The sequence below is a fragment of the Streptomyces sp. NPDC047453 genome, assembly GCF_040643155.1.
In the GTDB taxonomy this organism is placed as follows: domain Bacteria; phylum Actinomycetota; class Actinomycetes; order Streptomycetales; family Streptomycetaceae; genus Streptomyces.
The window spans coordinates 1-53,659 of the sequence record NZ_JBEYTS010000015.1 but is presented as its reverse complement, the minus strand read 5'-3'; the positions used below and the strand labels follow the sequence as shown (position 1 = coordinate 53,659).

Here is a 53,659-nt window from a genome sequence, read left to right as displayed (position 1 = left end):
CACCCCCGGTTCCCGAAACGCCTGCCGGCCGCCGTCCAGCAGGACAACGGCCGGGGCATGGTGATCATCCGGTGGCTCACCGCCGAGTGCGGCGGCAGTCTGACCGTGCGGCCGACCCGGGAGGGCGGCAAGACGGTCTGCATCGAACTTCCGTGGACGGTTCCCGCCCGCCCGGTGGCGGCCGCGGGTCAGGAACCGTAGGAACGTGCGGTGACGACGTCGAAGCTCCGCCACCGCACCGCATTGCGGCCGGGTCAGCGCACCCGGCCATACCAGACGCTCTTCGTCCAGATCTTCTGGAGCTTCACCACGTCCCCGGTCTTCGGGGCGTGCCAGATCTTGCCCTTGCCGGCGTAGATGCCCACGTGGTACACGTTCGAGCCCGAGTGGAAGAACACCAGGTCCCCGGCTCGGCGGCTGCCCGCGGAGATGTGCCGGCTCTTGTTGTACTGCTGTGCGGCCGTGCGGGGCAGCGTCTTGCCCGCCCTTTTGAACGAGTACAGCGTGAGCCCGGAGCAGTCGAACCTCCGCGGCCCCGTGGCGCCCCACTGGTAGGGCGACCCCTGCTTGGACGCCGCGATCCGCAGCGCCGTGTTCGCGGTCGTCGCGGCCGAGGCCTCGGAGGCCACACCCGGGACCACGATCGAGCCGCTCACGGCGGCCAGGGTCAGAGCCGAGGCCGTGCCGGCCCGGGCCATCAGCGACGGGACACGATTGAGCGCAGTCATGCGCAACCCTTCGTCAGCCGCCTGTGAAGGATGACCTGTCGGATTCGGGCTGGCGAAGTTGCCCGGCCGCGTTGCTGCGGCTTCACCCCAAGGGCTGCTCGGACCGGCCATGGCGTGACCGTTCCGGCGACCCGTCGTGCTTGGGTCCTCCACTCCTGCCGATCCACTCCTGTCGACCGGTCATCCGGGCGGCGGCAGGACTCGGCGTCCGCCCGGACCGCCCCGCCGTTGTGGCGGGGGCTTGTCGTCAGACAGGGATCTTCACCTACGGATGTCCGAAAATCCCAATGGAACCGCGTGTTTGTGTTGTTACTCACCACGCGCCCGTTCGGGTGGACACCCTCGCGATCGAACGGCTGCCCCCTCCCGCGACGACCCCCGGACCAGCACCGGAACACCTCATTCCGCCATCCGGGGAGGCGTGTTGCGCAACTGCGGCGGTCCCGAAAAGGGAGCTGAACCTACACCGAAAGGCGGTCGGTCATTCGGGGTGATTTCACCCCGTGTCCAGACAGACGGGCTCCTTCACCCGCCGAGACCGCGGCTGTGGATGACGTCAACTTCCGCAGTCGGGCGGCAGGGTGACACGGGCCGTGCGCCGCTCGCCGTCCAGCACTCGCAGCGCCCGGGCCAGAGTGTCCGCGTGCAGCTCGGTCTCGCCCCGCCGGTGCATCAGTGCCAGCGTGTCCCGCAGCTCCATCGCCCTGCCGACGAGCGCCTGGGCGGCCCTCAGGGCCCGGTAGGTGTCTCCGGGCCGGCCCGGGTTGACGCGGCCCAGCAAGTCGGCCGCCTCCAGGTAACGGTCGATCAGCTCCGCCTCGGCGCGGGTCAGTGCCGGCAGGGGCGGCAGCTCGGGTGGCAGCATCGGCGGCTCACCCCGCGTCCGGCGCGGTACGCGTGCCCCCGCGGGTCTGGGCGATTCGGTCAATCAATCCATATTTCAGGGCCTCTTGTGCGTCCAGCACCTGCTCCCGCTCCAGGTCGGTCCGCACCTGCCGGGCGGACCGCCCGGTGCTCCGCGCGAGCAGTTCCTCCAGGCGGGCGCGCACCCGTGTCAGCTCGTCCGCCTGGATCGCCAGGTCGGACGCCTGGCCCTCGACCGGCTCGGGCAGCGACGGCTGCCGCAGCACCACGCGGGGGCCGGGCAGCGCGTACCGCTTGCCCGGGGTGCCCGCGGCCAGTAGTACCGCCGCTGACGCGACGGCCTGGCCCAGGCAGATCGTCTCCACGTCGCAGCACACGTACCGCATCGTGTCGTGGACGGCCAGCATCGCGCTGAACGAGCCGCCGGGGGAGTTGATGTAGAGCGAGATGTCCCGGTCGGGCGTCCGGTGCTCCAGGTGGACGAACTGCGCGATGACGTCGTTCGCCGCGGTGTCGTCGATGGGTGTGCCGAGGAGGACGATCCGCTCCTCGAGCAGTTTCGCGTACGGATCCAGGGACCGCCGGCCGGCGCTGGTGATCTCGGTGAACTCCGGCAGGACGTAGCGGGCGGACGGTCGCGTCATGGCGCACCCCTCCATGCGGCGGTGCCGTCTCCGGTCGGAGCGGCCTCTGTAAAAAATGTACAGGACGTACGTAAGTCGCGGCGAGCTTTCCGGGGCCGGGTGCGGGAACGGCCTCGGGTCGTGCACGGCGTCCTCCGGGGTGAAGCTGGAAGCACGGGCGCTCGACGACCCAGGGGACTGGTCATGGTGTTCTTCGCGATGTCCGAGCGGCACCCTCTCCCGCCGCTCTCCGCCACCGATCCGGTGCTCGAGCACGAGCGGCTGCACCAGGAGATCGAGCAGCTCCAGCGGGCCCTGACCTCGCACGCGGTCATCGACCAGGCGATCGGCGCCGTGGTGACCTTCGGGCAGATCCCGCCGGAGGACGCCTGGCAGGTCCTGCGGGAGGTCTCCCAGCGGTCCAACACCAAGCTGCGCACGGTGGCCGAGCACGTGCTGAAGTTCGCCCAGGGCGGTGCTCTGCCCGACATCGAGCTGGAGCAGCTGAGGCGGGCGCTGGGGCGGTACTCCGCACGCTTCTGCGGTGAGCGGTCGCAGCCCTGAGAGCGGCGTGAACGCCCCGTAAGGTGGGGGTATGGCCTACGAGATTCCGGTGACGCAAGCCAGGGCTGAGCTCGCCGACCTGATCAACCGGGTGGTGTACGGCGGAGAGCGCGTGGTCGTCACGCGGCACGGCAAGCCGCTCGTCGCCCTGGTCTCCGCCGCCGATCTGGAACGACTCGAGCAGCTCGCGGAGCCTGCCGGGGACCCGGGGGTCGGCGCCGTCTCGCAGGTTCGCGACGTCCCGTCCGTCTCTCCTCAGCAGCAGCGCTTCGGCATCACGGCGGACCATCGGGGGCCGGAGGTCCGCTAGCGGGTGAGGCCCGGGCTGGCGCGTTTCCGCGTCGCCGGCGGGTCTGAACTGCACTGCCCGAAGAGGCAGTTGAATTCCCTGCGGGGCCCGTGAGGGCCCCGCCCTGCTGTCACGCCGCAAGGCGGCGCGCTCCGGCGGCCGGGTGAGTGACGAACAGCCCTAGTGCTGTGACCGGAAAGGTTTGCCGGAAAGCTCGCGGCGTCCGGTGCTGGGGGTACCTCCCACGCCGTTCAGGCTGTGGGGGAGCATCGCAAGGCGGAGTATCGCCCGCGTACTGGATGTACTCAGGTGATGCGACAACGCGGCGTGGGGGTACCCCCGGCCGAAGGCTGGGGGAGTGCCGTGCCGGGCGTCGCGAGCCGGTGAACCTTTCCGGACGCAGCACTAGCTCCAGGCCGTTGCCGAGCCCCTTGGTACTCCGCTCAGCGGGACACGCCGCGCCGCTTATCGGATTGGCAAAGAAGGTCAACGACCCCTGTTCTCAGGGACCTCACAGCAGCAAGGATCCCCGTACCCAATTCGCAACGATGTACGGGGAGGTCCCACTTGAGGGACATGAGACCCAAGAACCGTGCGCTGGCGCTCGGTTCGGCCAGCGCGCTGGTCACAGCGACCCTGATGGCCGGCGCCATGGCGACGCCCGCAGCCGGAGCGAACAACGGCCAGGGCCAGGACCGCGAGACCCGCGGCGCGGCGATCGCCGCGGAGCGTGCCGCGAAGGCCGGCATCGACTGGCAGGACTGCCCCGCCGACTGGGGGCTGGTCAAGCCCATCCAGTGCGGATACGTCTCGGTGCCGCTCGACTACGCCGACCCGTACGGCAAGCAGATCAAGCTGGCCGTCGACCGTATCGGCAACACCGGCACCAAGGAGGAGCGCCAGGGCGCCCTCGTCTACAACCCGGGCGGCCCCGGCGGTTCGGGCCTGCGCTTCCCGACCCGGGTCACCAACAAGAACGTCATCTGGGCCAACGTCGCGAAGGCCTACGACTTCGTCGGCTTCGACCCGCGCGGTGTCGGCCACTCGGCGCCCATCTCCTGCGCGGACCCGCAGAAGTTCGCCCAGGGTTCCGGGATGGACCCGGTGCCCGACTCCGAGGCCGACAAGAGCATCCAGCGCAAGCTGGCCCGCGAGTACGCGCAGGGCTGCTACGAGCGCACCGGCGCCGCCATGCTCCAGTCGATGACCACCGCGAACACGGTCCGCGACCTGGACGTCATCCGCGCCGCGCTCGGCGAGCAGAAGCTCAACTTCCTCGGCGTCTCCTACGGCACCTACCTCGGCGCCGTCTACGGCACCATGTTCCCGGGACACGTGCGCCGGATGGTCGTCGACAGCGTGGTCAACCCGGCGCGCGAGAACATCTGGTACCAGGCCAACCTGAACCAGGACACCGCCTTCGAGGGCCGCTGGAAGGACTGGCAGGACTGGGTCGCCGCGAACGACGCCACCTACCACCTGGGCGCCACCCGCGACGCCGTCCAGGAGCAGTGGCTGAAGCTGCGCGCCACCGCCAAGAAGAGCCCCATCGGCGGGGTCGTCGGCCCCAACGAGCTGATCTCCTTCTTCCAGAGCGCGCCGTACTACGACTCGTCGTGGGCGCCGGTGGCGAGGGTGTTCAGCAAGTACGTCGCCGGTGACACCCAGGCGCTGATCGACGCCGCCGCCCCGGACATGTCCGACATCGCGGGCAACATCTCCTCGGAGAACGGCAACGCCGTCTACACCGCCGTGGAGTGCACCGACGCCAAGTGGCCCACCAACTGGCAGACGTGGGACCGGGACAACACGCGGCTCCACAAGACAGCCCCGTTCATGACGTGGGCCAACGCGTGGATGAACCTGCCGTGCGCCACGTGGCCGGTCAAGCAGCAGAACCCGGTGGACGTGAAGACCGGCAAGGGCCTGCCGCAGGTGCTGATCGTGCAGTCCACGCGTGACGCCGCCACCCCGTACGCGGGCGCCGTCGAGCTGCACAAGCGCTTCGCGGGCTCCCGTCTGATCACGGAGAAGGACGCGGGCTCCCACGGCGTCACCGGCCTGGCCAACCCGTGCATCAACGACCGGGTGGACACCTACCTGCTCACCGGCAAGGTCGACACTGCGGACGTGACCTGCGCACCGCACGCCACGCCGAAGGCGTAGCGATCGGCGGAAGGTGACGACGAGGGGCGGCCGGACACCCGGCCGCCCCTCTCGCGTCTACGGCGTGCCCCGCGGCGTCAGGTGAGCGGCGCGCGCGGGAACCTGCGCCTGTCGCCCTTCGCATCGTCCTGCGCCGCCTTGGCCACGGCCGCGTACTGGTCGACGTACTCCTGCTCGGACAGCGACAGGATGGCGTACATGATCTCGTCGGTGGCGGCGCGCAGGATCGCCTTCTCGTTCTCCATGCCCGCGTAGCGGGAGAAGTCCAGCGGCTTGCCGAAGCGGATCACGATCGGGTGCGGGCGCGGGACGGTCTTCCCGGGCGGCTGGGCCTCGAACGTGCCGATCATCGCGCACGGGACGACCGGCACCCCGGCCTTGAGCGCCATGACCGCGACGCCGACCTTGCCCTTGTACAGGCGGCCGTCGTGCGACCGGGTGCCCTCCGGGTAGATGCCGAGCAGCTCGCCCTTGCGCAGCACCCCGAGCCCCTCCCGGATCGCGGCCTGCCCGGCCTCCTTGCCCGAGCGGTCCACCGGGATCTGCCCCGCGCTGCGGAAGAAGGCCGCGGTGAGCCGGCCCTTGATGCCCGGGCCTGTGAAGTACTCGGCCTTGGCCAGGAAGGTGATCCGCCGCTTCAGGATCGCGGGCATCAGGAAGTGGTCCGAGAACGACAGGTGGTTGCCCGCGACGATGGCCGCTCCCGAGGCCGGCACGTGCTCCAGCCCCTCGATACGGGGCCGGAAGACCAATCTGAGCAGCGGTCCCAGCAGAACGTATTTGAGCAGGTAGTAGAACACGGTTCGCCCCTCACTCCGACCAGCTCGGCTTCAGACCGGTGTTTTGCCAGGTAAAGGGCAGGATCCCGGAATTGGTCCACGTGCGTCAGTAGTCATCTGTAACCGACTTCGACCGTGCTCATGCTGACCCGTCGCCCCCGTGCCGGACGGACGTGCCGGTATGCGGCAGACGGGTGGCGTGGACCTGCGAGAATGAGGCCCATGCCAGGGTCCGAGGGTTTTGAGTCCGAGTCCGAACGCGTCACGCGACAGCTGCGCGACCAGATCCTCGACGGTGCCCGTCGGCCAGGCAGCAAACTCGTCGAACGGGAACTCGCCGCCGAACTCGGGGTGAGCCGACTCCCGGTCCGCGAGGCCCTGAAGGCGCTGGTGGCGGAGGGACTGGTCACACCGCGCCCGCGCACCTGGGCCGTCGTGCGCGAGTTCACCTCCACCGACATCTCCGACCTCGACGAGGTCCGCACCGCCCTGGAGACGCTGACGTTCCGGCTCGCGGCTCAGCGGCGCAACCGCGCCGGCCTGGAGAAGCTGCGCGCGGACCTGGACTCCGAGCTCGAAGCGGCGCGCCAGGGAGACGCCGTCAAGGCGCGGCGGGCCGCGGCCGACTTCCACGAGACCGTGACGGCGATGGCCGCCAACGAGCTGCTGAACGAGCTGGGTACCACGCTCCGAAGCCGTATGCGCTGGCTGCTGGCCCAGCACGACGACCTCGTGACCGTCGCGAAGGAGCACGAGGCGCTCTACGAGGCGATCGAGGACCGGGACGTGCCGAGAGTCGAGGAGCTGGTCATGAAGCACCTGGCCACCAGCCGCGACGTCGCCTCGACCCACCGCAGGCAGTTGCCGCGATAGCTTGAGAACGCGCTCGGCGGCGGCCGGACGGACGGGGAACCGGTGCATCTTCCCGGAGTCCGCGCGAGCCGGCCGGCGGGGGCCGCGACTGCCCGGCCCCGGGCCGGAGGACACCCGGGCCGGAAGACATGTGGGTGGCCGGAAGCCCCCCGGGGGGCGGGCCCGAGGGCTGGACCTGCGCTCTGGGGCTTCCTAGGGTTCTGACGTCGTCGGACGACCGAGAAGGGGGCCGGATGGAAACGGTGGGGCGCGTGTCGATCGTCGACACCGTGATCAGTGAGCTACGCGCGGAGATCGCCCGGGGCGCATGGCAGGTCGGCGAACGGATCCCGCCGGAGGGCCAGCTGGCCGAGTCCCTCGGCGTGAGCCGGCTCTCGGTCCGCGAAGCCGTCCGCGTGCTGGTGCACTCCGGACTGCTGAGCACCCGCCAGGGCGCCGGCACCTACGTGACCGCCACCGACGAGGGCCAGATCGCGCTCCGCCGCCACCTCGGCGGCGTGACGGCCGGCGACATCCTCGACGTGCGGCGCGGCCTGGACATCGTCGCGGCCCGGTTGGCCGCCACCGCGCGGACCGAGGAGGACCTCACGGCGCTCCGCCAGGCCATGGACCGGCGCACCGCCGCGGGGCGGGCCGCCGACCTGGACACGTTCACCGACGCCGACGTCGACTTCCACCTGTGTGTCGCGGAGGCCGCGCACAACCCGCTGCTCCGGGACCTGTACCGGAACATGAGCGACGCCCTGCGGGAGACCGTCAAGGCCGGCCGGTGCATGGACGAGGCCGGCGAGGACCTGTTCCACAGCGCTCTGTTCGAGGCGGTGAGCGCCGGCGACCCGGTCGCCGCGACCAGCGCCGCGCTGGCGATCCTCGAAGGCGGCGACGAAGAGGACGCGTGAGCGCCGCGGCGGCGATCCGAGGGCGGCTCCCGACGGCCCTCCGGACGGCGGCGGCCGGGGCGGCGAGGGGCGTGAACCCGGCCGGCCCGGCCGTCGCCGTGTGCGGGGCCTGTGGGGCCGACGACCCCGTTCCGGGCCAGGGACGCCGGGCGGGCCCGGCGGGGGAGCGGAGGCGCGGGCTGCCCGAAATCGCCGATAATGGGGACGAGCCTGTCGGGCGGCTCGACCGCCAGCGAGGAGCGAGATGAACGGGTTCGACCCCGCCGGCGCCCTTGCCCTCGGCGCCGTGGCAGCCGCCGTGCTCGACGAAGCCGGGACCGTCGTGCGGTGGTCCCGCGCGGCGGCCGACCTCCTGGGTCACCCGGCCGAGCACGTCTGCGGCCGCCCGGTCGGGGAGCTTCTCGCCGATGCCCCCGACGAGCCGCACCACTGCGCGCTCGCGGCGGACGGGTTTCCGGCCGCCGGCCGGACCCTGCTGCGGCACCGCTCAGGCCGTGCCGTGGAGGTCGCCTTCCGGATCGTGCGCCTGGAAGGATCCTCCGAGCTGCTGGTCCTGGCCGCCCCCGCGGCCGACACGACCGAGCGGGAACAGGGCCTGTCGCTGCTGCGCGCGCTCTTCACCCAGGCCCGGATGGGGGTCACCCTCCGCGACACGGACCTGGCCCTCGTACGGACCAACATCACCCTCGAGACGCTCGGCGGACCTCCCGGCGCCGCCGGCGTGGAGATGAGGGAGGTGGCCAACGCCAGGAACGCCGAAGCCGCGGAGGCGGCCCTGCGCCGGGTGCTGGAGACGGGCACGCCGCTGATCGGGGAGGCACAGGACGTGTGCTCGCCGCTCCTTCCCGGGCGGCACCGGACGCTCTCCCTGTCCGCCTTCCGGCTGGAGGACGCGCAGGGGGAGCCCGCGGGCGTCGTCACGCTGGTCACCGACATCACCGAGCAGCAGCGGACCCGCGACCACCTGGACCTGCTGCGCGACGCCTCCACCCGCATCGGCGGCTCACTGGACGTCGCGCGCACCGCGCAGGACCTGGTCGACGTCCTCGTCCCCGCGCTCGGGGACCTCGCCTGGGTGGAACTGGCGGACCCCGTCATCGAGGGGGACGAGCCCGCCAACGTGCTCGGCGGCGCCTGGCTGAGCTGGCGACGGGTCGCGGTCGCCTCGGCCGACGGGACGTGGCCCTCCCGTCTGCTGCAGAAGGGCGCGGCGGCGCCCCGGCAACCGGACATTCCCACCCTGCTCGCGGTCCAGCGCGGCGACGTCGTCGTCGTCGACAGCGAGACGATCAGCGCCATGTTCGGCGAGCCGCACCTGATCGAGTTGCTGGTGCCGGAGAACGCGCGTTGGCTCGCCGTGGCACCGCTGTTCGCGCGCGGCACGGTGCTCGGAGTCGTCGGGATCAGCCGCAACGAGCAGGGGGAGCCCTTCGACGAGGACGAGGCGGACCTGCTGAAGGAGATCGCGTCCAGGGCCGCGCTCAGCGTCGACAACGCCCGCCGCTACACACGGGAGCACCGTGCCGCCGTCGCGCTCCAAAGGCGCCTCCTCCCTCGCGCGGCCACCGCGACCCCGGCCGCCGAGACCATCGGCGTCTACCGGCCCGCGGGCGGCGGAGCGGAGATCAGCGGCGACTGGTTCGACGTCCTCTCGCTGCCCTCGCTGCGGGCCGCGTTCGTCGTCGGCGACGTCATCGGTCACGGCCTGCACGCCACCGCCACCATGGGCCGGCTGCGCACCGCCGTGCAGACCCTGGCCGACCTGGAACTCGACTGCGACGAACTGCTCACCCACCTCGACGACCTGGTGCAGCGACTCGCAGGAGAGGCCGCCCCCGAGAACCGGGACACCGTCGGCGCCACCTGCCTGTACGCCCTCTACGATCCGGTCGCCCGCCGCTGCGCCCTCGCCAGCGCCGGACATCCGATGCCCGTCGTCTCCCCCTGCGACGGCACGGCCCGACCCGTGGACCTCTCTCCCGGCCCGCCCCTGGGCGTCGGCGGCATGCCCTTCGAGACCGTCACGCTCGATCTGGCGCCCGGCAGCGTCCTCGCCCTGTACACCGACGGACTGATCAAGGGCGACGACGGCGACACCGACGCCGGACTGCGACGGCTGACCGACCGCCTCGCCGCCCACTGCCGCCCCGACCGGCCGCTGGACGAGATCGGCCGCGCGCTCCTCGCGGGCCTCGACGACCATCCGCCCAGGGACGACATCGCGCTGCTGCTCGTCCGCACCCGCGCGGTCCCCGCGAAGTCCGTCGCCCACTGGGAGTTCCCCGCGGACCCCGCCAGCGTGTCCGACGCCCGGGATGCCACCACCCGCCAGCTGGCTGCGTGGGGGCTCGACGACATCGCCTTCAGCACCGAGCTCGTGGTCAGCGAACTGGTCACCAACGCCGTTCGCTACGCCGGCGGCCCCATCGGACTGCGGCTGATCCACGAGGACGTCCTGGTCTGCGAGGTCAGCGACCCGAGCAACACCCAGCCCCGCCTGCGCCGCGCCCACACCACCGATGAAGGAGGCCGGGGCCTGTTCCTCGTGGCCCAGCTCAGCACCCGCTGGGGCAGCCGCTACAGCCAGCGGGGGAAGACCATCTGGGCCGAGCAGGCGGTCAGCCCTGGCGTGGATCAGCTCATGCTCTCCTCGGTGATTCCGATGTGACGCGGCATCAGTGATCCCGGGTCGCCGCCGGGCCGTTCCGCAGCAGGGCCAGTGAGGCGGTGGTGGCCTTGTCGGCGTCGCCTTCGGCGATGGCCGTGGCGAGGGTGTTGTGCCAGGTGTCCCGTCCCTGGGCGAAGACCTTCAGGCAGCGGTCGTCGCGGATGCTGTCGGTCAGTGCCCTGGTGAAGGTCGAGTAGAGCTCGACGAGGAGTTCGTTGTGGGACGCGCGGGCGACGTGGAGGTGGAAGTCGACGTCGGCGGCGACGAAGGCGGCTTCGTCGCCCGCGGTTCCGGCCGCGGCGCGCCGGGCGAGCGCGTCGTCGAGGGCGGTGATGTCGTGCTGGGTGCGGCGGGTGGCGGCGAGTCCGGCGGCGAGGATGTCCAGGCCGCGGCGGACTTCGAGGACGTCGCCGTCGTGGGCGTCGTCGAGCCGGCGTCGTATCGCCACGTCGGTCGCGTCCCTGGCGGCCACGTAGGTGCCGTCGCCTTGGCGGGTGGTGAGCAGTCCCATCTGGGCCAGGCCGTGGACGGCGGCGCGTATCGACACGCGGCTGAGACCGAGCCGTTCGGCCAGCTCACCCTCCGACGGCAGCCGCCGGCCGACCTCCCAGCGGCCGCTCTCGATCTGCGCCCGCAATTGCCTGCTCGCGGCTTCGACCAGAGAGACTCGCTCGATCTTCTTCATCCGCACCTCTTCCCGAAGTCATCAGATGACTGCTAATTATGTCACCAGAGGCCTTCAGGTGGCCTCTCAACAGCCCGGCCCCTCGCGTCCTCCCGGGCTGTCTCTTGCCTGGGCTCCTCTCCGAGGCCCGAGCGTCCCCTGAAGGAGATCGGCTCCATTGCACAGATCGGATTCCCCCACTCCGGACACCGGTGGCTCCGGTTCCGGCGACACGTCCATCAACTCAGCCTGCGCTGCGGCGGTTGATGTACTGCGCATCCTCGCCGAGGTGACGCCGTGACGGACCAGACGGGTACCGGCCGGGCACCCCTGCTGGTGCTGGACCGCGCGCAGGTCGCGAGCCTGCTGGACCTGGGCGAGGTGATGCACGTCGTCGAGCAGGCCCACGCGGCCCTGTCCACCGGCACGGCACGCCAGCCCGACCGGTCCGCGATGGAACTGCCCGGCGGGGCCGGACTGCTGGTGCCGATGGTCGCCGCGGTCGACCCACTGTCCAGTGCCGGGGTCAAACTCCTCACCGACACCCCGCCCAACGCCGACCGGGGACTGCCGGTCCAGCAGTCGGTGATCACACTCATCGACCCCGACACCGGCACCTGCGAAGCGGTCCTCAACGGCGCCCCGATCACCCTGCTGCGCACCGCGGCGGCGTCGGCCGTCGCCACCCAGCACCTGGCCCGCCAGGCCGCGGGCACCCTCGGCCTGATCGGCGCCGGAGCCCAGGCCCGCGCCCATCTCGCCGCGCTCGCCCGGGTGATGGACATCGACCAGGTGCTGGTGTGGAGCCGGACCCGCGCCACCGTCGAGGCGTTCGCCGAGCACGCCCGCGGGCAGGGCTACGCGGTCAAGGTCGCCGACGATCCGGAGCAGGTGGTGCGCGCTGCGGAGGTGCTGTGCACGCTGACGCCGTCGCGCAAGCCGGTGGTGCGGGGGGAGTGGTTCGGCCCGGGTCTGCACGTCAACGCGGTCGGCGCGCCGCCGCGGCCGGACCACCGGGAGATCGACACGGCGGGCATCGTGCGCAGCCGTGTCGTGGTCGACAGTTTCTCGGTGTCCTCCCACGAGTCCGGTGAGGTGCTGATCCCGATGCGGGACGGGGCGATCACCCCGGAGCACTTCCGCACCGAACTCGGCGACGTTATCACCGGCAAGGCCCCCGGACGGCGTTCCGAGGACGACGTCACGCTCTACAACTCGGTCGGGGTCGGCATCCAGGACGTGGTGGCGGCCCGGCTCGTCGTCGACGCCGCCCGACGCCACGGCATCGGCACCGAAGTACACCTGTCCTGACCGGCTGGGGTCCGGCGAGAACCCACCCAGGCCCGCAGCCCGGCCGGCCCGTTGATCGACGGGCCGGCTGCTGCTCGCAGGGCTGAACGAGCGGTGCGCCTCGGTGCGGGCCTCCGGGCTGCTGGTGCTGGAGCTGGAGGCGGATCCGGCGCGCGCGGCCGACGCGATCGTGGCGGAGGCCAGCAGGTCCGTAGACCAGGACCGGGCGGAGGTGATCTGACCAGAAGATCAGTGCCGCCACGGGCGTTCCCGTCGTCGACGGCGTCGCCGCCGCGGTCACCCTCGCCGAAGGGCTCGTCCGGCTCGGCCTCAGCACCAGCAAGGTGCGCAGCTACGCACCGCCGAGGCCCAAGACCGTGACGGGCCGGCCCGATCGTGCCGTAACGGGGTCGCGGGGCGCCGTCCGAGTTCCGGAAGTACGCGGCGGCGCGTTGTCGTGCCTGCCGGTGACCGTTCGCGCGCCGTCGTACGGTGTGAGCATGGCCCCTCCGCTTCCGGGTCCGCTGGCGCACCTGGCACCGCTGCTCAGCCACTACGGCTACTGGGCCGTCGGCGCCGTGGTCCTGGTGGAGGACTTCGGCGTCCCGGCCCCGGGCGAGACGATCCTGATCGCGGCCGGAGTGTATGCCGGGGCCGGGCAGCTCGACGTCGTGGCCGTGGCCCTGATCGCGTTCGCCGCGGCCGTCGTCGGGGACAACATCGGCTACCTCGTCGGCCATCTCGGCGGACGCCCCTTCGTGCACCGCTGGGGCCGGTACATCTTCCTGACGCCGGAGCGGTTCGCGGCGGCCGAGCGGTTCTTCGGCCGGCACGGCGGCAAGATCGTCGTGGTGGCCCGGTTCATCGAGGGACTGCGCCAGGCCAACGGCATCATCGCCGGCACCACGGGCATGCACTGGCTCCGCTTCCTCGCCTTCAACGCGCTCGGCGCGGCGCTGTGGGTCGGCCTGTGGGTGACCCTCGCCTACGCCGCGGGCACGCACATCGGCACCGTCTACGACGAGATCCGCCGCTACGAGGTGTACGTGCTCGTGGCACTCGGGGTCCTCGTCGTCGCGCTGATCGTGCGGCACCTGCTGCGGCGCAGGCGACGCGAGGACTGACGGCGTCACGCGCGCTGTCCACGAGGCACACCTGCCGGCCCGTGGACGCATGTGCTCCCCACGGGCGCGCACGCTCACCACCGGCACCGGCCTTACGGATGCGGCCGTGGGCCTCAGCGGCCGTCCCGGCCCGTGGGCTCGTTCAGCGAGCCGGTGTCCCGCCCGCCGCCGTAGCGGCGCGAGGCCCGGTGCGCGTGCCGGTGGTGCGTCGCGGCACCGGTCAGGAGGCTCGCGCCCAGGCAGAAGAGCAGGGCGAGGGCGAGACCGGCACTGAAGACCTCGAGCGTGTTCATGGTGGCGATGTGGTTGCCGAGCATCGACACCGGGTACTGCGGGCCGCCGGACAGGTTGTCGGCGATGGCCAGGCCGGTGAAGGCGGCCGTCGCCGCGAGGAGGAGCAGGCCGATGAGCAGCATGGGAGTCATCTCCTCGAAGAGTCACTCATCGAAGCGGGTACCCAGCCCGTCGGCGACCAGCCCACGACCGACCAGCCCGGCACCAGCCGGTCCACCACCGGCCAGGCGATCCGGCCGGCGTCCTCGGCTGCGACGGAGCCCGAACCGGGACGCCGCACACCGCCGGAAGGCCTCCGGCGGTGTGCGTCCGGCGCCGGTGTGCGTCCGGCGCCGGTGTGCGTCTCAGGCGGCCAGCACCTTCTCCAGGGAGGCGAGCGCCGAGCGCAGCTCCGCCTCGGTGATGGTCAGCGGCGGCGCCAGCCGGATCGTGGAACCGTGGGTGTCCTTGACCAGTACGCCCTCGCGCATCAGGCGCTCGCTGATCTCCCGCCCCGTGCCGATCGCCGGATCCACGTCCACGCCCGCCCACAGGCCCCGTGAGCGGAAGCCGACGACACCCCGGCCGACCAGCTGGACGAGCCCCTCGTGCAGTACCTTGCCCAGCTCCGCCGCCCGGAGCTGGAACTCGCCCGTCTCCAGGAGCCCGACCACCGCCGTGCCGACCGCCGCGGCCAGCGGGTTGCCGCCGAACGTCGACCCGTGCTCACCGGGCCGCAGCACCCCGAGCACCTCCCGTGTCCCGACGACCGCGGACACCGGCACGATGCCGCCGCCGAGGGCCTTGCCCAGCAGCAGGACGTCCGGGACGACGTCCTCGTGCTCGACGGCGAGGGTGCGCCCGGTGCGGCCGAGGCCCGACTGGATCTCGTCGGCGATGAACAGGCAGCCCGCCCGGCGGGTCAGCTCCCGCACGCCGGCGAGGTAGCCGTCGTCGGGGATGAGCACGCCGGCCTCGCCCTGGATCGGCTCGATCAGCACCGCCGCCGTCGTCTCGTCGATCGCCGCCTCCAGGGCCGCCAGATCGTTGTACGGGACGATCTTGAAGCCCGGAGTGAACGGCCCGAAGCCCGACCGCGCCGTCTCGTCCGTCGAGAAGCTGACGATCGTCGTCGTACGGCCGTGGAAGTTGTCCGCCGCGACCACGATCGTCGCCCGGTCGGCCGGGACGCCCTTGACCTCGTACGCCCACTTGCGGGCGACCTTGATGCCGCTCTCCACCGCCTCGGCGCCGGTGTTCATCGGCAGCACCATGTCCTGCCCCGTCAGCGCCGCCAGTCGCTCGGCGAACTCGGCGAGGCGGTCGTTGTGGAACGCCCGCGAGGTCAGGGTGAGCCGGTCGAGCTGGCGATGGGCCGCCTCGGTCAGCACGGGATGGCGGTGACCGAAGTTGAGCGCCGAGTAACCGGCCAGCATGTCGAGGTAGCGGCGCCCCTCGACGTCCTCCACCCAGGCGCCCTCGGCGCCGGCCACGACCACGGGCAGCGGGTGGTAGTTGTGCGCGAGGACCGGCTCCTCGGCCTGGATCAGCTCTGCGGAGGTACGGGTACGGGCGGGTGCGGTCATCAGCGGATCTCCTGGGTGCAGCACTTGATTCCGCCGCCGGCCTTGTGGAACTCGGACAGGTCGACGGGGACGGGGACGTAGCCGCGGTTGGCGAGCTGTTCGGCCAGGGCCGTGGCCCCGGGCGAGATGAAGACGTGATGTCCGTCCGAGACGGAGTTCAGGCCGAAGGACATGGCGTCCTCGCGGGTGGCGATCAGCGCGTCCGGGTACAGCCTGGCGAGCACCTCGCGGCTGCCCGGCGAGAACGCGTCCGGGTAGTACGCGATGTTCCCCTCGCCCTCGTCGTCGAGGACGAACAGGGCCGTGTCCAGGTGGTAGAAGTACGGGTCCACCAGGGTCAGGCCGATCACCGGGGCGCCGAGGAACTCCTGCGCCTCCCGATGGGCCTCACGGGTGGTGCGGAAGCCGGTGCCGGCGAGGATCCAGCGGCCGGCCGGAACGAAGTCGCCCTCGCCCTCGCACACCGCCTCGGGACGGTAGATGTCGAAGCCGGCCGACTTGAACCACGTGTCGTAGGGAAGGGACTCCGGACGGCGCTCCGGCGCGTGGAAGAGGGAGCCGAAGACGCGGCCGTCCACGACCACTGCCGCGTTGGCGGCGAAGACCATGTCGGGCAGGCCGGGCACGGGCTCCACGGTGTCGACGCTGTGGCCGTGGACGCGGTAGACGCGCGTCAGCTCGTGCCACTGCGCCTGGGCCAGGGACACGTCCACGGGGACGTCGGGACGCATCCAGGGGTTGATCGCGTACTGCACGGCGAAGTGTCTGGGTTCGCAGACGAGGAAGCGCCGCCGGCGCGGCACACGGGTCTCGGGCACAGAGGGGTCCCTCCGCTTCCTGGGGGTCGACTGGGGTGACTCAAAGGTAGGAAGTGGCGAAGACGGACGACAAGAAACAAAAGCTGCGCGTTCAAGCAGGAATGCTGCGTGTGTCGACGGCTCAGCGCACGTCTGCTGCGTCCGGTGGCGCGGGCTGGCTGGCGCCCGCCTCAGGACTGTCCGGCAGCAGGTGGGACAGCACCATCACGCTGATCGTCTTGCGGATGAACGGCTCCGTACGGATGCGTTCCAGCACCTCCTCGAAGTGCTCCACGTCCCGCGCCCGCACGTGCAGCAGCGCGTCCGCGCCGCCGGTCACCGTCATCGCCGCCGTGATCTCCGGATGGTGGCGCACCACCTCGGCCAGCCGCCGCGGCGGGGCCGCGCCCTCGCAGTACACCTCGACGTACGCCTCCGTGCGCCAGCCCAGCGCCGCCGGCTTCACCGTGGCCGTGAACCCGGTGATCACGTCGCTCTCGCGCAGCCGGTCCACGCGCCGCTTGACGGCCGTCGCGGACAGGCCGATGGCGGCGCCGATCTCGGCGAAACTGCTCCGTGCGTTCGCCATCAGAGCGGTGAGGATCTTCCGGTCGAGCTCGTCGAACGGGGCCTGCCTGCTGTTCATGGCGGCACTGTATCCAGCGCGGACGTCGGTGCCCGGCACATGTCACAGCGTGCTTTTCGCCCCTACACTCCACGTTCATGCTGCGCGCCCTCGCCGTCGACGACGAACGCCCCTCGCTCGAGGAACTGCTGTACCTCCTGAACGCCGATCCCCGGATCGCCGGCGTGGAGGGCGCCGGTGACGCGACCGAGGCGTTGCGCCGCATCAACCGGGCGCTGGAGTCCGGGCCGGACGGACCCGACGCGATCGACGTCGTCTTCCTCGACATCCACATGCCGGGCCTCGACGGCCTCGACCTGGCCCGGCTCCTGAACGGGTTCGCCCAGCCGCCGCTGATCGTGTTCGTCACCGCCCACGAGGACTTCGCCGTGCAGGCCTTCGACCTCAAGGCCGTCGACTACGTGCTCAAGCCCGTCCGCACGGAACGCCTTGCCGAGGCCGTCCGCCGCGCCGCCCAACTGCGCGGCACCGCCCCGCGAATACCCGTCAGCGAGCCCGATCCCGACCATCTGCCCGTCGAACTCGGCGGGGTGACCCGGTTCGTGGCCGTCGAGGACATCACCCACGTCGAGGCGCACGGCGACTACGCCCGGCTGCACACCGGCAAGGGCAGCCACCTCGTGCGCATCCCGCTGTCCACCCTGGAGGAGCGCTGGCGCTCCCGCGGCTTCGTCCGCATCCACCGCCGGTACCTGGTGGCCCTGCGTCACATCGGTGAACTCCGCCTGGACGCCGGCACCGTGAGCGTCCTGGTCGGCACCGAGGAACTCCAGGTGAGCCGACGGCACGCGCGGGAACTGCGCGAGCTGCTGATACGCCGGACCGCGCGCTAGGGAGCCGTACGCCATGCCGCAGGACCCGACCGAACGCCGTGTCGTCGTCACCGGGCCGCCCCGCCGCACCCGCCGGGCCCCGGTCCACTACCGTCCCCGCACGGAGATCGACGAGCAGACCACCCTCGGCCACACCTACGTCCGCTCCCTGATGCGCAGCCAACTGCGGGCCGCCCTCACGGTGTTCGCGGTGCTCGTGCTCCTTGTCGGACCGCTGCCACTGGTGTTCGCCGCGGCCCCCGACGCCCGCCGGCTGAAGTGGGCGGTCCTCGGCTTCGGCCTCTACGCCCCCCTGGTGCTGCTCGCCCGCTGGTACGTGCGCCGCGCCGAGCGCAACGAACGCGACTTCGTACGGCTCGTCGGAGACCGCTGACCGCCGTGAACTCCGCCTACACCGTCCCCGCCGTCGCCCTCGTCGTGGTGGCCACCATCCTCGTCGGCGCCTTCGGCCTGCGCATCTCCCGCACCACCTCCGACTTCTACGTCGCCTCCCGCACCGTGGGCCCACGCCTGAACGCGGCCGCCATCAGCGGGGAGTACCTCTCCGCGGCCTCGTTCCTGGGCATAGCCGGACTGGTCCTCGTCCAGGGCGCCGACATGCTGTGGTACCCGGTCGGCTACACGGCCGGCTACCTGGTCCTGCTCCTGTTCGTCGCCGCCCCGCTGCGCCGGTCCGGGGCCTACACGCTGCCCGACTTCGCCGAGGCCCGGCTCGCCTCCCAGGGCGTGCGGCGGCTCGCGGGCGCCTTCGTCGTCGGCGTCGGCTGGCTGTACCTGCTGCCGCAGCTCCAGGGAGCCGGACTCACCCTGGCGGTACTGACCGGGGCGCCCGCCGCGCTCGGCGCGGTGATCGTCTCCGTCGTCGTGGTGGCCATCGTCGCCGCGGGCGGGATGCGCAGCATCACCTTCGTCCAGGCCTTCCAGTACTGGCTGAAACTGACCGCACTGCTCGTCCCCGCCCTCTTCCTCGTCCTCGCCTGGCAGGGCGACGGGGCACCGCACCGCGCCTACGACGAGCCGACCGCCTTCCGCGAGCAGCGCACCGTACGCGTCGCGGAAACCCTCGACCTCAGACTGGAGCGCCCGCTCACCGTCACCGTGACCGGCACCGTCGACGCCCGCGCCCACCACGAGCGGCGGGTGAGCCTGCCGGCCGGGACGCACCGCGTCGAGGGCGGCACCCGGCTCACCTTCGCCCGGGGCGCCGAAGTCCCGGTGGCCGAGCGCGGCGGCAGCGGCGGCATGTCCACCTCACTTGCCGCGGGCCGTGAGGAACGCCCGCTGTACGCCACCTACGGGCTGATCCTCGCCACCTTCCTCGGCACCATGGGCCTGCCGCACGTCGTCGTCCGCTTCTACACCAGCCCGCACGGCGTGGCCGCCCGCCGCACCACGGTGGCCGTGCTCGGCCTGATCGGCGCCTTCTACCTGCTGCCCCCGGTGTACGGCGCCCTCGGCCGCCTCTACGCCCCCGAACTCACCCTCACCGGGAGCGCGGACGCCGCCGTGCTGCTGCTGCCCGACCGGGTGATCGGCGGCCTCGGCGGGGACCTGCTGGGCGCGCTGGTCGCGGGCGGCGCGTTCGCGGCGTTCCTGTCGACCGCCTCCGGCCTGACCATGGCGGTGGCCGGGGTGCTCACCCAGGACGTGCTGCCCTCGCGCGGCGTACGCCACTTCCGGCTCGGCACGGTGCTCGCCATGGCCGTACCGCTCGCGGCGAGCGTCCTGGTCGGCGGGCTGCCCGTCGCCGACGCCGTCGGGCTCGCCTTCGCGGTGTCCGCCTCCTCCTTCTGCCCGCTGCTCGTCCTCGGCATCTGGTGGCGGCGGCTCACCCCGCCCGGCGCGGCCGCCGGCATGCTGGCGGGCGGCGGCGCCGCGCTCGTCGCCGTCGCCGTGACCATGGCCGGCTTCCCGGGCACCGGGCCGCTGCACGCGCTGCTCGCCTGGCCCGCCCTGTGGTCGGTGCCGCTGGGCTTCCTCACGATGATGCTGGTGTCCCTGGCCACGCCCGGCCGGGTGCCGGCCGGCACCGCGGCCGTCCTGGCCCGGTTCCACCTGCCGGAGCAGCTGCGGGCGGAGGTGAAGGCATGAGCGGCTTCCTCGCCGGGCTGTGCGTGGCCGTGCTGCCGCTGCTCGCCGCCGGGTACTGGCTCGGCCGGCGCACCGCCCGCCCGCAGACCCTCGGCGGGCTCGGCACCCCCGTGGAGCACGCCACCTTCCAGACCCTGCACGCCGCCTCGCTCGCGGCACCCCCGCTGCGGGCCGGGCTGACGGAGGAGACCGCCCGCAAGTCGGCCCGCCGGCTGCGCTCCCTGCTCGGCACCGACGCCCTGTGCCTCACGGACGACGCGCGGGTCCTCGCCTGGGACGGTGTGGGCGGCCACCACCGCACCGAGATCATGGAACGCCTCGCCGGGCCCCTGGAGACCGGCCGCGGCGAGGCCTTCCGGCTCACCTGCCGGACCCCGGACTGCCCGGTGCGCTGGGCCGTCGTCACCCCGCTCACCGTCGACGACCGCGTCCACGGCGCCCTCGTCGCCTGCGCGCCCCGCGAGTCGGCCGTGCTGGCCCGCGCCGCGGCCGAGGTCGCCCGCTGGGTCTCCGTGCAACTGGAGCTCGCGGACCTCGACCGGTCCCGCACCCGGCTCATCGAGGCCGAGATCAAGGCTCTGCGCGCGCAGATCTCCCCGCACTTCATCTTCAACTCGCTCGCGGTGATCGCCTCGTTCGTCCGCACCGACCCCGAGCGGGCGCGGGACCTGCTGCTGGAGTTCGCCGACTTCACCCGCTACTCGTTCCGCAGGCACGGCGACTTCACCACGCTCGCCGACGAACTCCACGCCATCGAGCACTACCTGGCGCTCGTACGGGCCCGCTTCGGTGACCGCCTGTCGGTCACCCTCCAGATCGCGCCCGAGGTGCTCCCCATCACCCTGCCGTTCCTGTGCCTGCAACCTCTGGTGGAGAACGCCGTCAAGCACGGCCTCGAGGGCAAGACCGGTACCTGCCACATCAGGATCACCGCGCGCGACGAGGGCGCCGAGGCGGTGGTCGTCATCGAGGACGACGGCGCCGGCATGGACCCCGGCCTGCTGCGCCGCATCCTCGCGGGTGAGGACAGCCCCTCCGGCGGCATCGGCCTGTCCAACGTCGACGACCGGCTCCGGCAGGTCTACGGCGACGACCACGGACTGGTCATCGAGACCGCGCAGGGTGCGGGCATGAAGATCAGCGCCCGGCTGCCGAAGTACCAGCCGGGCGTCCACTCGGCGACGCGGCTCACCGGGGAGTGACCCTCCTCAGGTGCCGCGGGTGACGACCATGCCCAGCGTGACCAGGCCCAGCACGACCCAGCCGAACCACAGCCAGCCGTTGCCGCCGAGCGCCACCGTGTAGGCCGTCACCGCGACGAGCGCGCCGACGGTGAGCACCCCCATCGCCTTCGTGGAACCGTCCGTGGAATCGTGCATCGCGGGCACCCTCCTCATGGTCCGTAACCTCCATGGTGCCCCGATTCGGCCCATCGGCATCCCCCCACGACAAGCCGCTTCCATCCTCACCCCCACACAAGGCAGCGCCCCGGGCCGGGTAACCCGGGCCCGGCAGCGCCGGGGGGCCGTGCGACGACGGTCGGTCGCGGGGCACCGGCGGGGCCGGCGGGAGGCGATGCGGGATGGCCGGCCGGGAGCGATGGGCCCGACGGGGGACCGCGACGGGCGACGGCGGCGAACGGTGCTCTCGCGGCTGATGGTCCGCTGCGCCGGGCGGCGGGCCGGATGGGGGTACCGGCCCGCACCGCTGGGCCGTGTGGACGCGAACGGTCCGGGGGCGCGGCATCGCTGCCGCGCCCCCGGACCGTCCGGATGCTGTGGGCTCAGTTGCCCCGTGCGTTCAGGGACGCCAGGTACGCGTTGTACGCCTCGAGTTCCTTGTCGCCGTCGCGGTCCGCGGCGCGGTCCTTGCGGCGGGCCTGGCGTTGTTCGGATTTGTACCACTGGAAGAGCAGGGCGAGCAGCACCAGGACCGAGGGGATCTCACTGAACGCCCAGGCGATGCCGCCGGCCGCGTTCTGGTCGGTCAGGGCGTCGATGCCGAGCGAGGCGGGCGGGTTCACGAAGGTGTCGACCATGGGCGTGGTCGCCATCATCAGCGCGATGCCGAAGAACGCGTGGAACGGCATGCCCGCGAACAGCTCCAGCATCCGCATGAGGTGACCCGGCCGGTTCGGGCCCGGGTCCACGCCCATGATCGGCCAGAAGAACACCAGGCCCACCGCGAGGAAGTGCACCATCATCGCGATGTGCCCGGCCCTCGAGCCCATCAGGAAGTCGAACAGCGGAGTGAAGTACAGGGCGTACAGGCTCGCGACGAACATCGGGATGGTGAAGGCGGGGTGCGTGACGACCCGCAGGTACCGGCTGTGCAGCAGGGCCAGCAGCAGCTCACGCGGCCCCTTGCGGCCCCTCCCCGCCACCGGCAGCGCGCGCAGCGCCAGCGTGATCGGGCCGCCGAGCAGGATCAGGATCGGCGACAGCATGCTGATGATCATGTGCTGGACCATGTGCACGCTGAACATGACCATGCCGTAGTCGTTCAGCTTGGTGCACATCACCAGGGCCACGGTGAGCACACCGATGACGTACGCCACCGTCCGGCCCACCGGCCAGGCGTCGCCGCGCCGCCGCAGCCGCACCACACCCCAGCCGTACAGGCCGAGCCCCAGCAGGCAGGCGACGAGGAAGAACGGGTCCGCGGACCACTCGAGACCGCGTCCCAGCGTGAACGGCGGCAGATCGTGCATCATGCCGTGCCCGCTGTGATCCATCCGCCGGCTCCTGATTCGTGGGGATTGTGCGCTGTCTGTCCACAGCTGTCTGTCCGCACCCAGAGTAGAACCGCCCCCGGCCGCGTCTGCGACCGGGGGCGGTGGGGACGCGCGGCGTGTTCTACAGCACGCACTCCGCCTCGGCGTACCGCTCCGCGGGGACCGTCTTGAGGGTCGCCACCGCCTCGGCCAGGGACACCATCACGATGTCCGTGCCGCGCAGCGCCGTCATCCGGCCGAACTCCCCGCGGTGCACCGCCTCCACGGCGTGCCAGCCGAACCGGGTGGCCAGCACCCGGTCGTACGCCGTCGGCGTGCCGCCGCGCTGGACGTGCCCGAGGATCACCGGCCGGGCCTCCTTGCCGAGCCGCTGCTCCAGTTCGAGGGAGAGCTGCCGGGCGACGCCGGCGAACCGCTCGTGGCCGTAGACGTCCTTGCCGCCCTCGTCGAAGTCCATGGTGCCCGCACGGGGCTTGGCGCCCTCCGCGGCCACGACGATCGCGAACCGCTTGCCCGCCGCGAAACGTTCGCCGACCTTCGCCGCCAACTCCTCGATGTCGAAGGGGCGTTCGGGGACGACGATGGCGTGGGCGCCGGCCGCCATGCCGGACTGGAGCGCGATCCAGCCGGTGTGACGGCCCATCACCTCTACGATCAGCACCCGCTGGTGGGACTCGGCGGTGGTCTTCAGCCGGTCCAGGGCCTCGGTGGCGACGGTCACGGCGGTGTCGAAGCCGAAGGTGAGGTCCGTGACCGCGATGTCGTTGTCGATGGTCTTGGGCACGCCGACGATCGGCAGGCCGTTGTCCGACAGCAGCCGGGCCGCCTTGAGCGTGCCCTCACCGCCGATCGGGATGATCGCGTCGAGCCCCAGCTCCTCGACATGGCCCTTGGCCCGCTGCACGCCGTCCCGCAGGTGCTCGGGACGGACCCGGGAGGAGCCGAGGATGGTCCCGCCGCGGGCGAGGATGCCGCTCACCGCGTCGAGATCGAGCTTGAGGTAGTCGCACTCCAGGAGGCCCTTCCAGCCGTCGCGGAAGCCGATGACCTCGTCGCCGTGGTCGACGACGGCACGGTGCACGACGGACCGGATGACGGCGTTCAGGCCGGGACAGTCGCCGCCGGAGGTGAGGACGCCAATGCGCATAGCCCGGATAACCTTCTCAACGTGGGCGCGGGGACCGGACCACACTGTCCGGTCGGTCCCCGCCACCCTAGCGGCACCGGGCGGTGGGGCCGAACCGTGCGTCCGCCTGCTGGACGGGCCCGCTCACCTGTGCGGACACCGTTTCAGACGGGCTCCCGCCGGGGCCGCCCAGGCGGCCTGCGCAACTGTCCTTACGCAGGCTGCTGCGCAGCTGTCACTACGCAGGCTGCTGCGCAACTGTCCTTACGCAGGCTGCTGCGCAGCTGTCACTACGCAGGCTGCTGCGCAGCCGCGATGCGCTCGTTGCGCAGCGCCTCGTACCAGTGGTCCTCGATCGGCGGCAGCGCGTTCACGTCCAGCGCCAGCTTCAGCAGCAGGTCCGCGATCAGCGGGTTGCGGGCCAGCACCGGCCCGTGCATGTACGTGCCGAAGACGGTGTCGTTGTACGCGCCCTCCGTGCCGTCGCCCGTGCCGTTGCCCCTGCCCAGGCGGACCTGGGCGAGCGGGCGGGCGGTGGGGCCGAGGTGGGTGACGCCCTGGTGGTTCTCGAACCCGGTCAGCTGGGGCAGGCCGAGCCGCGGGTCGACGTCGCCGAGCACGTCGCCTACGCACCGCTCGCCCTCACCGCGCACCGACACGACGTCGAGCAGGCCGAGCCCCGGCTCACGCTGCCCGAGGTCGTTGACGAACTCGTGGCCGAGGATCTGGTACCCGGCGCAGACGGAGAAGACGATCGCGCCGTTCTCCGCCGCCCTGTGCAGACCGCCGTCGCGGCGCAGCCGCTCCGCCGCCAGCCGCTGCGGCCGGTCCTCGCCGCCGCCGATCAGGTAGATGTCGCCGGAGGTCGGGATCGGCTGGTCGCTGCGCACGTCGAGACGGGCCACGTCCAGGCCGCGCTGGCGGGCCCGGCGCTCCACCACGAGGACGTTGCCCTGGTCGCCGTAGGTGCTCAGCAGGTCCGGGTAGATCCACACCAGCCGCAGTTGGTTGTCGCTCATGAAGTGGTCGTCCTTTGTGGTCAGTTGCCGACGCGGCGGCGCAGGTCCTGGAACGCGGTGTAGTTGGCGATGACCTCGATCCGGCCGGACGGGGCCTGCTGCACGGCCTGGTCCAGGCTGTCGCAGACCTGGAACTGCTGGCCCGCCACCTCCAGGCGCACCGCGAGGTCCAGCTTCCGGTCCCCGAGCACGAAGAGCGGGTGGCCGGTCAGACGCGTGTAGTCGACGTCCCACAGCCAGGAGGTGTCGGTGCCGTCGGCACTGCGCGCGTTGACCGACAGGATGACCGGGGCGGGCGGCGGATCGATCAGGGAGAACGTCTCCAGCCAGCCGGCCGGGTTCTTCGCCAGCAGCAGGCGCAGGTCGCGGCCCTGGAACTGGACGACGTCGTAGCGGCCGGCGACCGCCTGCACCTGGTACATCCGCTCCAGGGCGACCTGCGGCGGCACCCCGAAGACGGCGGCGACGGCCGCGGACGAGGCGGCGTTGGCCTTGTTGGCGCGGCCCGGCAGCTGAAGGTGGATCGGCCAGGCCGAGCCGTGCGGGTCGAGGACGTGGTCGCCGGACAGGGCCCAGCTGGGGGTGGGCCGGCGGAAGCCGCACTCGCCGCAGTACCAGTCGTCGCCCGGACGCTGCATCACTCCGCCGCAGGAGGGGCAGGACCAGGCGTCGTCCTTCCACATCTGCCCGGCGGCCACCCAGATCACGTTGGGGGACGAGGACGCGGCCCACACCACCAGCGGGTCGTCGCAGTTGGCGACGAGCACGGCCTTGGAGCCGCTGAGCGCCTCGCGCCAGTTCTCGGCGAGCATCCGGGTCTCGCCGGCCCGGTCGAGCTGGTCGCGGGACAGGTTGAGCAGCGCGATGCACTTGGGAGCGGTGTCCCGGGCCACGCCCGCGAGGTACTTCTCGTCGACCTCTATCACGCCGAACTTGGCGTCCGAGCCGCCGGCGAGCGCCGAGGTGATGCCCGCGGGCATGTTCGCGCCGAGCGCGTTGGAGACGACCGGCCCCGCGGCCCGCAGCGCCTCGGCGATGAGCCGGGTGGTCGTCGTCTTGCCGTTGGTCGCCGAGACCAGGATCACGTCCAGGTGCGTGGCGAGCCGGGCGAGCAGATCGGGGTCGAGCTTGAGGGCCACCCGACCGCCGATCACCGAACCGCTGCCGCGTCCCGCGGCACGCGATGCCGCAGCGACCGCCTTGCCCGCGGTCACGGCCAGCTTGGCCCGCGGCGTGAGCGGGTCCGAGTTGCCTGCCATCAGTTCTCGATCCTCCTTGCGTACGCGCCGCGCCCTGAGCCATCCGGCAACGTGGTGTGGACCTCAGCCTATCGAGATCCGTTGAGCTCCCGAATCCCGGCCCATGCCAGCGCGGCAGGCAGGGGCACATGGAACCGTACCCTTGCCGCCATGCGACATGGCTCGATCCCGGGCGCCCGCGGGCGCGTCCGGCCCCTTTCCCTGCTCGGCAGCCCCGTTCTGCACGCCCCCTGCGAGGAGGTCACCGACTTCGGTCCCGAACTGTTCCAGGTGGTGGAGGACTTGTTCGCGACGATGTACGCGGCGCGCGGCGTGGGCCTCGCCGCGAACCAGATCGGGCTGCCGATGCGCGTCTTCGTGTACGACTGCCCGGACGACGAGGACACGCGCCACCTCGGCCATGTGGTCAACCCGCGGCTGGTGGAGGCGGACGGAGTGGAGATCCGCGGGCCGGAGGGCTGCCTGTCCCTGCCGGGCCTGGAGGCGGGGACGGAGCGCTTCGACCACGCGGTGGTCGAGGGCTTTTCGGTGACCGGGGAGCCGGTCACCGTGCACGGGACGGGGTTCTTCGCGCGCTGCCTCCAGCACGAGTGCGACCACCTCGACGGCCGGGTGTACGCGGACCGCCTCTCGGGTTGGCGGCGCAGCCGGCTGCTGAGGCAGGCCGCGCGGGCACCGTGGGGGCGGTGAACCTCCGCGCGGCCGCGGGCCGTCGGCGGCCGTTCGCGTCCCGCGGCGGAGCCGCACGGTGATGAGCGCCGTGCCCGCGGGCGCGGCTCAGAACCCGGGGCCGCCCATCTTGTCGCCCACCGCCGCCAGCCGTCCCCACAGGAGGTCCGCCAGGCTGCGGACCAGTTCCGCCCGCGAGCACGGCCGTTCGCCCAGCCACCAGTCGCCGGCCGCGTGCATCATGCCGACGATGCCGTGGCCCCACACACGGGCCAGTTGCTGCCCGGCGGGACCCAGGTCGAGCCGCTCCTCGATGACCCGGGCCAGCTCCTCGCCCATGCGGCGCAGCAGCGGGGCGGAGTGCTTGCCGACGTCGAAGCCCTGGTCGGTGCCCTGGCCACCCTCCGCCGGATGCATCAGGAAGCGGTAGACCTGCGGGCGGGCCTCGATGGCCGCGAGGTAGGTGTCCAGCGTCGACTCCACGCGCTCCCGCCGGTCCGCGGGGGCGTCCAGCGCGGCCCGCAGGGAGCCGAGCAGGGCGTCGGTGTGCCGCTGGGCGAGGGCGGCGTACAGCCCTCCCTTGTCGCCGAAGTGGCGGTAGAGGATCGGCTTGGTGATGCCGGCCTCGGCGGCGATGGCGTTCATCGACGCGTGCGGGCCGTCGCGCAGCACCACCCGGTCGGCGGCCTCCAGCAGCTCGCGCCGTCGGCGGTCGGCGGACCGCTGCTGATCGGTCCGCTGCGTGGTGTCCATGAGATCTCCCCACCCGTGCTGGTTCGGTGACGCCTGCGCAAAGTAACACTGACGGGGTCGGACACCTCGAACGGGCCGCCGGGGAATGATCGGGAGTTGACTTTTCCTACTGACCGGTAACATAGTACCGTTACCGTAAGTAACACGCAGGTGCGCCGCTGGAGGGGACATGGCCGAGTTCACCATGGAGCTCAACGACGAGCAGAAGGAGGTCCGGGACTGGCTGCACGGCTTCGCGGCCGATGTGATCCGCCCGGCCGCCGCCGAATGGGACGAGCGCGAGGAGACCCCCTGGCCGGTCATCCAGGAGGCAGCCAAGGTCGGCATCTACTCCCTCGACTTCTACGCCCAGCAGTACTTCGACGCCACCGGCCTCGGCATCCCGATGGCCATGGAGGAGCTGTTCTGGGGCGACGCCGGCATCGCCCTGTCCATCGTCGGCACCGGCCTCGCCGCCGTGGGCGTCCTCGCCAACGGCACCGAGGAGCAGATCGGCACCTGGATCCCGCAGATGTACGGCGACCCGAGCGACGTGAAGGTCGCCGCCTTCTGCTCCTCCGAGCCCGACGCCGGCTCCGACGTGGCCTCGATGCGCACCCGCGCGGTGTACGACGAGGCCAAGGAGGAATGGGTGATCAACGGCACCAAGACCTGGGCGACCAACGGCGGCATCGCCAACGTGCACGTGGTCGTCGCCTCCGTCGACCCCGAACTCGACTCCAAGGGCCATGCCTCCTTCATCGTCCCGCCGGGCACACCGGGACTGACGCAGGGCCAGAAGTTCAAGAAGCACGGCATCCGAGCCTCGCACACCGCCGAGGTGGTCCTGGACGGCGTACGCCTCCCCGGGTCCTGCCTGCTCGGCGGCAAGGAGAAGCTCGACGAGCGGCTCGCCCGCGCCCGGGAGAAGGCCCGGAAGGGCGGTGAGAGGGTGAAGAACGCGGCGATGGCCACGTTCGAGGCGTCCCGCCCCGCCGTCGGCGCCATGGCGGTCGGCACCGCCCGGGCCGCCTACGAGGTCGCCCTGGACTACGCCAGGACGCGCGAGCAGTTCGGCCGGCCGATCATCGACAACCAGGGCGTCGCCTTCCAGCTCGCCGACATGCGCACACGGATCGACGCCGCCCGGCTGCTGGTCTGGCGGGCCTCGTGGATGGCGGTCAACGGCAGGCCGTTCGAGGCCGCCGAGGGCTCGATGTCCAAGCTGTTCGCCAGCGAGACCGCGAAGAAGGTCACGGCCCAGGCCATCCAGATCCTCGGCGGCAACGGCTACACCCGGGAGTACCCGGTGGAGCGGATGCACCGCGACGCGGCGATCTACACCATCTTCGAAGGGACCAGCGAGATCCAGCGGCTGGTGATCTCCCGCACGATCTCGGGCATGCCGATCCGCTAGTGCTGCGAGCGGAAAGGTTCACCGGCTCGCGACGCCCGGCACGGCACTCCCCCAGCCTTCGGCCGGGGGGTACCCCCAGCACCGGACGCCGCGAGCTTCCCGGCAAACCTTTCCGGCCACAGCACTAGCGGTGCCGCAGCGGCGTCAGTTGGTCGATGTCATAGCGCCTTCTGAGGGCCTCGATCGCCGTGTGGTCCGGCGGGCCCCCGTTGCCCAGGATCTCCAGCAGTTCCTCGAAGTACCGCTCGTGGTCCGGCGGCGGGGACGCCTGGAAGAACATCTTGGCGGGGGTGTCGGTGGGGTTGGCGAAGGCGTGCGGGCAGCCCGGCGGGACGACGATGACCGTGCCCGGGGTCGCCCGCACCACGCGGTTGCCGGAGTGGGACTCCCACCGCTGCCAGTGGTCGGGGGTCCGGATCCGCGGCTCGAAGGCGAGCACGTCCAGCTCGCCCTCGAGCACGTAGAACAACTCCTCGCTGCGGGTGTGCACATGGGCGCCGACGTCGAAGCCCGGCGGGACCTCCACCTCGAAGGTGGAGGCCGTCCGCGAGTGCGAGCCGGTCACCTTGAACGTCACGCGCTGGGCCGGCGCCTCGACGACGCGGCCCTGGCCCGGCGGTACGAGCAGCCCTTCCGTGCTCATCGCCGGCTCACCACGTCACGGGCAGGGCCTCGGGCCCCCGGATCAACGCGCCCTTCCTGAAGGGCACTTGCTCCGGGGACACCGCGAGCCGCAGATTCGGCACCCGGTCAAGGAGCGCGTCCACCAGCAGCTCCGCCTCCAGCCGGGCCAACTGGCCGCCCGGGCAGTAGTGCGGGCCGAAGCCGAACGCCACATGCGGGTTCGGACTGCGCGTGAGGTCGATCGTCCCGGGGTCGGGGAAGACGTCCGGGTCGCGGTTGGCGGCCAGGTACGACACGTAGACCGCGTCGCCCGCCCGGATCCGCACCCCCTTGATCTCCACGTCCTCCAGGGCGATCCGGGACAGCCCGACCGCGTTGCGGTGCGGGATGTAGCGCAGCAGCTCGTCGATGGCCCGGGGACGGATCCGCCGGTCCGCGCGCAGCCGGTCGGCCAGCTCGGGACGGGTCAGCAGGATGTAGAACATCTGCCCGCTGTTGCTGGTGACCGCCTCGCCGCCGATCTGGAGGAGGATCGCGAGCCCCACGGCCTCCGCCAGGGCGATCTCACGGCGTGCCACGGCGGTCCCGAGCAGCGAGGCGATGTCCTTTCCGGCGCTGTCCGCGCGGGCGTCGAGGAGCTCGGCGAAGTACGTGCCCATCTCCTCCTTGGCCTGCTCGCTGACGGCGGCGCCGTGCGCGGAGGACAGGATCAGCCGGGTCCAGGCGTGCATCCCCTGCCGGTCCGCGACCGGCACCCCCATCAGCTCGCAGAACACCGCGATCGGGAACGGGCTGAGCACCTCGGCGGTCAGGTCGGCGGGCGGGCCGTTGGCCAGCAGGTCGTCGACCAGTTCGTCCAGCATCCGGCGGGCGCTGTCCCGCACCCGCTCGACACCGGGCGCGGTGAGGGCGGGGGCGACCGCGCGGCGCAGCCGGGTGTGGTCGGGCGGGTCCAGGAAGCCGACCGCGTCGCGGGCCGGGATGAAGTGCGGGGCCAGCCGGGTGATCTGCCGGTCGATGACCGCCTCGCGGCTGAACCGGGAGTCGTTGGTGACCGTCCGCACGTCGTCCATGCGGGTCACCAGCCACGCCCGGCCCTCGCCGTCGGGCAGCTCGATACGGGTGACCGGGCCCTGCTCCATCAGCTCGGAGAGCACCGGGTCGAAGGCCACGCCCGTCAGGTCGAACGCCGGCCAGTGCCAGAGCGGCGGCACCGTCCCGGTGCGTGCCTCCTCGACGAGCGTCTCCTCGGTCATGCCCCGCCCCCGGCCTGCCAGTAGCCGAGCGACATCTCGGCGGTGATGCCGGGACCGAACCCGGCGAGCAGTCCGCGCGCCCGGTCCTCGGTGCCGCCGTCGTCGAACAGCCGGCGCAGCGCGTCCAGGACGACGGCACTGGCGATGTTGCCGTACTCGGTGAGCGTGGCCCGGCTGAACCGGAACGCGTGCGGCTCGACTTTCAGGAACTTGCTGAGGTCGTCCAGGATGCGCGGGCCACCCGCGTGGATGACGTAGAAGTCCAGGTCGGACGCGTCCCAGCCGTGCACTCCGGCCAGGTCCCGCAGGGCCGGGGCGAGCGGCTCCATCGTGGTGGGCACCCGCTTGTCCAGCATGAAGTGGAAGCCGGTCGCCCGGACGTCGTAGGCGATCCACTCCTCGGTCTTGGGGATCAGGTACGAGCCGTTGCGCTCCAGCCGGACGCCCGTTCCGCCGGTGCCGCGGACCACGGCCGCGGCGATGCCGTCGCCGAACAGGCCGTTGGAGAGCAGGGAGCCGACGCCGAGGTCGGTGGGCTGGTAGCACAGCGAGCAGAACTCGCAGGCCACGATGAGCGCGTTGGCGTCCGGGTAGGCCGTGCAGAAGTCGTGGGCCCGGTTGATCGCGGCGCCCCCGGCCGCACAGCCCAGCTGGGCTATGGGTAGCTGCCGGGTGGTCGAGTCGAACTCCATCTCGTTGATCAGCCACGCGGTGAGCGAGGGCATCATGAAGCCCGTGCACGACACGTAGATGATGACATCGATGTCCCGGGCCAGGAGCTCGGCGTCGTCGAGAGCCCGCTGGATGACCGCGGGGACCCGGGCCTTCGCCTCCTCCTCGTAGAGCTTGTTGCGCTCCTCGAAGCCGGGGTGCTTGAGGGTCTCCTCGATGGGCTGAACGATGTGCCGGGTCCGCACGCCGGTGTTCTCGATCAGCCGGAGGGCCAGGGGGAGCTGCGGGTGGTCCGCGTGGCGGGACCGCGCGAGTTCCAGCGTCTCCTCCATCGTGATCACGTGCTCTGGAACGGACACCGAGGGTCTGCACAAAGTCGCCATGAGCCGTGCCTGCTTTCGCCTTCCGGAAGGCCGGTTGCCCCCCGGTCAGAGGGTGGTGCACCAGAAGGGTGGCCCATCCACGATCGCCCGAGAGAGCGACGATCTTCTCGCGGAACTACTCCAATCCGGCGACGGCGGACAGGGCCCGGCGGGCTCGCGAGGCTCGGCTCCGGAGGACGGGAAACAGGCTCCCGCGGCCGGAAAACGGCTGTTCACAGCCTTGTGGTCGCGTTCCGTCACAGGCCCCGCGGCCTGCTCCACCCGCCACCCACCACAGGAAGATCGAAGCCGCGCCTCCTGGGCCGCCGGGGGCGGGCGTCGGCGTCAGCCTTCAGGAGTACGGCACCGGCCCGCACGGAGGCAGCCGCCGTCCATGCCGAGCCGGCGCCGCGGACGCCGCGCAGGCGCACGGCCGGGCTCCGTGTCTCGGGGCGGCGCGGGGCGGGAATGGCAGCACGGGGGGCTTGGCGGCCGTTCTGAAGCGCCTGCCGGGTCACGGCAGCCGACCTCGTGCCACGTCGGCCCCGTCAGCCCCGGCTGGTCCCGTCGCCCCGGTTGGTCCCGCCAGCCCGTCCGTGCCGTCGGTCCGGTCAGCCGGAGGCGGTTCCGCTGCTGTGGGCGATGCAGGCCACGTCGATGCGGTCGGCCAGCTTGGCCAGCTCGATGGTCAGCGCGGCCACCGTATCCTCGTCGAGACCCTCCTGGCCGGCCTCCACCAGCCGCAGCCACCGCCCGCCGACCGTGCGCAGCAGCTTGCTCACGTCGGCCGCGGCCACCTGCAAGGTACCGCGGTCGTCGACGATCAGAGGGAGAGTCACTTCGCGGTTCACAAAGGGGATCGTAGCCGTGGAAGGCTCACGCCCCGTGCCACACGGTGGTGATGTTGCAGAACTCGCGGATTCCGTGCCCGGACAGCTCACGTCCGTACCCCGACCGCTTCACACCCCCGAACGGGAACGCGGGGTGCGAGGCGGTCATCCCGTTGAAGTACACCCCGCCCGCCTCCAGGTCCCTTACGAACCGCTCCACCTCGGTCTCGTCCTCGGTCCAGACGTTGGAACTCAGGCCGAAGAGCGAGTCGTTGGCGATGAGCACCGCCTCGTCGAGGTCGGCCGCCCGGTACAGCGTGGCCACCGGACCGAACGCCTCCTCGCGGTGGATGCGCATCTCGCGGGTGATGCCGGACAGCACGGTCGGCGGGTAGTACCAGCCGGGCCGGTCGGGCCGTTCGCCACCGCACATCACATGGGCCCCGCCGCGCCGGGCGTCGTCGACGAGCTCCTCCAGGTCCGCGCGGCCCCGCTCACTGGACAGCGGCCCGACCTCGGTGTCCTCCTGCAACGGGTCGCCGATCCGCAGCGCCCTCATACCGGCGGTGAAACGCTCGGCGAAGGCGTCGTAGACGTCCGTGTGCACGATGAACCGCTTGGCGGCGATGCAGGACTGGCCGTTGTTCTGCACGCGCGCGGTCACCGCTACCCCGGCGGCCCGGTCGATGTCGGCGGACGGCATCACGATGAACGGGTCGCTGCCGCCCAGCTCCAGCACCGTCTTCTTGATCATCTCCCCGGCGGTGGACGCCACCGCCCGCCCGGCCGGCTCGCTGCCGGTCAGGGTGGCCGCCTTCACGCGCTCGTCGCGCAGGATGTCGTCGACCGCTCCGGAGCCGATGAGCAGGGTCTGGAAACAGCCCTCGGCGAAGCCCGCCCGGTGGAACAGGTCCTCCAGGTACAGGGCCGTCTGCGGCACGTTGGAGGCGTGCTTGAGCAGGCCGACGTTGCCGGCCATCAGGGCGGGCGCGGCGAAGCGGACCACCTGCCACAGCGGGAAGTTCCAGGGCATGACGGCCAGCACCGGTCCGAGCGGCCGGTAGCGGACCAGGGCGCGGGAGGCCCCGGAGTCCTTCACGTCCGACTCGGCGGGCCGCTCGTCGGCGAGCAGTTCCTCGGCGTGCTCGGCGTACCAGCGCATCGCCTTGGCGCACTTCGCGGCCTCCGCGCGGGCCTGCTTGACCGGCTTGCCCATCTCCGTGGTCATGACACGGGCGATCTCCTCCTGGTCCTCGTCGAGGAGGGCGGCGGCCCTGTTCATCAGCCGCGCCCGCTCGGCGAAGGCCGTCGTCCGGTACGTACGGAACGTGGCCTGCGCGAGCTGGAGCCGGCGCTCGATCTCCTCCTCGCCCATGGCCTCGTACGTCTTGAGCGTCTCGCCGTTGGCCGGGTTCACCGTGGCGATGGACATGGCTGACCTCCCCGGGGAGCGGGCTGTGCTTCGACCTTCCCGCGCCGCGGTGCCGATCGCAACGCGTGAGGTCCTCGTCAGAGCGAGTGCTCGGCCAGGCGGTCGAGAAACGCGGCCTGGGCCGTGACGATCACCTCGCGGGCCCGGTCCAGACCGAGCCAGGCCACCCGGTCGAGCTCCGGGAACTCCTGGGTGCGTCCGGACCGCGGCGGCCACTCCATGGTGAACGTGCCCGGGACGATCGCCGCCGGGTCGAGGTCGCCCTCGATCGCCCAGGCGGTGACGGTCTTGCCGTTCGTCTGCCGGACCTCGCCCAGCGGCACGGCCTCCCCGTCCGGCGGCGGCAGCCCCAGCTCCTCCCGGAACTCGCGGCGGGCCGCCTCCCACGCGGGTTCCTCCGGGTCGTACTCGCCCTTCGGCACCGTCCACGCCCCCGCCTCCCGCCGGGCGAAGAAGGGGCCGCCCATGTGTCCGAGGAGCACCTCCAGGCCGTCGCCGAAGCGCCGGTACAGCAGCAGGCCGGCACTGCGCCGGCCCCGCCGGGCGCTCATGGCGCGACCTCCGGGTGCGCGGCCAGCAGCGTCGCGACGCTGTCCGCGTCCTCGGGCCGTTTGTCCTCGCGGTAGCGCACGACCCGGGCGAAGCGGAGGGTCACGCCCGCGGGGTAGCGGGTGGACCGCTGCAGGCCGTCGTAGGCGATCTCGACGACGAGTTCGGGGCGTACGGTCACCACCCAGCCGTCGTCCTCGACGGCGAGCCGGCCCAGCCGCTCGGTCTGCCAGGCCAGCATCGCGTCCGTCATGCCCTTGAACGTCTTGCCGAGCATCGCGAAGCCGCCGTCGGCGGTGCGTGCGCCCAGGTGCAGGTTGGAGAGTTTGCCGGTGCGGCGGCCGTGGCCCCACTCGGCGGCCAGGACCACCAGGTCCAGGGTGTGCACGGGCTTCACCTTGAGCCAGGACGCGCCTCGCCGGCCCGCGCTGTAGCCGGCGTCGAGGGCCTTGACGACCACGCCCTCGTGGCCGCGCCGCAGTGTCTCGGCCAGGAACCGTTCGGCCTCGCCCACGTCGTCCGGTCCGGACACCAGGGTGCGCCTGACCCGCATCGGCTCCGGCACCAGACGGGCCAGCTCGGAGTGGCGCTCGGTCAGCGGCAGGTCGAGCAGGTCGCGGTCGCCGACCGACAGCGCGTCGAAGAAGACGGGGGAGACGGGGACCGCCTCGGCGGCCGTGGCCACGTCGACGCGCGAGCCCACGCGTCCGGCGGTCTCCTGGAACGAGCGCGGCCGCCCGTCCGCCCCGAAGGAGATGACCTCGCCGTCCAGGATGAACCGCTCGCCGTTCAACTCCCTTGCGGCTGCCGTCAGTTCCGGAAGCCGGTCGGTGATGTCGTCCAGGGTGCGGGTGTGCACCCGTACGGTGTCGCCGTCCCGGTGGACCTGGACCCGGATGCCGTCGAGTTTCTCCTCGACGGCGCACGCGCCAAGCCTTTCGACCGCCTCGGCCACGGAGGAGGCGCTGTGCGCCAGCATCGGCAGGACCGGGCGGCCGACGGTGAGCCGGAAGCGCTCCAGCGCCGGCGGGCCGTCCGCGAGCAGGGCCTGGGCCACCGTCTGCAACGATCCGGCCAGCATCACCGCCCGCCGCACGTCCGCCGGTCGCGCGCCCGTCGCCCCGGCCAGCGCCTCGACGGCGATGGCGTCCAGCGCCCCCTGCCGGACCTCGCCGGTGAGCAGCCCCAGCAGGAACCGCTGCTCGTCCTCGGTCGCCGCGCTCATCAACTCGCCGACGATCCGGGAGCGTTCCGCCTGCGATCCGGTGCCGGAGACCTTACCGAGCTCGCTCAGCCGGGCGTCCACCTCGCGCACGGTGAGAGACGCCTCGGCGGCCGGGACGACCCGGCGGCCGAGCACCTTCCAGCCCACCCCGAGCCGCCCCTGCGGCAGCCGGCCCGCCAGATACGGAATGACGACCGGCACATCCTCCGCCCCCGCCTCCCGGAACAACTCCGCAAGCAGAACGATCTTCCGGGACCGAGCCGAGGCAGCAGCAACCTCCCGCGAAACCCGAGCCAACCGCGCGAGCAACATGCAGCCATGGTGCAACGCGGGACGCCGTCCTACACCCGGACATCGCCTTGCACGTGGGCGCCGCCCTGCACCCGGGCGCCCCCTACACCCGGGCCGTGCTCCCCGCCGTCACCGCCGCGTCGAGGTCGGTGAACAGTAGTTCGCCGTTGATCGCGGCGCCGGCGCGGTAGCCGCGGCTGGCTGCGTTGATCACCTGTTCGGCGAAGCCGCTCGCGTTTCCGGCGGACCACAGGCCCGGGACGGTTGTCAGGCCCCGTTCGTCGATCACCGGGAAGGCGCCGAACGGCGTCTCGCGGAGTTCGGCGCCCAGTTGCTGGAGGAGGTCGGTCTGCGGCAGCGCGCGCGGCGCGACGAAGAGCGCCTCGCGGGCGTGCGTCGTGCCGTCGGTGAGGCGGACCCCGGTCAGCCGGTCCGCCTCGACGACGATCCCGGCCACCTCGCCGGGCACCACGTGGACGCCGGCCGCGGCCAGTCGGCGCAGGTCTTCGTCGTTCAGCTCGTCCTCGGCGACCCGGTGCAGGAAGAGCGTCACGTCCTTGGACCACTGGGTCACCATCAGCGCCTGGTGGACGCTCAGCGGGGTCGTGGCGAGCACGCCGAAGGCCTGGTCGCGCACCTCCCAGCCGTGGCAGTACGGGCAGTGCAGGACGTCGCGGCCGAAGCGTTCGGCGAGGCCCGGGACCGCAGGGAGCTCGTCCTTCAGGCCGGTGGCGACGACCATCTGCCGGGCGTGGACCGTGCGCCCGCCGGCCAGCGTCACGTCGAACTCACCGTCGGCGTCCCGGACGGCCTCCACCGCCCGGTCCCGGACCAGTTCGACCCCGTACCGCTCGATCTCCTCGCGGCCGGCGGCGAGGAACCGCTCCGGGGACATACCGTCCCGGGACAGGAAGCCCTGCATGTGCGCGGACGGCGCGTTGCGCGGCTCGCCCGCGTCGACGACCAGCGTGCGCCGCCGGGCCCGGCCGAGGACCAGCGCGGCGGACAGGCCCGCCGCGCCGCCTCCGACGACGACGGCCTCGTACTTCTCGGCCGGCTCGGTCTTCTCACTCTTCTCGGTCATGGTGACCACCTCCACCGAGAAGGTCGCCGGTCCGGTGCCGGACTGACAAACGCATTTGCCGGTTCGGCAACCAGGGCAGCAGTATCGAGGCATGAGCATCGAGGACGTTCTGGCCGACGTGGGCCCCCGGCTGCGCCGGATACGCAAGGAACGGGAGGTCACCCTCGCCGCCCTCGCGGAGGCGACCGGAATCTCCGTCAGTACCCTGTCACGCCTGGAGGCGGGCCTGCGCAAGCCCAGTCTGGAACTGCTGCTGCCAATCGCCCAGGCCCATCGGATGCCGCTGGACGAACTGGTCGGAGCCCCTCCGGTGCGCGATCCGCGGGTCCGGGCCGAGCCGATCGTGCGCGGCGGCCGCACCCACTGGCCGCTGACCCGGCAGCCGGGCGGCCTTCAGGCGTTCAAGGTGCTGGAACCGCGGCGCAGGCTCGAACCGGACCCGCGGACCCACGAGGGCTACGAGTGGCTTTACGTGCTGTCCGGCAGGCTGCGGCTGGTGCTGGGCGGGCACGACGTGGTGCTCACGGCCGGGGAGGCGGCGGAGTTCGACACGCGCGTACCGCACTGGTTCGGGTCGACGGGGGAGGGGCCGGTGGAGTTCCTGAGCCTGTTCGGGCCGCAGGGCGAGCGCATGCACGTACGGGCGCGGCCGGCGCGCGGTGGCGAGGACGGCTGACCGCGGGGTGTTCCCCGACAGGCAAGCGACTGCTTAGTATGCGATCGACCCCGGTCAGACGACGCGACGACGCGGTCCCCCTGGAGGCGGCGCATGCAGGCATGGCGAGTGCACGACAACGGCGAGCCGGGCGAGGTGATGCGGCTGGAGGAGACCGCGCCGCCCGTCCCGGGCGAGGGCCGGATCCTGCTCAAGGTGCGTGCCGCCAACATCAACTTCCCGGACGCGCTGCTGTGCCGCGGCCAGTACCAGGTCAGGCCGCCGCTGCCCTTCACCCCGGGCGTGGAGATCTGCGGCGAGACGGAGGACGGCCGCCGGGTGATCGCCAACCCGGAGCTGCCGCACGGCGGTTTCGCCGAGTACGCGGTCGCCGCCACCGACGCCGTACTGCCCGCCCCCGACGCGCTGGACGACGCCGAGGCGGCCGCCCTGCACATCGGCTACCAGACGGGCTGGTTCGGCCTGCACCGCCGGGCGCGCCTGGAGGCCGGCGAGACCCTGCTGGTCCACGCCGCCGCCGGAGGCGTCGGCAGCGCGGCGGTGCAGCTCGGCAAGGCGGCCGGCGCCCGGGTCATCGGTGTCGCCGGCGGTGCCGGGAAGGCCGCCGTGGCCCGCGAGCTGGGCTGCGACGTGGTGATCGACCGGCACACCGAGGACGTCGTCGCCGCCGTGAAGGAGGCCACCGGCGGCCGGGGCGCGGACGTGGTCTACGACCCGGTCGGCGGCACGGCCTACGCCCAGTCCGCCAAGGCCGTCGCCTTCGAGGGCCGGATCCTCGTCGTCGGCTTCGCCGGCGGGACCATCCCCAGCCCGGCGCTGAACCACGCACTCGTCAAGAACTACTCGATCGTCGGCCTGCACTGGGGCCTGTACAACACCAGGAACCCCGAGCTGGTCCGGCACTGCCACGAGCAGCTCACCGACCTGGCCGCCCGGGGCGCGATCAAGCCGCTGGTGAGCGAGCGGGTGCCGCTGGCCGGGGCCGCGGCCGCCGCCCAGCGGGTGGCCGACGGAGCCACCACCGGCCGCGTCGCCGTGGTGCCCGCCCTCGAGAACGGAGCCGCCGCATGACCGACGCCGACGAACTGCGCCGCCGTACCGGCGAGTTGCTGGCCGCGCACCCGCCGGCCACCACCGGCACGCTCGACTTCCTCAGGGCCCGATTCGACGCCGGGCTCGCCTGGGTGCACTACCCACAAGGCCTCGGCGGGCTCGGCGCCGCCCGCTCCCTCCAGGCCGTCGTGGACGCCGAGTTGGCGGCCGCGGGTGCCCCGGACAACGACCCGCGCCGCATCGGCATCGGCCTCGGCATGGCCGCGCCGACCATCCTGCGCCACGGCACCGACGAGCAGAAGCGGCGCTTCCTCAGGCCGCTGTGGACCGGGGAGGAGGTCTGGTGCCAGCTGTTCAGCGAACCGGGCGCCGGGTCCGACCTGGCCGCCCTCGGCACCCGGGCGGTCCGCGACGGCGACACCTGGGTGGTCGGCGGCCAGAAGGTGTGGACCTCCAGCGCGCACCTCGCCCGCTGGGCCATTCTCATCGCCCGCACCGACCCCGAGCTGCCCAAGCACCAGGGCATCACCTACTTCCTCTGCGACATGACCGACCCCGGCGTCGCGGTGCGACCGCTGCGCCAGATCACCGGAGAGGCCGAGTTCAACGAGGTCTTCCTGACGGGCGTGCGCATCCCCGACGCCCACCGCCTCGGCGACGTCGGCGACGGCTGGCGGGTCGCCCGGACCACGCTCATGAACGAGCGCGTGTCCATCGGCGGCATGCGGCTGCCGCGCGAGGGCGGCGTGATCGGCCCCGTGGCGAGGACCTGGCGCGAGCGCCCGGAGCTGCGCACCCACGACCTGCACCAGCGGCTGCTGAACCTGTGGGTGGAGGCCGAGGTCGCCCGCCTGACCGGCGAGCGGCTGCGCCAGCAACTGGCCGCGGGCCAGCCCGGCCCCGAGGGCTCCGGCATGAAGCTCGCCTTCGCCCGCCTCAACCAGGAGATCAGCGGCCTGGAGGTCGAACTCCGCGGCGAAGAGGGGCTGCTGTACGACGACTGGACCATGCGCCGTCCCGAACTTGTCGACTTCACCGGCCGTGACGCCGGCTACCGCTATCTGCGCGCCAAGGGCAACAGTATCGAGGGCGGGACCAGCGAGGTCCTGCTGAACATCGTCGCCGAGCGCGTCCTCGGACTGCCCGCCGAGCCGCGCACCGACAAGGACGTCGCCTGGAAGGACCTTGCCCGATGAGCGCGATGCACATGACGAGCGCCGAACCCGACCTGCTGTACTCGGAGGAGGAAGAGGCGCTGCGCGCCGCCGTCCGGGACCTGCTCACCGACCACTGCGCCCCGGCGGACGTGATCGCGCGCGCCGAGACGGACGCCCCGCACGACCTCGCGCTGTGGAAGACGCTCGCCGACGGCATGGGCCTGGCCGGTCTGCTGGTGCCCGAGGAGCACGGCGGCCAGGGCGCCTCACACCGCGAAGCGGCCGTAGTCCTGGAGGAGTTGGGCCGCGCGGTGGCTCCCGTCCCGTACCTCACCAGCGCCGTGGTCGCCACCGAGGCGCTGCTGGCCTGCACGGGCGAGGACCGCGTCGGGCTCCTGTCCCGCCTGGCGACCGGTCGTGCGATCGGCGCCCTCGCGGTCGGGCTGCACACCGCGCCGGGCGCCTTCAGGACTGTACGGCTGGAATCCGGGCTGCTGCACGGGGAGTTGACGGGCATCGCGGACGCGGCGGTCGCCGACGTGCTGCTCGTGCCCGCGGAGGACGGCGCGCTCTACGCCGTCGACGCGGACGACGCCACCATCACCCCGCAGGTGTCGCTGGACCTGACCCGGCCGCTCGCGGCCGTCTCCCTCGACGCCGTACGGGGCCGCCGGCTGGGCGACGCCGGGCCCGCCGTGCACCGGGCGCTGCGGGCCGGCGCCGGACTGCTCGTCTCCGAACAACTCGGCCTCGCCGACTGGACGTTGACCGAGACCGTGCGCTACCTGAAGGAGCGCACTCAGTTCAACCGGCCCGTCGGCGGCTTCCAGGCGCTCAAGCACCGGCTCGCCCAGCTGTGGCTGGAGGTCGCCGGCCTCCGCGCCGCCGCCCGGTCCGCGGCCGACGCGCTCGCCAGGGAGGAGGACGCCGACGTGGCGGTCGCCGTCGCCCAGGCCTACGCGGGGCCCGTCGCCGTCCACGCGGCCGAGGAGGCGCTGCAACTGCATGGCGGCATCGGCATGACCTGGGAGCATCCGGTCCACCTGTACCTGAAGCGGGCCAAGGCGGACTCGATCGCGTACGGCACCGCGGGCGCCCACCGCGAGGCGCTGGCCCGGCTGGTCGGCCTCGAAGCGCCCTGACCCCCGGGCCGGGCGTCAGGGGTGCAGGCTGCCGACGATCTGCGCCGTGGCGATCAGGCCCTCGTGAATGGTGGGCGCCATGCTCGTACCCGCAAGGAAGAAGCCGAGCAGGACGCAGACCAGGGCGTGCGAGAACTTCAGCGCGCAGTTGCGCACGAAGATCACCGCAAGGAGCAGAAGCAGCAGCACCACAGAGATGGAAATGGCCATCGTCGTCCTCCTCCGCCACGCCCACTTCGCGGCTTTCGGCCGCAAGTGTGGCGCAGCGGAGGGTCAGGCCGTGCGGGAGACGTGTCCTCCGAACGTGTGGTTCTGCCGCCGTACCGGAACCGCGCCCTGTGTTCCGGAACGTGATGTCCGGTGCGGGGCTCAGGCCTCGATGACACGGGAGCGGATGAGGAAGCGCACTCCCTCGGGTGCCTCCAGGGAGAAACCGCTGCCCCGTCCGGGCACCACGTCGACGATGAGCCGGGTGTGGCTCCACACTTCGTACTGGCTGCGCGACATCCAGAACGGAACCGGCCGGTCCACCCCCTCGACCTCCAGTTCCGCGAGCAGCACGTCCGAACCCCCGGTACGGAACTCGCCGTCCGGGTAGCACATCGGCGCGCTTCCGTCGCAGCAGCCGCCGGACTGGTGGAACATCAGCGGCCCGTGCGCCTCGCTCAGCCGCCGCACCAGGCCGGCCGCCGCGGGGGTGAACTCCACACGGGGGATCTCCTCGTACATCGTCGCCGTCCTTCGCCGCCGCGGAAGAAGAAGCCGGACCCAGGCAAGCAGCACGGAGGTTGCGACAAGGTTGCACGGCACGCGTTCCCGGGGGCCTGCCGTACGACGTCGGGCCGCCGTGCCCCCTCGCGACGCGCGCGTACGGGCGATCACTGAGATCCTGAGCGGGAGAAGCGCTGCCCATGACATGACCGGTGGTGGTGAGCGCGGTGTTCGAATGCGGCGACAACAGTCCCGGGCCGACGGCCGCGGGCCTCGATCCCCTGGGCGACCCGTTCCTGCGAACCCGGTTCGCCGTGCCGGTACCGCCGGCCACGTTCCTGCGTCGGCAGCGCCTGCTCGATCACCTGGACCAGGCACTGGCCACACCACTGACCATGGTCAACGGCGGCGCGGGTGCGGGCAAGACGCTGCTGGTCGCCGACTGGGCCGCCCACCTGGAACGGCCGGTGGCCTGGCTCACCGCGGGCACCACCGACCAGGCACCCGGAGTCTTCTGGGCCTACCTGCTGGAGGCCCTGCGCGCGTGCGGGGCGCACGAGATCCGCGACGTCGGCTGCCCGGCCGAGGCCGGAGTGGTGGACCACGGCCTGCTCGCCCGGCTCGCCGCGCGGCTGAACGGCCGCGACCGGCCCGTGGTCGTCGTCCTCGACGAGTACGACCGGGTGACCGCACCGGAGATCGCCGATCAGCTCGGTTTCGTCCTGCACCACGCCGGACAGGGCATGCACCTGGTCCTCGTCACCCGCACCGAACCGACGCTGCCCCTGCACCGCTACCGCGCGGACGGCACCCTGACCGAGATCAGGGACGCGGAACTGGCCTTCACCCCGGAAGAGGCGGGGACCCTGCTCGAACTGCACGGGCTGCGGCTCGGCCGCGACGCGGCCCGCGCGCTCGTCGAGCGCACCCGGGGCTGGGCGGCGGGCCTGCGGCTGTGCGCCCTGGCCGCGCAGCAGAGCAGCGACCCGGAGACCTACCTCAAGGAGTTCGAGGCCGGACAGAGCACGATCGCCGACTTCCTGCTGGCCGAGGTGCTCAAGAGACAGCCGGCCCCGACCCAGGACCTGCTGCTGCGGGTCAGCGTCCTGGACCGGTTCTGCCCCGACCTGGCCAACGCGCTCGCAGGCCGTCGGGACGCCGAACCCATCCTGGCCGAGCTGCACCGGGCGAACGCGTTCGTGGAGCACCTCGGCCATTCCTGGTACCGCCTCCACCCGCTCTTCGCGGAGATCCTCGCGGCGCACCTGCGGGTGCGGTTCCCCAACCTGGAGACCGAACTGCACCGCAGGGCCGCCGAGTGGCTGCGGCACACCGGGCCGCTGCCCGAGACGCTCGCCCACGGCGCCGCGGCCGGCGACTGGCGGTTCACCGCCCGCGCCCTGGTGGACGACCTCGCGATCGGGGAGTTCTTCACCGGCCTGCGCTCCGGGGACCTGGGCGAGCTGTTCTCGCGGATGACCCCCGAGACCACCGGCCCCGAGGCCGACCTCGTCCGCGCGGCGCGCGAGTTGTCCGACGGCGACCTCGGCCACGCCTTCCCGCACCTGGAACACGCCCGTCGAGAACTGGCCCGCGCCGGTGCCAACATGGCGGCGGCCCGGCTCAGCTTCACCCTCCTGGACATCCTCGCCGCCCGGCTGACCGGCGCCCCGGGCCGGGCCGAACACGCCGCCCGGACGGCGCGGGAGCTGCAACAGGACCTCCCCGCCGAACTCCTGGACAAGCACCCCGAACTCGCCGCCCTGCTGCAGACCCACCTGGGCGCCGCCCGCCTGTGGGCGGGACGCTTCGAGGACGCCAGGGCCGCGCTGTCCGCCGCGGCGGCCGGCTCCGACGGGGCCACGGCGCTGCCCCGGGAGGAGTCCCTGAGCCAGCTCGCGCTCATCGACTACCTGACCGGCTGGCCCACGCGCGCGGAACGCAAGGTCGTGGCGGCACTCGCCGACGCGGAACGGTTCAGCCTGACCGAGCCGACCGGCTCCGGACTCGGCCACCTGGTGCTGGCCGCGCTGGCCGTCGACCGTGACGAACTGGGGGAGGCCCAGGCCCTGCTGGACCGGGCGACGGCCCCGCAGCCGGTGCCGTGGGATCCCGTGGCGGCCGCCGGCCTGGTCATCGCGCGGGCACGGCTCCAACTGGCCCGCGGAGAGGCCGGGGCCGCCCTGGAGACCGCCGATTCGGCCGTCCCCGCCGCCGTGGCCTCACCCTGGGCCGAAGCCCACACCGCGCTCGTCGTCTCCGCGGCCCATCTCGCCGAGGGCCGCCCCGAGCTGGCCGTGAAGGTGCTGGAGGACGCCGTGGGTCACGACGCCGCCTGCACGGTGGCGGCCGCCCGCGCCCACCTCGCCGCCGGTGACCCGGGCACCGCCCTGGACCTGCTCGACGCGCTTCCCGCCGGGCAGCGCAGCGGTCCCGCCGTCACGGTCCGGGCCCTGCTCGTGCGTGCCGAGGCCACCGGCCGGCAGGGCGACCACGCCACCGCGCGCCGGCTGGCGACCCGCGCACTGCTGGAGGCCCGCAACGAGCGGCTGCGGCGCCCCTTCCACGAGGCCGGACCGTGGTTGCGCCGCCTGCTGGACACGGACGCGTTCCCCCGGCCGCCGGCCCGCCCGGGTCCCCCGCCCGGGACCGAGCCGGGGACGGGCCGCCCGCCCGCCCTGGTCGTCGACCGGCTCAGCGGCCGCGAGCGGGACGTGCTCCAGCGGCTCGCGCTGATGATGACGACCGAGGAGATCGCCGCGGACCTGTTCGTGTCGGTCAACACCGTCAAGACCCACCTCAAGAGCGTGTACCGCAAGCTCGGCGTCAACCGGCGCAACGAAGCGGTGCACCGGGCCCGCGACCTGCGCCTGCTGTGAACCGCCTGCGACGGGCCCACACCGACTACACCGGCGGGGTGTACGGGTCCATGCTCGCCGCCTCCGTGGTGGTCGGCGCCGGGGTACCGGAATACTTCCCGCGGCTGCAACTGGCACTGTTGCTGGTGCTCACCGGCCTGGTGTTCTGGCTCGGGCACGTGCACGCCCAGCTGTTCGGTGCCCGCCTGGCCCAGCGCCACCCGGATCGCGGCACCGTCCTGCACGTGTGCCGCGACGAGTGGCCGATCGCCGAGGCGGCCCTGCCGCCCGCCCTCGCGCTGACCGTCAGCCCGCTGTTCGGCCTGGACCTGTCGGGCATGCCGATCCGCTAGTGCTGCGAGCGGAAAGGTTCGCCGGCTCGCGACGCCCGGCACGGCACTCCCTCAGCCTTCGGCCGGGGGTACCCCCACGCCGCGTTGTCGCATCACCCGAGTACATCCAGTACGCGGGCGACGCTCCGCCTTGCGATGCTCCCCCACAGCCTGAACGGCGTGGGAGGTACCCCCAGCACCGGACGCCGCGAGCTTCCCGGCAAACCTTTCCGGCCACAGCACTAGCGCTCGCCGTGGCCGTGGCCGGCCAGGTGGGCTGGTCGGCGGCCGCGGCGCGCCGGGCCGGCGCCTCGTGGGGCCTGGTCGCGGGCACGGCAGCGGTCAACCTGGTGATCGGGCTGCTGATCCTCGTGTTCAAGGTCGTCCTCACCCACTGACACGGGAGGCACGCACCTGCCGTATCACCTGCGCCGGGTGAGGCCCGGGCGGCCCGGCCGGGCGGACCCTCGGACAGGGGGCGTGGTACGCCCGTCCCCAGGCCACCGTGGGAGCGGCTGATGCGCTACGAGATCCGCGTCGACGGGCATATGTCGGAGACGCTGACCAAGGCATTCCCGGAGCTGGACCACGTGGTGATGTCCGGTCAGACCGTCCTGTTCGGACCCGTCGTGGACGAGGCGCACCTGTACGGGCTGCTGGCCCGCTGCCAGTCACTGGGCCTGCGGGTCCTGGAGATGCGCCGCGTCCCGGAGTGAGCTACCCGGGCGGCCGGTCGCGGTGCTGCTGGCGCAGACCCGTCTGGATCGCACCCGTCAGCACCCGTGCCGCGACACCCACGAGCAGCAGCCCGCCGGTCATCTGGAGCATGGCCAGCACCCGCCCCGTCTGCGACCGCGCCGTGATGTCGCCGTACCCGACGGTGGTGAACGTGGTCAGCGCGAAGTACAGGGCGTCCGTCCTGGTCAGCGGCTCGGTGAAGGAGCTGGGGTCGGAGTGGTCCAGGAGGTAGTAGGCGCCGGCGAACAGCAGCAGGAAGAGCGGAAGCGTGATCGCCAGCGCCTCCACGGCCTTCAGCCGGGGGTACGGCGAGCGGGCGATGGACCACACCTCCCACGCGAAGAACAGCGCGACACCGAACAGCCCCAGCCCGAGCAGGATCACCGTGGTGGCCGAGGCCCGGCCGTCCATCGGCAGCAGGTAGTACGCCGTCACCAGACCGGCCGTGACGAGCACCGAGCGAGCGAGCACCAGGACGGCCGCCGACCGGGGCACATGCTGCTCCCGGTCCCGCCGCGGTGGGCGCCTCCCCGCGGTGTCCGGGGTGCGAGGAGCTGCCGAGTCGCTCATCTCGTGTCCCTCCGGTTCCGCTGTCCGGGAAACGCGCGCACAGGTCCGCATCCAGATCAACGCGGCAGCGCGGGGGACGGATCACCCCCCATGGGTGACCCGTGGGACACCGACCCGCGGGACGCTGGCGTACGGGTCCCCGCACACCGTCCCGTCGGCGGTCCGGCAGCGACCTGCAACCGATCCCCGCGAGGAGGAGCCATGACCGTGTCGCGTGGTTCGGCATCGCATGCCGGAACGGAACACAGGCCCGGCGGGACGGGCCCCCACCCGGCGGGCGACCCCGCCGACATGCTGGCGGGCCTCGGCAGTTCGTGGTCCTGGCTCCTGGGCTCGGCGCTGGCGACGCTGGTGCCGGGGATCATCGTGCTCGCCTGGCCGAACGAGACCCTGCACGTCCTGGCTATCGTGATCGGGCTGTACCTGCTCGTGACCGGCGCGTTCCGGTTCGTCGCCGCGTTCTCCCGGGAGGAGCACGGCGAGCGCCTGCCGCGGCTGCTGGTCGCGGTGCTGTTCGTCCTCGCCGGGGTGCTGTGCCTGAGGCACCCGCTGCAGACGATCGCCGCGCTCTCGCTGATCGTCGGGATCGTCTGGCTGCTGTCCGGCATGCTCACCGCCTACACGGCGCTCGCCTTCCGGAGCCTGCCCCACCGCGGCGTGCTCCTCGGCGCGGCGGCGCTCGGCATCGTCGCGGGCATCGTGGTGCTGGCGCTGCCCACGCAGTCGGCCCTGGTGCTGACCCGGCTGCTCGGCCTGTGGCTCGTGCTGCTCGGCCTGGTCGAGCTGGGCGTCGCCTTCGCCTGGCGGTCGGCGCTGCGCAGGGCCGCCACGGGGACCCCGTCGGGGCCCGCGGCCATGGTCTGAGCCCCCTGAGCCCCCCTCGTAGTCCGCCCGCCGCGCCGGTCCGGGGGAGCACGCCCGCCGTCCAGCCCTCGGCCGTCCAGCCCCCGTCCGGGCGGTCCCCGTACGAGCGGTTCACACCGTGCGCACGCCGTGTGGCGCGCTGCCCCGCACACGACGACCAAGGAGGATCCATGGCCCCCGCCGACGCCCCCGTCCCGCCGGCCCGGGGGAGCGCAGGGGAGCCCCGGCGCTCCCTGACCCCCGCGGAGTACGCCGAGTACGAACGGCTCCGCCGGACCGCCGCGGTCAAGCAACGGAGGCTGCGCCGGGCGGGCGCCACGGTCCTGCTGGTGGTGACGCTGGTGTTCGCCCCCCTGGCCATCGTCGCGGCCTGGGTGCACGACACGGTCGCCGACACGGACCGCTACGTCCAGACCGTCACACCCCTGGCCCGCGAACCGGCCGTGCAGAACGCCGTGACCGACCGGCTGACCAAGCGAGTCGTCGACAACATCGACGTGAACGCGGTGACCGCGGCGCTGACCGACGCCCTCAGGAAGTCCGGGGCCTCGCCGCGCGTCGTCGAAAGCTCCACCGTGCTGACCGGCCCGCTGCGCAGTGCCGTCACCGACGTGGTGCACCGTGTCGTCAAGCGCGTCATCACCAGCGACGTCTTCGAAGAGGTCTGGGTGACCGCCAACAGGCGGGCGCAGATGGCGCTGATGAACGTCCTCACCGGAAATCAGAAGGGCGCCGTACGGGCCCAGGGCGACACCATGCAACTGGACATCGGGGTCGTCGTCGACCAGGTCAAGCACGAGCTGGAGCGCGCCGGCTTCCGGAAGGCCTCGGTCATACCCGCACCCGACCGTTCGATCACGCTGTTCAGGACCGAGAAGCTGAGCAAGGCCCAGGACGCCATGCGGCTGCTCGACATCGTCGGCGTCTGGCTGCCCGTGGTGACCATCGTGCTCGCCGCGCTGACCGTGTGGACGGCTCCGTCGCACCGGCTGATGTTGCAGGTCACGGCCATCGGCGTGGGCGCGATGATGATCGTCCTGCTCATCGCCCTGGCCGTGGCCCGCCGGGTCTACCTCGGTTCCGTCCCGCCGACCACACTGCCCCCGGACGCCGCCGCGGTCATCTACGACACCCTGGTGCGGTTCCTCCGCGACAGCGCGCGCACCCTCCTGGTCGTCGCCGTGATCACGGCGCTGGCCGCCTACCTGTACGGCCCGGGACGCGCGGCTGGCGGGGTGCGGACGCTGGCCCGGCGGAGCACCGGCGCAGCCGGCGAGGCACTCGGCCGTGCCGGAGTGCACACCGGCACGGCCGGACACTGGCTGGACGCCCACCGGAAGTGGACCACCGGCGTCGTCATCGCGGCCGGCGCGCTCGCCCTGGTGCTCTGGAACCACCCCACGGTCGCGGTCGTCGCACTCGTCCTGTGCGTCGTCCTCGCCGTCCTGATCCTCCTGGCCGTCCTCGCCTCGGCCACGGGTCCCGCCGACTCCGCGGGATCCGGCGGCGTACGCCCCGCGACGTCCTGAGCCCCCGAGCCCCAGGGCCGCGCGGCGAGGCACCACGGCGGCGCCGCACGGTCACCCGCATCGGGTGAGGCGCCCGGGCCTTGCCGTGCGCACGCTGACAGGGGGCAGACAGCGTGCCCGGGCACAGGCCCGGGACGGAGAAGAGAAATGAGCACGCAGATGAACGTCGCGTACGACTACCCGCTGCTGAGCGCCTTCTGGACAATGCTCTGGTTCTTCCTGTGGATCATGTGGTTCGTCCTGCTCTTCCGGGTCATCCTCGACATCTTCCGCGACGACGGCCTGAACGGCTGGGCCAAGGCCGGGTGGCTGGTGTTCTGCATCGTGCTGCCGTTCCTCGGCGTCCTCGTCTACGTCATCGCCCGCGGCAAGAGCATGGGCCGCCGGGAGATCGCACAGGCGCGTGAGCAGCAGGAGGCCTTCAACGCCTACATCCGGCAGACCGCGGCAGGCGGCGGGGGCGGGTCCAAGGTCGACGAACTCGCCCGGCTGTCCGACCTGCGCGCCCGTGGAGACATCACCGACGAGGAGTTCGCCCGGGCCAAGGAGATGATCCTGACCAGCGGCGTCCCCGAGGGGCGCGCCACCTCCGTGACCTCCACCCCCGAGAGCCCCGACAGCTCCGTCAGCTCCACTCCCGGCCGTCGATGAACACGCCGGACGAGACGAAACGAGGGAGAAGATGACCGCGACCCACACCGCACGGCCGCATCCGGCGAAGCAGGCATGGGCCACCGGCCTGACGGCCTTCGCCGCCGTCATGCTGATGATCGCCGGAGTGCTCGACATCTTCCGCGGGATCATGGGCATCGCCCAGGACGACGTCTTCGTCACCACGCGCAACTACGTCTTCCAGTACGACCTCACCGGCTGGGGCTGGATCCACCTCGTCCTCGGGGTGCTCGCCGTGATCGTCAGCATCGGGCTGTTCCAGACGGCGATGTGGGCGCGCGTGGCCGGTGTGACGATCGCCGGGCTGATCATCCTCGCCAACTTCCTGTCCCTGCCGTACTACCCGGTCTGGGCGGTCGTGATGATCGCGTTCTCCGGGTTCATCATCTGGGCCCTGTGCGTGCTGCGGCCCGAGGAGTCCCCGGCCGCTCCCACCACCGCCGCGTCCTCCACACCCTCCACCTCCTCCACCACCGGAACCGCCCCGCCCCGCAACCCGTGAGGGGCCGGGCGAGCCGACCGGCGCGGCTCGGGCGAGCACATCGCCCGGGCCGCGCCGACGCGCGCCGGGAGACGCTGGGCCCGCCAGCGCCCCGGAGCAGCGGGGGAGGGCTTCGGCAGGCGATCGTGTCGGGAGCGGTCGTACGCTGGGCGGAGGGTGTGCCTCACCCCTGCCGGATGTGTCCGCCGCGAGCCCGAGGAGGTGAACGGGATGAGTCCCTGCAGCAGTAGTCCCAGCTCCCATTCCGTCGCACCCGAGGCGTCCGGCGGGCACCGTACCGCCGCCTGACGGCCTGCCTCGACTCGAGGTGCCGCGCGGCGATCGTGGTCGCCGCCGGTGCGCTGAGGGTGCCGATCAGGCGGAGGTGCCTCATGACGATCACCATCACGCTGCCCCGGCTCTCTGTGCCCGCCGTGACCGAGCGCGGTCTGCGGCTTCTGCTGCCGGCCGCCGAACCGGCGCTCCTCGCCCTGGCCGACCTCTGCGGTGTCGGAACGGCGGTACGCCTGCTGGGGGTCGGCATCAAGCTCGTCCGGTCGCCCACGCAGGACTGATCCGGCCCGGGAGGGGGCCGACCAGCCGTACGCTGCCGGTCGCTCCGCTCCCGGGATGCGGCGCCCATACCGGCGCGTAGCGTGGAAAGGGCGATGCAGGAACCTCAAGAGACCAGGCGGGAGGGATTCTCGTGGGTACAGCACCGGAGACCCTGCAGAAGGTCGAACTGACGGAGGAACAGGAACGCGCCAGTGAGCGTCAGTGGTTCCTCGACGCCGACACCGGGGAGCTGAGGCCGGAGGAGGATTCCGACCGCGACGAGCAGACCGGGCCCGGCCCGGTTCGCGTGGCTCGCTGGACCTTCGATTGACCGCTTTGCCCGAGGACCGCGTCTGGGCGCGCCACCACCGGCGTACGGGAGCGGTGCTGATCGTCGGCGCGGGAGCGGTCGGCGGATTCCTCGCCGAGGAACTCGCCCGGATCGGATTCAGCCCGCTCCGGCTGGTCGACCCCGACACCCTCGCGGTGGAGAACCTGATCCGCCACCCGCTCGGTGCCCCCGCCCTGGACCGGCCCAAAGCCCTGGCACTGGCTGCGAAGATCCGTCGCGACTTCCCCTCCTGCGACGCCACCGGCCATCACGCGGACTTCCTCGCGTTGCCCGCGGACGAGCAGCGGTCGCTGGTGGGCGGCGCGGACGTGGTGGTGGCGGCGACCGACTCCGCCGTGTGCCAGCGCCACGTCAACCGCGTGGCCCTCGCGGTCGGCAGGCCCGCGGTGTATCCGGCGGTCTGGGTGGACCCCAGGATCCGTGACGCCGAGGTCGGCGAGATCCTGTGGGTGCTCCCCGGCAGGCGTACACCCTGTTACGAGTGCGCGGTGGCCTTCCGGCAGGGGACCGCCGACACCCAGGCGGCCCGCGGTGCCCGGGTGGACATCCAGCTCGTCGCCCTGGCCACGGCCCAGGTCGTGACCGCGCTGGCACACCCCGACGACGACCGCTCGGCGATCCTCGATCATCAGCGCACCGCCATCTACCTGCACGGACTGACGCCCACCTCGCCCGGTGTCCGGGCCACCTTCCCCACCATGGGGCTGAGCAGCCGGAACGTCCGGGTCCCCTTCCCGTCCCGGCCCTGCGCCGCCTGCCACGGCTGGCGCCATGTGGCCTCCTCCCCGGCATTGGCCGCCGAGGGAACGGGCGGGCGGCCCGGCGAGGACGGCGGACGCGGCTGGCCCGTCTTCGCCGCCGTCGTGCTGTGCATCGTGGTCCTGTTCATCGTCTCGGTCGTCCACGGCAAGCCCATGTAGGGCCGGCGACGCCGGGAGTGCGCGTGTCGGCCCTTTATGGCTGCTCGGCGGCAGGCCCGGGACCGGGGGGCGGTTCGAGTCCGGTCACCGCGTACTCGATCCGGACGTCGTCGGCCAGTTTCAGCGCACCCAGGAACGCGCTGTACGGCTTGATCCCCCAGGTGGACTGGGTGACGGTGGCCCAGCCGCACACCATTCCGTCCCCGTCGCCGCCCCCGTGCACGGTCACCGGATGGCTCCGGCCCTTGATCGTGAGGTCTCCCGTGATCTCGAAGGACTCCGGCGTTCCCGTGACGCTCGTGGAGCGGAAGGCGATGACGGGGTGCTGCGCGGTGTGCAGCAGGCCCTCGCCCTCCAGCAGTCGTTTGATCTCCGCCTTGTCGGCGTCGGTGAGGGGCTTGAGCCCTCCCGTCCCCTCCCGGACCGTCAACGATCCCGCCTCGACCGTCACGGTCACCGACGACTTCCCGGGATCACCCGTGACGACCACCGCCTCCCCGGACCACCGGGTGGCTTCGAGCGTGAGATCGTGCCCTGCCTTCCGCCCGAGCCCCGCGCGGCTGGTCCTGATCAGCAGCCGACCGGACGGCGATCCGAACCCGTACGTTCCCTCGCTCAGCACCACAATTCCGACTGTAGACGACGAGCCAGGGGTACTCGGTCGGCCAGTGGACAGATGCGACGCCGAGGAGCATCGGTGACCGGGAAGCAGGCCGTGGACCGGCTGGACAGTGCCGTCTACACGGTTCCGACCGACGGGCCCGAAGCGGACGGGACGTTCGCCTGGGACAGCACCACCCTCGTCCTCGCCACCGTCCGCTGCGGCGACGTCACCGGGCTCGGCTACACCTACGCCCCCGCGGCGACAGCGCGCGTCGTCGACGACCTGCTCGCCGACGTGGTCACCGGCACCAGCATCTTCGACGTGCCGTACCTGAACGAGGCCATGCAACGCGCCGTACGCAACGCCGGTCTGCCCGGCATCGCGGCACAGGCCGTCTCCGCCGTCGACATCGCCCTGTGGGACGCCAAGGCCCGGATGCTCGGCCTCCCCCTCGTCCAGCTCATCGGCGCGACGCGCGAGGACGTACCCGTGTACGGCAGCGGAGGCTTCACCACCTATGACGACCCTCGGCAGGACCGGCAACTACGGGGCTGGGTCGAGGAGGAGGGCATTCCCCGCGTCAAGATCAAGATCGGGGAGTCCTGGGGACAGCGCGAAAGCCGTGACCGGCGGCGTGTGGCGCGGGCCCGCGCCGGCATCGGCGATGCGGCCGACCTGTACGTGGATGCCAACGGCGGCTACAGCGCCAAGCAAGCCGTGCGGGTGGCCGCCGCGCTCGCCGACGAGGGAGTGACGTGGTTCGAGGAACCCGTCTCCTCCGACCACCTCGACACGCTCGCCGCCCTGCGCGGTCGGATCACTCCCGAGGTCACGGCGGGGGAGTACGGCTACGCGCTCCCGTACTTCGCCCACATGCTGGCCGCCGGTGCCGTCGACTGTCTCCAGGCCGATGTGACCCGATGCGGCGGCGTCACCGTCTGGCTACGCGTCGCCGCCCTCGCCCAGGCCCACGGCCTGGACATCTCCGGCCACTGCGCACCGCACGCCCACGCCCATGTCGCCGCCGCCGTCCCCAACCTGCGGCACCTGGAGTGGTTCCACGACCACGTTCGTATCGAACGGCTCCTCTTCGACGGCGTGCTGGACCCCGCGGGAGGTGCCCTTACGGTCGGCCGTGGCGGAGAGCCCGGCCTGGGACTGGCCCTCAACGCCGAGCGAGCGCGCCCGTTCCGCGTGCACTGACCTCGCCGGCAGACCGATGGCGACGAGCGCGACGACGATCCGGATCAGCGGCTCAGGGGTGACGCGGGCCGGCCCGCTACGCGGCCTTCACCCGGGCGAGGACGTCGTCTCACCCCGCTCCTGTGTCGGCTCCGGCCGTGGTGCTCGCGGGTTCGGCGGGGCCGGGTTCGACGAAGCTGTACGGCGGCAGGGGGCCGTTGACGC

General features: G+C 72.3%; 56 protein-coding genes, 4 pseudogenes and 1 riboswitch (1 of these 61 cut by a window edge). Of the genes and pseudogenes, 32 read left to right on the top strand and 28 right to left on the bottom strand.

Annotation, left to right across the window (positions count from 1 at the left end):
• Positions 1 to 201: the final stretch of an ATP-binding protein gene (locus tag ABZ818_RS16315; protein WP_361414726.1), read on the top strand. Its footprint begins 255 nt before the window's first position; only the last 201 of its 456 coding nucleotides appear in the window; its start codon lies beyond the left edge, outside the window; the stop codon is at positions 199 to 201.
• Positions 202 to 254: 53 nt separating this feature from the next.
• Here the strand turns inward: ABZ818_RS16315 and ABZ818_RS16310 are convergent, their stop codons facing one another.
• The 3 genes from ABZ818_RS16310 to ABZ818_RS16300 all read right to left on the bottom strand — a co-directional run bounded on the left by ABZ818_RS16310 (position 255) and on the right by ABZ818_RS16300 (position 2,236).
• Positions 255 to 728: a C40 family peptidase gene (locus ABZ818_RS16310; RefSeq protein WP_361414724.1), complete on the bottom strand. Its 474-nt coding sequence runs from the start codon at positions 726 to 728 to the stop codon at positions 255 to 257.
• A gap of 3 nt (positions 729 to 731) precedes the next feature.
• A riboswitch (cyclic di-AMP (ydaO/yuaA leader) is annotated at positions 732 to 945 on the bottom strand.
• Positions 946 to 1,284: 339 nt separating this feature from the next.
• Positions 1,285 to 1,593, bottom strand: coding sequence for a hypothetical protein (locus ABZ818_RS16305; protein WP_361414722.1), 309 nt, complete (start codon positions 1,591 to 1,593; stop codon positions 1,285 to 1,287).
• Positions 1,594 to 1,600: 7 nt separating this feature from the next.
• A complete protein-coding gene (locus tag ABZ818_RS16300) occupies positions 1,601 to 2,236 on the bottom strand; it encodes an ATP-dependent Clp protease proteolytic subunit (RefSeq protein ID WP_361414720.1) in 636 nt (211 codons plus the stop codon).
• Between the two features lie 183 nt (positions 2,237 to 2,419).
• On the opposite strand from ABZ818_RS16300, the gene ABZ818_RS16295 reads away from it, so the two are divergent.
• The 3 genes from ABZ818_RS16295 to ABZ818_RS16285 all read left to right on the top strand — a co-directional run bounded on the left by ABZ818_RS16295 (position 2,420) and on the right by ABZ818_RS16285 (position 5,234).
• Positions 2,420 to 2,779 carry an ANTAR domain-containing protein gene (locus ABZ818_RS16295; protein ID WP_361414718.1) on the top strand — a complete coding sequence of 120 codons (360 nt, stop codon included), beginning with the start codon at positions 2,420 to 2,422 and terminating at the stop codon, positions 2,777 to 2,779.
• A 31-nt stretch (positions 2,780 to 2,810) separates the two neighbouring features.
• Positions 2,811 to 3,089, top strand: a complete 279-nt coding sequence (locus tag ABZ818_RS16290; RefSeq protein ID WP_361414716.1) for a type II toxin-antitoxin system Phd/YefM family antitoxin — start codon at positions 2,811 to 2,813, stop codon at positions 3,087 to 3,089.
• A gap of 555 nt (positions 3,090 to 3,644) precedes the next feature.
• Positions 3,645 to 5,234: an alpha/beta hydrolase gene (locus ABZ818_RS16285; RefSeq protein WP_361414714.1), complete on the top strand. Its 1,590-nt coding sequence runs from the start codon at positions 3,645 to 3,647 to the stop codon at positions 5,232 to 5,234.
• A gap of 77 nt (positions 5,235 to 5,311) precedes the next feature.
• On the opposite strand, the gene ABZ818_RS16280 is transcribed toward ABZ818_RS16285, so the two are convergent.
• Entirely contained in the window at positions 5,312 to 6,034 is a 723-nt protein-coding gene (locus tag ABZ818_RS16280; protein WP_361414712.1) for a lysophospholipid acyltransferase family protein, read from the bottom strand.
• Between the two features lie 201 nt (positions 6,035 to 6,235).
• Between ABZ818_RS16280 and ABZ818_RS16275 the strand changes: the two genes are divergently transcribed.
• From ABZ818_RS16275 to ABZ818_RS16265, 3 genes are all read left to right on the top strand, one after another.
• Positions 6,236 to 6,886 (top strand): GntR family transcriptional regulator, encoded by a 651-nt coding sequence (locus ABZ818_RS16275; protein WP_361414710.1) that lies wholly within the window; start codon positions 6,236 to 6,238, stop codon positions 6,884 to 6,886.
• Between the two features lie 233 nt (positions 6,887 to 7,119).
• Positions 7,120 to 7,785 carry a FadR/GntR family transcriptional regulator gene (locus ABZ818_RS16270; protein WP_361414708.1) on the top strand — a complete coding sequence of 222 codons (666 nt, stop codon included), beginning with the start codon at positions 7,120 to 7,122 and terminating at the stop codon, positions 7,783 to 7,785.
• A gap of 244 nt (positions 7,786 to 8,029) precedes the next feature.
• Positions 8,030 to 10,453 carry a SpoIIE family protein phosphatase gene (locus tag ABZ818_RS16265; protein WP_361414706.1) on the top strand — a complete coding sequence of 808 codons (2,424 nt, stop codon included), beginning with the start codon at positions 8,030 to 8,032 and terminating at the stop codon, positions 10,451 to 10,453.
• A 7-nt stretch (positions 10,454 to 10,460) separates the two neighbouring features.
• Here ABZ818_RS16265 and ABZ818_RS16260 read toward each other — a convergent pair whose 3' ends face one another.
• A complete protein-coding gene (locus ABZ818_RS16260; RefSeq protein WP_361414704.1) occupies positions 10,461 to 11,138 on the bottom strand; it encodes an FCD domain-containing protein in 678 nt (225 codons plus the stop codon).
• A gap of 276 nt (positions 11,139 to 11,414) precedes the next feature.
• Between ABZ818_RS16260 and ABZ818_RS16255 the strand changes: the two genes are divergently transcribed.
• The 3 genes and pseudogenes from ABZ818_RS16255 (at position 11,415) to ABZ818_RS16245 (ending at position 13,531) form a co-directional block, all read left to right on the top strand.
• On the top strand, positions 11,415 to 12,428 hold the full coding sequence (locus tag ABZ818_RS16255) for an ornithine cyclodeaminase family protein (RefSeq protein WP_361414702.1): 1,014 nt from the start codon (positions 11,415 to 11,417) through the stop codon (positions 12,426 to 12,428).
• A gap of 64 nt (positions 12,429 to 12,492) precedes the next feature.
• Positions 12,493 to 12,787: pseudogene (locus tag ABZ818_RS16250) on the top strand (Asp/Glu/hydantoin racemase); the annotation flags it as partial.
• A 120-nt stretch (positions 12,788 to 12,907) separates the two neighbouring features.
• Complete coding sequence (locus tag ABZ818_RS16245; protein ID WP_361414905.1) at positions 12,908 to 13,531, top strand: DedA family protein; 624 nt, start codon at positions 12,908 to 12,910, stop codon at positions 13,529 to 13,531.
• 113 nt (positions 13,532 to 13,644) lie between these two features.
• Here the strand turns inward: ABZ818_RS16245 and ABZ818_RS16240 are convergent, their stop codons facing one another.
• The 4 genes from ABZ818_RS16240 to ABZ818_RS16225 form a co-directional block, all read right to left on the bottom strand.
• Positions 13,645 to 13,947, bottom strand: a complete 303-nt coding sequence (locus ABZ818_RS16240; RefSeq protein WP_361414700.1) for a hypothetical protein — start codon at positions 13,945 to 13,947, stop codon at positions 13,645 to 13,647.
• Positions 13,948 to 14,169: 222 nt separating this feature from the next.
• A complete protein-coding gene (gene rocD / locus ABZ818_RS16235; RefSeq protein ID WP_361414698.1) occupies positions 14,170 to 15,390 on the bottom strand; it encodes an ornithine--oxo-acid transaminase in 1,221 nt (406 codons plus the stop codon).
• Positions 15,390 to 16,208 (bottom strand): dimethylargininase, encoded by an 819-nt coding sequence (ddaH, locus tag ABZ818_RS16230; RefSeq protein WP_361414696.1) that lies wholly within the window; start codon positions 16,206 to 16,208, stop codon positions 15,390 to 15,392. The genes rocD and ddaH overlap by 1 nt, the downstream gene beginning before the upstream one ends.
• Positions 16,209 to 16,329: 121 nt before the next feature.
• A complete protein-coding gene (locus ABZ818_RS16225) occupies positions 16,330 to 16,833 on the bottom strand; it encodes an Lrp/AsnC family transcriptional regulator (protein ID WP_361414694.1) in 504 nt (167 codons plus the stop codon).
• A gap of 77 nt (positions 16,834 to 16,910) precedes the next feature.
• Here ABZ818_RS16225 and ABZ818_RS16220 point away from each other — a divergent pair, with 77 nt between their 5' ends.
• From ABZ818_RS16220 to ABZ818_RS16205, 4 genes are read left to right on the top strand one after another with little or no spacing between them, the layout of a single operon-like run.
• Positions 16,911 to 17,666 carry a LytTR family DNA-binding domain-containing protein gene (locus tag ABZ818_RS16220; protein WP_361414692.1) on the top strand — a complete coding sequence of 252 codons (756 nt, stop codon included), beginning with the start codon at positions 16,911 to 16,913 and terminating at the stop codon, positions 17,664 to 17,666.
• Between the two features lie 13 nt (positions 17,667 to 17,679).
• Positions 17,680 to 18,039: a hypothetical protein gene (locus ABZ818_RS16215; protein ID WP_361414690.1), complete on the top strand. Its 360-nt coding sequence runs from the start codon at positions 17,680 to 17,682 to the stop codon at positions 18,037 to 18,039.
• Positions 18,040 to 18,044: 5 nt separating this feature from the next.
• Positions 18,045 to 19,757, top strand: coding sequence for a cation acetate symporter (locus ABZ818_RS16210; protein WP_361414688.1), 1,713 nt, complete (start codon positions 18,045 to 18,047; stop codon positions 19,755 to 19,757).
• Positions 19,754 to 20,959: a histidine kinase gene (locus ABZ818_RS16205; RefSeq protein ID WP_361414686.1), complete on the top strand. Its 1,206-nt coding sequence runs from the start codon at positions 19,754 to 19,756 to the stop codon at positions 20,957 to 20,959. The genes ABZ818_RS16210 and ABZ818_RS16205 overlap by 4 nt, the downstream gene beginning before the upstream one ends.
• Positions 20,960 to 20,965: 6 nt before the next feature.
• On the opposite strand, the gene ABZ818_RS16200 is transcribed toward ABZ818_RS16205, so the two are convergent.
• The 5 genes from ABZ818_RS16200 to ABZ818_RS16180 all read right to left on the bottom strand — a co-directional run bounded on the left by ABZ818_RS16200 (position 20,966) and on the right by ABZ818_RS16180 (position 25,895).
• Complete coding sequence (locus tag ABZ818_RS16200) at positions 20,966 to 21,136, bottom strand: hypothetical protein (protein ID WP_361414684.1); 171 nt, start codon at positions 21,134 to 21,136, stop codon at positions 20,966 to 20,968.
• Positions 21,137 to 21,540: 404 nt separating this feature from the next.
• Positions 21,541 to 22,491, bottom strand: coding sequence for a cytochrome c oxidase assembly protein (locus ABZ818_RS16195; protein ID WP_361414683.1), 951 nt, complete (start codon positions 22,489 to 22,491; stop codon positions 21,541 to 21,543).
• 121 nt (positions 22,492 to 22,612) lie between these two features.
• Positions 22,613 to 23,638, bottom strand: a complete 1,026-nt coding sequence (locus tag ABZ818_RS16190; RefSeq protein WP_361414681.1) for a 6-phosphofructokinase — start codon at positions 23,636 to 23,638, stop codon at positions 22,613 to 22,615.
• A gap of 269 nt (positions 23,639 to 23,907) precedes the next feature.
• Positions 23,908 to 24,636: a glutamine amidotransferase gene (locus ABZ818_RS16185; protein WP_361414679.1), complete on the bottom strand. Its 729-nt coding sequence runs from the start codon at positions 24,634 to 24,636 to the stop codon at positions 23,908 to 23,910.
• Between the two features lie 20 nt (positions 24,637 to 24,656).
• Complete coding sequence (locus ABZ818_RS16180; RefSeq protein ID WP_361414677.1) at positions 24,657 to 25,895, bottom strand: MurT ligase domain-containing protein; 1,239 nt, start codon at positions 25,893 to 25,895, stop codon at positions 24,657 to 24,659.
• A 150-nt stretch (positions 25,896 to 26,045) separates the two neighbouring features.
• Between ABZ818_RS16180 and def the strand changes: the two genes are divergently transcribed.
• The gene (def, locus tag ABZ818_RS16175; RefSeq protein WP_361414675.1) at positions 26,046 to 26,585 is read left to right on the top strand and encodes a peptide deformylase; all 540 of its coding nucleotides are present in this window, start codon (positions 26,046 to 26,048) and stop codon (positions 26,583 to 26,585) included.
• A gap of 87 nt (positions 26,586 to 26,672) precedes the next feature.
• On the opposite strand, the gene ABZ818_RS16170 is transcribed toward def, so the two are convergent.
• A complete protein-coding gene (locus ABZ818_RS16170; RefSeq protein ID WP_361414673.1) occupies positions 26,673 to 27,317 on the bottom strand; it encodes a TetR family transcriptional regulator in 645 nt (214 codons plus the stop codon).
• 169 nt (positions 27,318 to 27,486) lie between these two features.
• Between ABZ818_RS16170 and ABZ818_RS16165 the strand changes: the two genes are divergently transcribed.
• A complete protein-coding gene (locus ABZ818_RS16165; protein WP_361414671.1) occupies positions 27,487 to 28,713 on the top strand; it encodes an acyl-CoA dehydrogenase family protein in 1,227 nt (408 codons plus the stop codon).
• A gap of 124 nt (positions 28,714 to 28,837) precedes the next feature.
• Here the strand turns inward: ABZ818_RS16165 and ABZ818_RS16160 are convergent, their stop codons facing one another.
• The 8 genes and pseudogenes from ABZ818_RS16160 to ABZ818_RS16125 form a co-directional block, all read right to left on the bottom strand.
• Entirely contained in the window at positions 28,838 to 29,356 is a 519-nt protein-coding gene (locus ABZ818_RS16160; protein ID WP_361414669.1) for a cupin domain-containing protein, read from the bottom strand.
• Between the two features lie 7 nt (positions 29,357 to 29,363).
• Positions 29,364 to 30,593 (bottom strand): cytochrome P450, encoded by a 1,230-nt coding sequence (locus ABZ818_RS16155; RefSeq protein WP_361414667.1) that lies wholly within the window; start codon positions 30,591 to 30,593, stop codon positions 29,364 to 29,366.
• Positions 30,590 to 31,657: pseudogene (locus ABZ818_RS16150) on the bottom strand (type III polyketide synthase); the annotation flags it as partial. The gene ABZ818_RS16155 and the pseudogene ABZ818_RS16150, both read right to left, overlap by 4 nt.
• 581 nt (positions 31,658 to 32,238) lie before the next feature.
• The gene (locus ABZ818_RS16145) at positions 32,239 to 32,478 is read right to left on the bottom strand and encodes a DUF6213 family protein (RefSeq protein WP_141363213.1); all 240 of its coding nucleotides are present in this window, start codon (positions 32,476 to 32,478) and stop codon (positions 32,239 to 32,241) included.
• 25 nt (positions 32,479 to 32,503) lie between these two features.
• A complete protein-coding gene (locus tag ABZ818_RS16140) occupies positions 32,504 to 33,889 on the bottom strand; it encodes an NADP-dependent succinic semialdehyde dehydrogenase (protein WP_361414664.1) in 1,386 nt (461 codons plus the stop codon).
• Between the two features lie 77 nt (positions 33,890 to 33,966).
• Complete coding sequence (locus tag ABZ818_RS16135) at positions 33,967 to 34,440, bottom strand: NUDIX domain-containing protein (RefSeq protein WP_361414662.1); 474 nt, start codon at positions 34,438 to 34,440, stop codon at positions 33,967 to 33,969.
• The gene (locus tag ABZ818_RS16130) at positions 34,437 to 35,975 is read right to left on the bottom strand and encodes an ATP-dependent DNA ligase (RefSeq protein WP_361414660.1); all 1,539 of its coding nucleotides are present in this window, start codon (positions 35,973 to 35,975) and stop codon (positions 34,437 to 34,439) included. The genes ABZ818_RS16135 and ABZ818_RS16130 overlap by 4 nt, the downstream gene beginning before the upstream one ends.
• 82 nt (positions 35,976 to 36,057) lie before the next feature.
• Complete coding sequence (locus tag ABZ818_RS16125) at positions 36,058 to 37,038, bottom strand: NAD(P)/FAD-dependent oxidoreductase (RefSeq protein WP_361414658.1); 981 nt, start codon at positions 37,036 to 37,038, stop codon at positions 36,058 to 36,060.
• A 91-nt stretch (positions 37,039 to 37,129) separates the two neighbouring features.
• On the opposite strand from ABZ818_RS16125, the gene ABZ818_RS16120 reads away from it, so the two are divergent.
• From ABZ818_RS16120 to ABZ818_RS16105, 4 genes are all read left to right on the top strand, one after another.
• Positions 37,130 to 37,714: an XRE family transcriptional regulator gene (locus tag ABZ818_RS16120; protein WP_361414656.1), complete on the top strand. Its 585-nt coding sequence runs from the start codon at positions 37,130 to 37,132 to the stop codon at positions 37,712 to 37,714.
• Positions 37,715 to 37,807: 93 nt separating this feature from the next.
• The gene (locus ABZ818_RS16115; RefSeq protein WP_361414654.1) at positions 37,808 to 38,785 is read left to right on the top strand and encodes an NADPH:quinone oxidoreductase family protein; all 978 of its coding nucleotides are present in this window, start codon (positions 37,808 to 37,810) and stop codon (positions 38,783 to 38,785) included.
• A complete protein-coding gene (locus tag ABZ818_RS16110; RefSeq protein WP_361414652.1) occupies positions 38,782 to 39,963 on the top strand; it encodes an acyl-CoA dehydrogenase family protein in 1,182 nt (393 codons plus the stop codon). Before ABZ818_RS16115 ends, ABZ818_RS16110 begins: the two co-directional genes overlap by 4 nt.
• A 5-nt stretch (positions 39,964 to 39,968) precedes the next feature.
• Positions 39,969 to 41,066, top strand: coding sequence for an acyl-CoA dehydrogenase family protein (locus ABZ818_RS16105; RefSeq protein WP_361414903.1), 1,098 nt, complete (start codon positions 39,969 to 39,971; stop codon positions 41,064 to 41,066).
• Between the two features lie 15 nt (positions 41,067 to 41,081).
• Here the strand turns inward: ABZ818_RS16105 and ABZ818_RS16100 are convergent, their stop codons facing one another.
• Both ABZ818_RS16100 and ABZ818_RS16095 read right to left on the bottom strand, forming a co-directional pair.
• Positions 41,082 to 41,276, bottom strand: a complete 195-nt coding sequence (locus tag ABZ818_RS16100; protein WP_361414650.1) for a hypothetical protein — start codon at positions 41,274 to 41,276, stop codon at positions 41,082 to 41,084.
• Positions 41,277 to 41,435: 159 nt separating this feature from the next.
• Positions 41,436 to 41,795: a DUF779 domain-containing protein gene (locus ABZ818_RS16095; protein WP_361414648.1), complete on the bottom strand. Its 360-nt coding sequence runs from the start codon at positions 41,793 to 41,795 to the stop codon at positions 41,436 to 41,438.
• 200 nt (positions 41,796 to 41,995) lie between these two features.
• On the opposite strand from ABZ818_RS16095, the gene ABZ818_RS16090 reads away from it, so the two are divergent.
• The 4 genes and pseudogenes from ABZ818_RS16090 (at position 41,996) to ABZ818_RS16075 (ending at position 45,683) form a co-directional block, all read left to right on the top strand.
• Positions 41,996 to 44,656, top strand: coding sequence for a LuxR C-terminal-related transcriptional regulator (locus ABZ818_RS16090; protein ID WP_361414646.1), 2,661 nt, complete (start codon positions 41,996 to 41,998; stop codon positions 44,654 to 44,656).
• A gap of 5 nt (positions 44,657 to 44,661) precedes the next feature.
• Positions 44,662 to 44,973 (top strand): annotated as a pseudogene (locus ABZ818_RS16085) (hypothetical protein); the annotation flags it as partial.
• Positions 44,974 to 45,227: 254 nt separating this feature from the next.
• Positions 45,228 to 45,365: a hypothetical protein gene (locus tag ABZ818_RS16080; protein WP_361414915.1), complete on the top strand. Its 138-nt coding sequence runs from the start codon at positions 45,228 to 45,230 to the stop codon at positions 45,363 to 45,365.
• A gap of 120 nt (positions 45,366 to 45,485) precedes the next feature.
• A complete protein-coding gene (locus tag ABZ818_RS16075; protein ID WP_361414644.1) occupies positions 45,486 to 45,683 on the top strand; it encodes a hypothetical protein in 198 nt (65 codons plus the stop codon).
• A 1-nt stretch (position 45,684) separates the two neighbouring features.
• Here the strand turns inward: ABZ818_RS16075 and ABZ818_RS16070 are convergent, their stop codons facing one another.
• Positions 45,685 to 46,275: an ion channel gene (locus ABZ818_RS16070; protein WP_361414642.1), complete on the bottom strand. Its 591-nt coding sequence runs from the start codon at positions 46,273 to 46,275 to the stop codon at positions 45,685 to 45,687.
• 201 nt (positions 46,276 to 46,476) lie between these two features.
• Between ABZ818_RS16070 and ABZ818_RS16065 the strand changes: the two genes are divergently transcribed.
• The 7 genes from ABZ818_RS16065 to ABZ818_RS16035 all read left to right on the top strand — a co-directional run bounded on the left by ABZ818_RS16065 (position 46,477) and on the right by ABZ818_RS16035 (position 51,648).
• On the top strand, positions 46,477 to 47,139 hold the full coding sequence (locus ABZ818_RS16065) for an HdeD family acid-resistance protein (RefSeq protein WP_361414640.1): 663 nt from the start codon (positions 46,477 to 46,479) through the stop codon (positions 47,137 to 47,139).
• Between the two features lie 170 nt (positions 47,140 to 47,309).
• Complete coding sequence (locus ABZ818_RS16060) at positions 47,310 to 48,668, top strand: hypothetical protein (protein WP_361414638.1); 1,359 nt, start codon at positions 47,310 to 47,312, stop codon at positions 48,666 to 48,668.
• Between the two features lie 147 nt (positions 48,669 to 48,815).
• Positions 48,816 to 49,319, top strand: coding sequence for an SHOCT domain-containing protein (locus ABZ818_RS16055; protein WP_361414636.1), 504 nt, complete (start codon positions 48,816 to 48,818; stop codon positions 49,317 to 49,319).
• 31 nt (positions 49,320 to 49,350) lie between these two features.
• Positions 49,351 to 49,842, top strand: a complete 492-nt coding sequence (locus ABZ818_RS16050; RefSeq protein WP_361414634.1) for a hypothetical protein — start codon at positions 49,351 to 49,353, stop codon at positions 49,840 to 49,842.
• A 371-nt stretch (positions 49,843 to 50,213) separates the two neighbouring features.
• Positions 50,214 to 50,396 (top strand): GNAT family acetyltransferase, encoded by a 183-nt coding sequence (locus tag ABZ818_RS16045; protein ID WP_361414632.1) that lies wholly within the window; start codon positions 50,214 to 50,216, stop codon positions 50,394 to 50,396.
• Positions 50,397 to 50,527: 131 nt separating this feature from the next.
• Complete coding sequence (locus ABZ818_RS16040; RefSeq protein ID WP_361414630.1) at positions 50,528 to 50,707, top strand: hypothetical protein; 180 nt, start codon at positions 50,528 to 50,530, stop codon at positions 50,705 to 50,707.
• A 5-nt stretch (positions 50,708 to 50,712) separates the two neighbouring features.
• Complete coding sequence (locus tag ABZ818_RS16035; RefSeq protein ID WP_361414628.1) at positions 50,713 to 51,648, top strand: ThiF family adenylyltransferase; 936 nt, start codon at positions 50,713 to 50,715, stop codon at positions 51,646 to 51,648.
• A 34-nt stretch (positions 51,649 to 51,682) separates the two neighbouring features.
• Here ABZ818_RS16035 and ABZ818_RS16030 read toward each other — a convergent pair whose 3' ends face one another.
• Positions 51,683 to 52,273 carry a YceI family protein gene (locus ABZ818_RS16030; RefSeq protein ID WP_361414626.1) on the bottom strand — a complete coding sequence of 197 codons (591 nt, stop codon included), beginning with the start codon at positions 52,271 to 52,273 and terminating at the stop codon, positions 51,683 to 51,685.
• A 72-nt stretch (positions 52,274 to 52,345) separates the two neighbouring features.
• Here ABZ818_RS16030 and ABZ818_RS16025 point away from each other — a divergent pair, with 72 nt between their 5' ends.
• Positions 52,346 to 53,455 carry an enolase C-terminal domain-like protein gene (locus tag ABZ818_RS16025; protein WP_361414624.1) on the top strand — a complete coding sequence of 370 codons (1,110 nt, stop codon included), beginning with the start codon at positions 52,346 to 52,348 and terminating at the stop codon, positions 53,453 to 53,455.
• A gap of 109 nt (positions 53,456 to 53,564) precedes the next feature.
• On the opposite strand, the pseudogene ABZ818_RS16020 reads toward ABZ818_RS16025, so the two are convergent.
• Positions 53,565 to 53,659 (bottom strand): annotated as a pseudogene (locus ABZ818_RS16020) (gas vesicle protein); the annotation flags it as partial.

What these genes read in the sequence shown, in the direction of transcription:
- ABZ818_RS16310 (WP_361414724.1), bottom strand. Translation starts at nt 728, where the DNA reads ATGACTGCGCTCAATCGTGTCCCGTCGCTGATGGCCCGGGCCGGCACG.
- ABZ818_RS16305 (WP_361414722.1), bottom strand. Translation starts at nt 1,593, where the DNA reads ATGCTGCCACCCGAGCTGCCGCCCCTGCCGGCACTGACCCGCGCCGAG.
- ABZ818_RS16300 (WP_361414720.1), bottom strand. Translation starts at nt 2,236, where the DNA reads ATGACGCGACCGTCCGCCCGCTACGTCCTGCCGGAGTTCACCGAGATC.
- ABZ818_RS16295 (WP_361414718.1), top strand. Translation starts at nt 2,420, where the DNA reads ATGGTGTTCTTCGCGATGTCCGAGCGGCACCCTCTCCCGCCGCTCTCC.
- ABZ818_RS16290 (WP_361414716.1), top strand. Translation starts at nt 2,811, where the DNA reads ATGGCCTACGAGATTCCGGTGACGCAAGCCAGGGCTGAGCTCGCCGAC.
- ABZ818_RS16285 (WP_361414714.1), top strand. Translation starts at nt 3,645, where the DNA reads ATGAGACCCAAGAACCGTGCGCTGGCGCTCGGTTCGGCCAGCGCGCTG.
- ABZ818_RS16275 (WP_361414710.1), top strand. Translation starts at nt 6,236, where the DNA reads ATGCCAGGGTCCGAGGGTTTTGAGTCCGAGTCCGAACGCGTCACGCGA.
- ABZ818_RS16270 (WP_361414708.1), top strand. Translation starts at nt 7,120, where the DNA reads ATGGAAACGGTGGGGCGCGTGTCGATCGTCGACACCGTGATCAGTGAG.
- ABZ818_RS16265 (WP_361414706.1), top strand. Translation starts at nt 8,030, where the DNA reads ATGAACGGGTTCGACCCCGCCGGCGCCCTTGCCCTCGGCGCCGTGGCA.
- ABZ818_RS16260 (WP_361414704.1), bottom strand. Translation starts at nt 11,138, where the DNA reads ATGAAGAAGATCGAGCGAGTCTCTCTGGTCGAAGCCGCGAGCAGGCAA.
- ABZ818_RS16245 (WP_361414905.1), top strand. Translation starts at nt 12,908, where the DNA reads ATGGCCCCTCCGCTTCCGGGTCCGCTGGCGCACCTGGCACCGCTGCTC.
- ABZ818_RS16240 (WP_361414700.1), bottom strand. Translation starts at nt 13,947, where the DNA reads ATGCTGCTCATCGGCCTGCTCCTCCTCGCGGCGACGGCCGCCTTCACC.
- rocD (WP_361414698.1), bottom strand. Translation starts at nt 15,390, where the DNA reads ATGACCGCACCCGCCCGTACCCGTACCTCCGCAGAGCTGATCCAGGCC.
- ABZ818_RS16225 (WP_361414694.1), bottom strand. Translation starts at nt 16,833, where the DNA reads ATGAACAGCAGGCAGGCCCCGTTCGACGAGCTCGACCGGAAGATCCTC.
- ABZ818_RS16220 (WP_361414692.1), top strand. Translation starts at nt 16,911, where the DNA reads ATGCTGCGCGCCCTCGCCGTCGACGACGAACGCCCCTCGCTCGAGGAA.
- ABZ818_RS16215 (WP_361414690.1), top strand. Translation starts at nt 17,680, where the DNA reads ATGCCGCAGGACCCGACCGAACGCCGTGTCGTCGTCACCGGGCCGCCC.
- ABZ818_RS16205 (WP_361414686.1), top strand. Translation starts at nt 19,754, where the DNA reads ATGAGCGGCTTCCTCGCCGGGCTGTGCGTGGCCGTGCTGCCGCTGCTC.
- ABZ818_RS16200 (WP_361414684.1), bottom strand. Translation starts at nt 21,136, where the DNA reads ATGCACGATTCCACGGACGGTTCCACGAAGGCGATGGGGGTGCTCACC.
- ABZ818_RS16195 (WP_361414683.1), bottom strand. Translation starts at nt 22,491, where the DNA reads ATGGATCACAGCGGGCACGGCATGATGCACGATCTGCCGCCGTTCACG.
- ABZ818_RS16190 (WP_361414681.1), bottom strand. Translation starts at nt 23,638, where the DNA reads ATGCGCATTGGCGTCCTCACCTCCGGCGGCGACTGTCCCGGCCTGAAC.
- ABZ818_RS16185 (WP_361414679.1), bottom strand. Translation starts at nt 24,636, where the DNA reads ATGAGCGACAACCAACTGCGGCTGGTGTGGATCTACCCGGACCTGCTG.
- ABZ818_RS16180 (WP_361414677.1), bottom strand. Translation starts at nt 25,895, where the DNA reads ATGGCAGGCAACTCGGACCCGCTCACGCCGCGGGCCAAGCTGGCCGTG.
- def (WP_361414675.1), top strand. Translation starts at nt 26,046, where the DNA reads ATGCGACATGGCTCGATCCCGGGCGCCCGCGGGCGCGTCCGGCCCCTT.
- ABZ818_RS16170 (WP_361414673.1), bottom strand. Translation starts at nt 27,317, where the DNA reads ATGGACACCACGCAGCGGACCGATCAGCAGCGGTCCGCCGACCGCCGA.
- ABZ818_RS16165 (WP_361414671.1), top strand. Translation starts at nt 27,487, where the DNA reads ATGGCCGAGTTCACCATGGAGCTCAACGACGAGCAGAAGGAGGTCCGG.
- ABZ818_RS16160 (WP_361414669.1), bottom strand. Translation starts at nt 29,356, where the DNA reads ATGAGCACGGAAGGGCTGCTCGTACCGCCGGGCCAGGGCCGCGTCGTC.
- ABZ818_RS16155 (WP_361414667.1), bottom strand. Translation starts at nt 30,593, where the DNA reads ATGACCGAGGAGACGCTCGTCGAGGAGGCACGCACCGGGACGGTGCCG.
- ABZ818_RS16140 (WP_361414664.1), bottom strand. Translation starts at nt 33,889, where the DNA reads ATGTCCATCGCCACGGTGAACCCGGCCAACGGCGAGACGCTCAAGACG.
- ABZ818_RS16135 (WP_361414662.1), bottom strand. Translation starts at nt 34,440, where the DNA reads ATGAGCGCCCGGCGGGGCCGGCGCAGTGCCGGCCTGCTGCTGTACCGG.
- ABZ818_RS16130 (WP_361414660.1), bottom strand. Translation starts at nt 35,975, where the DNA reads ATGTTGCTCGCGCGGTTGGCTCGGGTTTCGCGGGAGGTTGCTGCTGCC.
- ABZ818_RS16125 (WP_361414658.1), bottom strand. Translation starts at nt 37,038, where the DNA reads ATGACCGAGAAGAGTGAGAAGACCGAGCCGGCCGAGAAGTACGAGGCC.
- ABZ818_RS16120 (WP_361414656.1), top strand. Translation starts at nt 37,130, where the DNA reads ATGAGCATCGAGGACGTTCTGGCCGACGTGGGCCCCCGGCTGCGCCGG.
- ABZ818_RS16115 (WP_361414654.1), top strand. Translation starts at nt 37,808, where the DNA reads ATGCAGGCATGGCGAGTGCACGACAACGGCGAGCCGGGCGAGGTGATG.
- ABZ818_RS16110 (WP_361414652.1), top strand. Translation starts at nt 38,782, where the DNA reads ATGACCGACGCCGACGAACTGCGCCGCCGTACCGGCGAGTTGCTGGCC.
- ABZ818_RS16105 (WP_361414903.1), top strand. Translation starts at nt 39,969, where the DNA reads ATGCACATGACGAGCGCCGAACCCGACCTGCTGTACTCGGAGGAGGAA.
- ABZ818_RS16100 (WP_361414650.1), bottom strand. Translation starts at nt 41,276, where the DNA reads ATGGCCATTTCCATCTCTGTGGTGCTGCTGCTTCTGCTCCTTGCGGTG.
- ABZ818_RS16095 (WP_361414648.1), bottom strand. Translation starts at nt 41,795, where the DNA reads ATGTACGAGGAGATCCCCCGTGTGGAGTTCACCCCCGCGGCGGCCGGC.
- ABZ818_RS16075 (WP_361414644.1), top strand. Translation starts at nt 45,486, where the DNA reads ATGCGCTACGAGATCCGCGTCGACGGGCATATGTCGGAGACGCTGACC.
- ABZ818_RS16070 (WP_361414642.1), bottom strand. Translation starts at nt 46,275, where the DNA reads ATGAGCGACTCGGCAGCTCCTCGCACCCCGGACACCGCGGGGAGGCGC.
- ABZ818_RS16065 (WP_361414640.1), top strand. Translation starts at nt 46,477, where the DNA reads ATGACCGTGTCGCGTGGTTCGGCATCGCATGCCGGAACGGAACACAGG.
- ABZ818_RS16060 (WP_361414638.1), top strand. Translation starts at nt 47,310, where the DNA reads ATGGCCCCCGCCGACGCCCCCGTCCCGCCGGCCCGGGGGAGCGCAGGG.
- ABZ818_RS16055 (WP_361414636.1), top strand. Translation starts at nt 48,816, where the DNA reads ATGAGCACGCAGATGAACGTCGCGTACGACTACCCGCTGCTGAGCGCC.
- ABZ818_RS16050 (WP_361414634.1), top strand. Translation starts at nt 49,351, where the DNA reads ATGACCGCGACCCACACCGCACGGCCGCATCCGGCGAAGCAGGCATGG.
- ABZ818_RS16045 (WP_361414632.1), top strand. Translation starts at nt 50,214, where the DNA reads ATGACGATCACCATCACGCTGCCCCGGCTCTCTGTGCCCGCCGTGACC.